Raw genomic sequence first — 57,671 nt, 5'->3', positions numbered from 1 at the left:
ATTATTGTATTTCGTTTGTCTGTGATGGATTTAATTCCTAATGGATCAACACCTGATGAAGTAAAACAACAAGCCCTAGCACTTGAACAAGCTGGCGTTGATATCTTTAACACCGGTATTGGTTGGCACGAAGCTCGTGTACCAACCATTGCCAGTATGGTACCACCAGGAGCATTTAAAGAAGCATCAAAACGCTTGAAAGAAACGGTATCAGTGCCAGTTATCGCGGTTAACCGTATTAACACTCCAGAAATTGCCAATGGAATTTTAGAAGCAGGCGAGTCTGATTTAATTTCGATGGCACGTCCTTTATTAGCAGACCCAGAATTTTTCAATAAATACGTTAATAATAAGTCTGAGCAAATCAATATTTGTATTGGTTGTAATCAGGGCTGTTTAGACCATGTGTTTAAAAACAAACGTGCCACCTGTTTGGTTAACCCACAAGCGGCTTTTGAGTTAGATTACTGCCTTGAAAAAGCACCATCGTCTCGATTAGTACTGGTTGTGGGTGCTGGCCCTGCTGGCCTTGCTGCAAGTTGTTACTTAGCAGCGAAAGGTCACAAAGTGACTTTAATTGAACGTAAAGAACAAATGGGTGGCCAATTTAATTTAGCCATGCAAGTGCCGGGTAAAGAAGACTTTAACCATACCCTTAACTACTTTACTAATGAATTAAAGCGTTTAAATGTCGATTTACAGCTCGGTACTGAATTTACTGACAAGATGCTCAATCAATACGATGATGTGGTGTTTGCAACAGGCGTACGTCCGCGTGAAGCCAAAATAGAATGCAGTGATGGCAAACGCGTATTCGCTTATGATGAAGTAATTCGTGGTGAAGTAGAACTAGGCGATAAAATTGCGATTCTAGGTGCCGGTGGTATCGGTTTTGATATGGTTGCCTTTTTAAGTGAACACAAAGGCCAAACAATTGAGCAATTCAAAACTCAATGGGGTATTGAATGCGAAGCTGCGCCTGAAAAAGACAATCGTCAAATTTACATGCTTAAGCGAAGTGCAGGGCGTTTTGGTAGTGAACTTGGTAAAACAACGGGTTGGATCCACCGTCAAGTTGCCAAACAGCACGGTGTTAAACAAATCGCTGAGTGTCAATATCTAAGCTTTGATAAACAAGGTTTGAAGATAACGGTAAAAGGTGAAGAGCAAATCCTCGATGTTGATACCGTGATTGCTTGTATTGGTCAGGTGTCAAATACTGAAACGTTCGACAATCAAACCGAAAACGCTAAAGTACACGTTATTGGTGGCGCAAAACTAGCTGCCGCTATCGATGCTAAACGTGCAATTTTTGAAGCGTTACAAGTCGCTCGTAAAATTTAATTGAAAGTAAACTAGAAAACGTGCGGTCTATGTGATTAATCTATTTAGTCATGAGACCGCTATGTTGAACACCCACCTAATACCCCTTTACCAACACACCTTTAAGAAACTGCAGTTTTTAGATGGACTACCGAGTCTATTAATTCGCTTGATTTTAGCTCCAGTGATGATCATTGCCGGCTTTAATAAACTTGCTTTAAGCGGTGATGTTACTCACTTTTATCAATACTTTTTAGCATCTGAGGATATTGCTGATTGGTTTGGAAATAGTGACTGGGGTTTAGGTCTACCCATGCCCTCTGTATTAGCCTTTTTAGCTGCATGGACTGAGTTTTTAGGGGGGATCTTTATATTATTGGGTTTATTTACTCGTTTAACAGCAATCCCTTTAATGATCACCATGCTGGTTGCAGCGACAACAGTACATGCCAGTAATGGCTGGTTTGCTGTAACACCTACCGATGCCAGTACCAGCCCTGCGAGAGTGCTGAATTGGCTAGCAATACCAGGAAGTGAAGCCAGTTTAGTTAATTCCAATGAAGCCAGTGAGAGATTAGCTAAAATGCGTGAATTGTTAGAGACGCATGGTTATACAGAATACCTTTATGCGAAAGGGAAGCCTGTAATATTAAATAATGGTATTGAGTTTTCCGCAATATACTTTGTTATGCTCTTAAGTTTATTTTTTGCAGGTGGCGGTCGTTACGTCAGTTTAGATTATTGGTTAACTAGAAAAGCATCTAATAGCTTTATTGCTAATAAAGATAAATGATAAGCTTGGGTTTTCTGCCCCGATTATTAAGGGGTGTCGTACTTAAGCATTTACGGAATATTCATGGACGCTTTAACGCTATTACAAACTCGACAATCAGATCCTCGTCTTATTGCACCTGGACCAACTGCAGAACAACTTGAAATTATTAAGCGAGCGGCCATAAAAGTGCCTGATCATGGCTGTATTGCGCCTTGGCGGTTTATTGTCGTTGAAGGCGACGCACGTAATAAATTAGGCGATATCTACCATCAAGCCGCTGTTGCTGAAAACCAAGATGATAGAACCATTGAGCGCGCTAAAGATCTACCTCTACGCTCTCCTATGATGATCATTGCCATTGCTGATGTAACTGAAAACCCAAAAGTGCCACGTATTGAACAAGTACAAAGTGCAGGCTGCGCTGTACTTGCAATGCAACAAGCGGCATTTGCGCAAGGTTTAGGGGGCATTTGGCGTACAGGTTATTTTGCACAGAGCCCAGCTGTTAAAGCGGCACTAGGTTGTAAAGAACAAGATGAGATTGTTGGCTACTTATATCTGGGTACACCAGAAGTAGACATTAAAAAACCAATCAGACACAAGCCAGAGACGTTTTTTGAGAATTTATAAATATTAGGAACTTTTTTGCAGTTAAGCAGTCAGACACTATTAAGCTTACTTATGTTAGTTTTTTTAGATTTAGCTTAGCTGTAAGAAGCGCACGGATGCAAAAAACGAAATAATTCTTCTTCAGTGTGTTTTTTAATCGGTTGTTTTTTGTTAACGTATGGATAGTCTTAAAAAAATAACGATAAAGAAGACGAGAACGATGGGAAACTTATTTTTACGTGAAAAAGAAAATTGGTTCGCTTGGTCAATTTGGGGCTTAGTTGGCGCCGTGGTCACTTTTTTTGTTGCCATGTCTACGAAGCAACCTCATTACCTTGGCTTGTCTGCTGTAGTGGTATTACTCCTACTGACTTGGTGGATGCAAAGCACTAAACGTTTCGATTTCGGCCGCGCTTTTAAAATTTGTTGCTACGTTTTAACGATCACCTGCTTACCCGCTTTTGCATTAGTCATTATACCTAGCTATAACCTCAATAAAATTGACGTAATAGTGCAGGGTTCAGGCTTTGCAATTGTTAGTTTAATTGTTTGTTTAGTTTGCTCTTTAATCGCAAAGCGCCCTAAGCAGTACTATTAAAATTACTTTTTTAAAGTTTTTTACATTTAAGGCTTTACAACGAACGCAGTAAACACTATTATGCGCGCCGTACGGAGAGATGGCAGAGTGGTCGAATGCACCGGTCTTGAAAACCGGCAGGGGTTTGTAGCCCCTCTAGGGTTCAAATCCCTATCTCTCCACCATTATTTAGAAAAACCGCCTTTAGGGCGGTTTTTTGCTATCTGGAGATAAGTAATGTCAGCAAGCGAGTCTTCTTCTACACTAATGCGCATTGTTAAACATGTTCTGCTTTGGTGTATCTTTTCTTATTTTTATCACAGCGGGATCAATGTACTTGTAGCTATGGCCCATGATGCGCAGCCTGATTACGGGCTAATATCTTCAATCGCTTATGGTATTGGGTTTAATGTGTTAGTAGGGCACCTTATTGGCAAATACGACAAGCATTGGCCTGTCATTGCTGCATGTGTGATTTCGACTGTGGGTCTTATTGCCGTGCCTTTAGTTATGTTGGGCAAAGATGGTTTAATGAGCGGCTTTTTTATTGCTTCGATGATCGCTACATTACCGGTTGCGACATTTGTAATTGATAAAATAAAGCAGCGAATTAGTGCAAACACTGAGCAAACGCAGTAAAACTAGGCGATATTCGTTGTATTTTTATGTTAGTATGGGCACGTCTTTTAACTAAATAAACGTGAATTAAACATGTCAGATAATTTTACAACAGACGCTGAAAAAGCAAGTTACGGTATTGGTTTACAAATGGGTGAGCAATTAAAAGCGAATCCATTCGAAGGTTTAAACTTAAATTCTGTATTTGAAGGTATGAAAGACGCATACACTGGTAATGATTTCCAAGTTGAAATCCCAGCAATTCAAGCAGCTTTTGAGAAAATCAACGCTGAGATCCAAGCTCGTCGTGAAGAAGAAGCTAAAGTTCTTGCAGCTGAAGGTATTGCATTCTTAGAAGAAAATGCAAAACGTCCTGAAGTAACAGTAACTGAATCAGGCCTTCAATACGAAGTACTTACTGCAGGCGACGGTGAAAAACCAACTGCAGATTCAACAATCCGTGCACACTACCACGGTACACTAATCAACGGTACAGTATTTGATAGTTCATACGAGCGTGGTCAACCAGCTGAATTCCCAGTTGGCGGTGTAATCAAAGGTTGGACTGAAGCAGTGCAAATGATGGGTACTGGTTCTAAGTGGCGCTTATACGTACCACACGAACTTGCTTACGGTGAGCGCGGTGCTGGTGCAGCAATCGCTCCTTTCTCAACGCTAATCTTTGACGTTGAGCTATTAGAAATCATCTAATCGATTTCAAATAGACATAAAAAAACCTGCTTAAAGCAGGTTTTTTTATGTCTGAAACAAATAGCTAATTAGCTATTTGATTCAGCGTATTCTTTACACGCAGCAGTGTCTTCACATTCGCCATATAGGTAAAGAGAGTGGTTAGTCAGTTTAATACCATTCTCTTTTGCGATTTCTTCTTGACGACGTTCAATAGTATCGTCTTCAAACTCAACAACCTTACCACATTTTAGGCACACTAAGTGGTCATGGTGAGTGCTACCTGATAATTCAAATACTGACTTGCCGCCTTCGAAGTGGTGGCGAGATACAATACCAGCATCATCAAATTGGTTAAGAACACGGTAGACAGTTGCAAGACCAATCTCTTCGCCTTTGTCTAAAAGAATTTTATAGACATCTTCAGCGCTGATGTGTTGGTTGTCTGGAGATTGCAGAATCTCTAAAATTTTAATACGCGGCAGAGTTACTTTTAACCCTGCTTTTTTTAATTCCAAGTTGTGATCAGTCATTCAATCTGTCTCAATTTTATTTAGTTATACTAGGCATCAGCAAGATGCACACGACACATTAGCAACTATTAGAATAACGTGCCTAGTTACTAAGTGCAAAGAACAATTCGTCTATTTGCCGATTTTTCAAACAAAAATGAACTGGTTGTGCATCTTTACATCAGCTAGTAAATGCGAGTAATACTTGTTATTAATCAGCAAGTTCCGCTAAACACATTTCGTCATAAACCTGAGCACACCAGTCTTTAACACGCTTTTCAGTAAGCTCTGGTTGACGGTCTTCATCAATACCAAGGCCGACAAAGTTGCTGTCATCTACTAGTGCTTTTGAAGCTTCAAAGTCGTAGCCTTCAGTTGACCAATGACCCACTACGATTGCGCCACGCTCAGTTACGATATCGTTGATCATGCCCATTGCATCTAAGAAGTATTCTGCATAGTCTTCTTGGTCACCGCAGCCGAAAATAGCAACAAGTTTACCTTCGAAGTCAACTTCTTCTAATTCAGGGAAGAAATCATCCCAGTCACATTGAGCTTCACCGTAGTACCAAGTTGGAATACCGAATAACAATAAATCGAATTCAGCAATCTCTTCTTTAGAACTTTTTGCAATGTCGTGAACCGCTACAAGCTTTTTACCTAATTCTTTTTGAATCATTTTAGCTACGTGTTCAGTATTGCCTGTGTCACTTCCGAAAAAAATACCTACGCTTGACATGGATTTAAAACCTTCTATCTATCAATAGCCAATCTTTCTTGTAAAATTGTTTCAATCAACGCGCTACGGCTAATATTCTGCGCATCTGCCATATCGCTTAATGCTTGATATAACTGTGATGAAACCTTAAATTCTACACGCTTTAAACCACGTGCTTTATCTCGCTTTATTTGATTACGTTTATTTACTTTTAATTGCATATCGCGAGGTAGGGGATTTGTTTTCGGCCTACCTGGACGCTTTTCGTATTCAAATAAATCGGGTGTTGTTCTATCTGTTTCTGACTTTGCCATGTCTAGCCCACACCTGCGCCTTGCCAGAAGACTTGAATAAGTCCTTTCGCTATAAACCCAGAACAGCCTAAAAATAGCACTAACCAAACGATGTATCGGCCAAATCGTGGTACATCACCTTTTTTAAGGACGTCTTGAATTGCCATTCCAATAAAAAAGAAAATACCGGCTAAGCCAAAATACAACCCTAAGGTATCAAATTCGTTAATTAACTGACTGACCATCAACGTATAAACCTTTAAATTAAACGGCGCGTACTATAGCACACAAATTTGTAATAATTTAGTGCGCACGATCAAAAACAGCGAATTTTATCAGCCCAATTAATGAGCTAAAAAATCGCTGATTGCTTTATTTACAGCAAGTGGTTTTTGGGCATGTAGCCAGTGACCAGCACCATGAATAATTTTTGCTTTTGCATTAGGGAATAACGCCATAATAGCAGGGCGGTGTTCTGCTAAAATGTAGTCAGAATCATTACCTTTAATGAATAAAGTATCACATAAACAAGAATCATTTTCACTAACTTGTGCTAAAATATTTTCATATTGCTGGTATAAAACAGCTAAATTAAAGCGCCATTGATATTGACCTTCATCATTTTTAGCAAAGCTTTTTAATAAAAACTGACGCACACCCATTTCATCAATGTGTTTGGCAAGAATTTCATCAGCTGCTTTTCTATCACTGACATTCGATTGTGCAACTTCGTTAAGGCCTGCAAAAATAGCACTGTGCCTTGGGTTATTCGCAACAGGAGAAATATCTAACACTACAAGCTTATCAATAAGCTTTGGGTGATTAAGTGCTAATTGCATGGCCACTTTGCCACCCATTGAATGACCTATGATGTGCGCTTTACTAATATTTAGATGCTCAAGTAACTCACTGACATCTTTAGCCATAGCGTGATAATTCATGGTATCGCTATGGAATGATTTACCGTGGTTACGTAAATCAATATTCGTTACACGATAATTTTCAGCTAATGCTTTTGCGATAACATTGAGGTTTTCAAGTGAGCCAAACAAACCGTGGATCAATACAACGTCTGAACCTTGACCCATTTGTTGGTAGTTTAATAGCATTTTCAACTCCTAATTTTAATGGCAGTATTTTGCCTAGTGAAATTACAAAATGCAAAACATAGAGAATTGCTGCGAGCTTAGGTATAATCATTGAGAACTTTTAAAATGTGACCCGTAAAGACAGGAATAACATGAAAAAAATCGACATAGACGACGAGTTATATCAATACATTGCAAGTAACACGCAAAGTATTGGTGAAAGTGCATCAACCATTTTGCGTCGTTTATTAAACCTCTCTGATGGCGCCAATGCCCCAGTTGAAACAACTACTAAAACTGAACAAGAAACCCCAGTTGTTGAAGTGCAAGAACAAGCAGAACAAGAATCAAGCCCTGAACCAAGCGACGAAAATGTTGAAGATGCTGCACAAACTGTCACAGCATCGACACAAGTGAAAGGTAATGTGTTTAATGTATTAAACAAAGAAGAGCTGGCAATGCAAAAAGGTGTTGTTGGTCGATTCTTATTTATACTAGCTGCTTTATATAGAACGCATAAAAAAGATTTCGCTAACGTGCTTGAAATTAAAGGCCGTGACCGTGTTTATTTTGCCACTAGCAAAGAAGCACTACTGGAAAGCGGTAGCAGCATGAATCCAAAAAATATCACTGATACTGAGTATTGGGTGATGACAAATTCAAATACAACCAGAAAAAAAATGATGCTTCACGAAGTAGCACTGTGCTTAGGCTACAGCGCAGATGAAGCAGAAAAAATTCGTGATTACTTATAATCCATAAGGAAATAATATGGCGATTCATCCAGATGCAGGTAAACCTGCACCGCAATCAAGCTTAGTGAATGTACCAAAACTGATCTCGGCTTATTACTTAAATGAACCTGACCTAGAACAAAACCCAGAGCATTGTGTTGCTTTTGGTACGTCTGGCCATCGTGGTTGTTCGTTCGATGTAAAATTTAATGAATCGCATATTTTAGCGATCACTCAAGCAATTTGTGATTACCGTAAAGAAAACAATATTTTTGGTCCACTTTTCTTAGGTAAAGATACACATGCATTGAGTGAAGCGGCTTTTAACTCTGCTATTGAAGTACTTGTTGCAAACGAAGTGCAAGTCATTGCACAAGAAAATGACGATTACACGCCAACACCTGTAATCAGTCATGCTGTTGTTTGCCATAACAAAGAAAACCCAAATGAACTTGCTGATGGTATTGTGGTAACTCCTTCACATAATCCGCCAGAAGACGGTGGTTTTAAATATAACCCGCCAAATGGCGGCCCCTCAGATACTGATGTTACTAAGTGGATTGAAGACAGAGCGAATCAATTACTTTTAGAAGACTTAGTTGAAGTAGAGTTATTTCCATATGCTAAAGCATCACGTTCTGGTTTTATTAAGTACCAAGACTTAATTACCCCTTATGTTGATGACTTAGTTAATATCGTTAATCTAAAAGCAATTAGCGATGCGAAAATCAAAATTGGTGTGGATCCACTTGGTGGCTCTGGTATCAACTTTTGGCCAGTCATTGCAGAAAAATATAATTTAGACTTAACGGTCGTAAATGAGTCTGTTGATCCAACATTTTCGTTCATGCCTTTAGATAAAGACGGCAAAATCCGTATGGATTGTTCATCACCTTATGCAATGACAAACCTTATTGCATTAAAAGATGACTATGATATCGGTATTGGTAACGACCCTGACTATGACCGCCATGGTATTGTTACACCTGACGGCTTAATGAATCCAAATCACTTTTTAGCAGTTGCAATTGACTACTTATTAAATAACCGCGAATGGTCAAAAGACGTCGCAATTGGTAAAACGCTGGTATCAAGCGGCATGATTGATAAAGTAGTTGCACGTAATAACCGTGAAGTAAAAGAAGTACCGGTAGGCTTTAAATGGTTTGTTGAAGGCTTAAGCAAAGGTACCCTTGCTTTCGGTGGTGAAGAAAGTGCAGGGGCGTCATTCTTGCGCTTTGATGGAACAGTTTGGAACACTGATAAAGATGGTTTCATCTTAGGTCTTCTTGCTGCAGAGATTTTAGCCGTAACGGGTAAAACACCTTCACAGCTTTATAAAGAACTTGAACAAGAGTTCGGTGCGCCTATTTATAAACGTATTGATGCGCCAGCTAGTGCAGAACAAAAATCACGTTTAAAAGCGTTATCAGCTGATGATGTTACTGCAAGTACCTTAGCGGGTGATGCCATTACGCAAAAACTAACCCATGCCCCTGGTAATAACGCTGCTATCGGCGGTTTAAAAGTTGTTACTGAAAACGGTTGGTTTGCTGCACGTCCATCGGGCACTGAAGATATTTATAAAATTTACCTTGAATCATTCAAAGGTGAAGAACATCTAGCATTATTAGAAAAAGAAGCGAAAAAGCTGGTTGATTCAGTAATTAGCTAATTCCTTTTTTACCTATTAAAACGGCTGAGATTCTCAGCCGTTTTTGTATTCTACTCTCACGCACTTTTAGGATAGAACAATGAGCTATTCAACTCCTTCATATCTCGATGAATTAAAAAGTACCGGCGACTTTTTAACCCTGACTCGCAACAATGAATTTTCATTAGAACCTTGTGCATTTACTCTTGCCAATGGCACTGATGTCACAGTTCACGACACAGGTATCATTGAGTTTCAACCTGCACAGCAAGCAAACAAAGATATTGTACTTTCAAGTGCGGTACATGGTAACGAAACTGCGCCAATTGAAATTTGCGATCAATTAATCAAGTCAATCATTACAGAACAACTTAACTTGAAGCAGCGTGTACTGTTCATTTATGGTAATCCTAAATCTATTAATATCGGTAAGCGTTTTGTAGATGAAAACTTAAACCGTTTGTTTAATGGTCATCATACTGTAGAAGGCATTGCCTCTAACCCAGAGCGAGTTCGTGCAAAGCTGCTTGAAGACGTTGTTACTGATTTCTTTGCTAGAGGCAACCAGGGCAGTGAGCGTTTTCATTATGATCTTCACACAGCAATTCGTGGCTCTAAAAATGAAAAGTTCGCAGTGTATCCTTTCTTACATGGTAAACCGTGGAAAAAATCACAACTGCAATTTTTACTTAGCTGTGGCGTAAACACGGTACTAATGATGAAATCAGCGGCAACTACCTTTAGTTACTACTCGTCGTTTGTACATGGAGCTGACTCATTTACGGTAGAACTTGGCCAAGTAAAACCATTTGGCGAAAATGAGATGTCGCGATTTGAGAAAACCAAACAAACCTTAATTGCATTAATTAGTCAAGAATCTGTCGAATATAAAGAATTTAATGCAGATGATTTCGAGTTGTTTTCAGTATATAGAACAATAAACCGTACTTGCGAAGACTTTAGTTTTCCATTTGCTGATGATGTGGAAAATTTCACCGGTTTCGCAAAGGGCGAATTAATGGCAACTGATGGTCAGACCAGATATGAAGCGGAAGTAGACGGTGAAGCTATTATCTTCCCAAACGCTGATGTAGCCTTAGGTCAGCGCGCTTTGCTTACAGTTATTCCAATGCAAGTTGATAGTAACTTTATTTAAAATCTCTGCATTAACACCCATCTAAATTTAGTTAACTATATGACTATAAAGAATTTATCTTGTTGTATAGTTAACTTTCCATGCGTTTTTAGCCATTTGTCATCTATTCGTCTATGATTAGTTGAATAACAACTTACGTTAACGTAAAGTGACGGCAGTTTAATTTAATTAGATTGAATATTGCGCAAACTTTATCCTTACAGCTCATGCTGATAAAAATATAATTAAGGGCAGTAGCGTAGGTTTCTGACAACGAAAGAAGGTAGGTTATGAGTAATCCAAATAACGTATCGCTAAACATTAATCATGAACTGTCATTTATTGACGGTCACGCATTAACGATCCCTACATTAAGTATTCTTAATGAGGAAGGCGACATCTACGAAGGTGCAACCGCACCTGATATCGACAAAGCAACGGCAATCCGTCTATATGAAACAATGCGTTTTATTAGAGCACTTGACGAGCGTATGCAAGCAGCACAGCGTCAAGGTCGTGTTAGCTTTTATATGCAATGTCTAGGTGAAGAAGCGGCTGTAACAGCATCAGCTGCAGCGCTTGATCAAAACGATATGATCATGGCCCAATACCGTGAGCAAGCAGCTTTACGTTATCGTGGTTTTAGCCTTGACCAATTCATGAATCAAATGTTCTCAAATGAAAAAGATTTGGGTAAAGGTCGCCAAATGCCAATTCACTATGGCTCACGCGAACTTAACTACATGACTATTTCATCACCGCTTGGTACACAAATTCCGCAAGCAACAGGTTATGCATACGGTCAAAAAGTTCGTCATATTGATGCCCAAACAGGTGAGTTAAACAGCACTATTGATAACATCACTATTTGTTACTTTGGTGAAGGCGCTGCATCTGAAGGTGATTTCCATGCTGGTTTAAATATGGCCGCAGTTCACGAAGCACCGGTTATTTTCTTTGCTCGTAACAATGGTTATGCTATTTCTACACCTGCTGATGAACAGTTTAAAGGTGATGGTATTGCATCACGTGGTGTTGGCTATGGCATTAAAACAATCCGTGTTGACGGTGCTGATGCGCTTGCTGTTTATGCAGCAACAAAAAAAGCCCGTGAAATTGCGACTACCAAAGGTGAACCTGTTTTAATTGAATCGATTGCCTATCGTTTAGGTGCTCACTCAACCAGTGACGATCCAAGCGGTTACCGCACAAAAGATGAAGAAGCAAAACATAAAGGCTGTCCAATCGAGCGTTTCCGTAAGTGGCTATTAAAGCAAGGTTGGTTAGACGAAGCGCAAGACGCGAAAGACAAAGAAACTATTCGTGAAGAAATTTTAGCAGCCCTTAAACGTGCTGAAAAAGTTGAAAAGCCAGCATTAGAAGACCTTATTTCTGATGTTTATGATAAGCCAATCCCATCACTGCAAAAACAATATGAAGAACTAAAAGAGCACATTTTGCAGCATCCTGATGCTTATCCAACAACTGCAGGGAGATTAAAGTAATGGCTAAAATGAACATGCTTCATGCAATTAACTCTGCCCTTGATATCACCATGGCAGAGCATCCAAATGCATGTATTTTCGGTGAAGACGTTGGTTATTTTGGTGGTGTATTCCGTGCTACATCTGGCTTACAAGAAAAATATGGTAAGCATCGTGTGTTCAATACACCGTTAACTGAGCAAGGTATTTTAGGGTTTGCTAATGGCTTAGCGGCGTTTGGTGCCCCTGCATTAGCTGAAATTCAGTTTGCAGATTATATTTTCCCTGCATTTGACCAAATCGTGAATGAATCAGCTAAGTTCCGTTACCGTAGTGGTAATGAATTTAATGTTGGCAATCTAACAATCCGTACACCATACGGTGGGGGTATTGCAGGTGGTTTATATCACTCACAATCACCAGAAGCTTATTTTGCTCACACACCGGGTTTGAAGTTGGTGGTACCACGTAACCCATACCAAGCAAAAGGTTTGCTTCGTGCATCGATTAAAGATGATAACCCTGTTATTTTCTTTGAGCCGAAACGTTTGTACCGTGCATCAACAGGTGAAGTTCCAGAAGAAGATTACAGCATCGAGCTCGGTAAAGCTGAAATCGTGCAAGAAGGCACTGATGTCACTGTACTTGCTTGGGGTGCTCAGATGGAAATCATCGAGGACGCCGCTAAAAAAGCTGCAGAGCAAGGTATTAGCTGTGAAGTGATCGACTTACGTACCATTTTACCATGGGATGTTGAGACCATTGCTAAATCAGTAACTAAAACAGGTCGTTTAGTGGTAAGCCACGAGGCACCAATCACCAATGGTTTTGGTGCAGAAATCGTTGCAACAATTCAACAAGAGTGTTTCTTACACCTTGAATCGCCAATTGCTCGGGTGTGTGGTTTAGATACGCCATACCCATTAGCACTTGAAAAAGAATATGTGCCGGATGCACTTAAAGTGCTTGCTGCGATTAAGCAATCAGTAGAGTTTTAGGAGTCAGTATGTCTAAAGATTTTATCTTGCCAGATATCGGCGAAGGCATCGTAGAGTGTGAAATTGTTGAATGGTTAGTTGCAGAAGGCGATTCTGTAAAAGAAGACCAGCCTATTTGTGATGTTATGACTGACAAGGCGCTTGTGCAAATTCCTGCTGTTCATGATGGTGTGATCAGTAAGCTCTATTATGCAAAAGGGGATATTGCGAAAGTACATGCACCATTATTTGCAATGGATGTTGATGGCGAAGCACCAACACAAAGCGAAGAAGCGCAAGCTCCTGCTACTGCAACTGAAGCATCATCTGAGACTGGTGAGCACTTAGAAGATTTCATTTTACCAGATATCGGTGAAGGTATCGTTGAGTGTGAAATCGTTGAGTGGTTAGTGAGTGAAGGCGATGAAATCGTAGAAGACCAAGCTGTGTGTGATGTAATGACAGACAAAGCATTGGTGCAAATTCCGGCTAAATACACAGGTAAAGTTGAAAAGCTTTATTATCAAAAAGGTGATATTGCAGCGGTTCACAGCCCATTATTCCAAATGAGCATTGCCGGCCAAAGTGCAGAGCCAGATGTAAGTTCTGCAGTGGTTAAAGCGCAAACAAATGCAGCAACTAAACCTTCGCAGAAGCCTGCGACTTCGGCAAACTCTAGCAAACAACTGAATAAGAAAGCTGTTGCTTCACCTGCTGTTCGTCGTAAAGCCCGCGAACTTGATGTTGATTTAACACAAGTACCAGGGTCTGGTAAAAATGGCCGTATTTACAAACAAGATATCGAAGATTTCTTGAATGAAACACCAAGCCAAGTAGCATCACAACAAGCTGCGCCAAAAGCGGCAGAGCCAGTATCAACTGTGGCGTCTTCTGGTGGCAGTCGCGTAGAGCCTATTAAAGGCATTAAAGCAGCAATGGCTAAGCAAATGGTTGCTTCAGTTTCGACAATTCCTCACTTTACTTTCTGTGATGAAATTGACCTAACTAAACTAATTGCAATGCGCAGTGAGCTTAAAGAGCAGTATAAGCAACAGGGCGTTAAGCTCACTATGATGCCGTTCTTTATCAAAGCACTGTCGTTAGCGATTAAGCAATTCCCAGTACTAAACTCGCAAGTAAATGATGATTGCAGCGAGCTAACTTACTTTGATGATCATAACATCGGTATGGCGGTTGATTCTAAGATTGGTTTACTAGTACCAAACATTAAATCATGCCAGTCAAAGAGCATCGTAGATGTTGCAAACGAAGTGACTCGTTTAACTGAAGCAGCACGTGATGGTCGTGTTTCACCGGATGATTTGAAAGGCGGCACTATTAGCATTTCTAACATCGGTGCGATTGGCGGCACAATTGCAACCCCAATCATCAATAAACCTGAAGTAGCGATTGTTGCTTTAGGTAAACTGCAGCATTTACCTCGCTTTGATGCACAAGGCAATGTTGTTTCAGCTGCTATTATGCAAGTAAGCTGGTCTGGAGACCACCGAGTGATTGATGGCGGAACAATTGCCCGCTTCAATAACTTATGGAAGTCTTACTTAGAAGACCCTGCAAAAATGATGATGGCGATGAGCTAACATTAGTAAGCATTAAAAAACCAGCCTCGGCTGGTTTTTTTAATCGTAAATTTTGTATTTGTTATTTACCGTAAAAATACAATCCATAACCGAGTAACAGCGCTGGAATTGTTGAATACACCGTCGCGATTAAGGCCGCTTTTGGCGCTAAGGCGATAGCTGGGAATAGAGCATCGCCATCATTTGAAATTGCATTGGCTGCCATCGCACTAAATGGAATAATACCTTGTATATAGAGTGTCATCACAACGATTTGTGGCCCGCAGCCAGGTAATAAACCGATTGCTACAGCCACCAGCGGTGCTAGATAAGCATACTCAGAAAACCAGGCAGTTAAATCAACGCCAACTAGATTAACGAGAATTTCGAACAGCATAAAACTGGCAACAACCCAAGCTGTGACAAAGTGCGTGTCCATTAACACTTTCGTGAGTTTAGAAGGAGGTGTACAAGGCGCTTCTTCACTGGTTACTTGTTTATAACTGCTGCCTTTTGATGAAAGTGCCCATACAACCACAGTAAATAACGCCATGATTGAGCCAAACAGGGTGATGCCAGTGTTAACGCTATGACTAAATGCGCTCAGGTCAGAGTTGGTCGCTATGACAAAAGCAATAATTAAGCTTGGTACTAAGGTAAATTTCCAAATAGGTCGGCTAAACTTCAAAGCCCTTGGTTGGCATTGTGGCTGCTCGCTGTATTCACCTGCTTCATCAGGTTGAAATTGGTTGGGGTTATGAAAGGTATTAACTATCTGACCGCTAATAATACCCACAGCAACACCGATTAACATCATTAATAAACCATCAAGCGGGCGTGTTGCTAAAAGTAAAAATGCGGCATCGCCCATGGTTGCTGTTAATACGGCAACAACAGAGCCAAAGCTAGCTTGTTTTTTGGTAAATTGGGTTACAACGATTATCGCACCCCCACAGCCAGGCAAAGCACCTAAAATAGACGCAAAGCTCACCTCTAGAATGCCTGATTTAGCACGTAAATAGCTAAGCTGTAATTGAGGAAGTCGATCAATAAGGTAGTAATAGATTAATAAGGTGGCTGCAACAAATACAGATACTTGAAAAAAAGCATCACTCAGTGCTTGTAGGGTGAATTCTCGGCTTGTAGGTACCGCTAAAGAAATCAGTAATAAAAGGGGTAAAATTAAGCGTTTATTGTCCGTAATGTAACACCTCGCTTTATTAGGAATAAACCTCGTTTGTGTTAGTGAGAGCATACAGTGCAACCTAAAAATTAATCAGGGTACACTGTATTACGATTTTAAATGTAAATCAATCTCATTTACATCTATTTGCGTTGGAACTCAGAAGTGGCATTCCAGGTCGGCCATTCTTTTCGTTCTGAGATATCAAAACCTACTTGATAGAATAACTGAAGGTCCTGAACGGCACCTGATAAATCCCATTCATCACGGTAACGGTCGCAAGGCTGATGATAACAACCACGAAGCACTAGGCTCATACGCTTACGGTAATTTGCCGTTTCTTCGTCAAGTGCTTCACTACCACCACCGGCATACATTGCTGGTACACCCATGTTTGCAAATGCAAAGTGATCAGAGCGGTAGTAACCACCTGAAGACGGTTTAGGGTCACCAGATACTGTACGGCCTTGTGCTTTAGCAGCTGTTTCTAGCAGGCTATCCATTTCTGATTTACCAATACCAACAACATTGATGTCTTTTACTTTACCTAATAGGTTTAAGCTATCCATATTGATGTTAGCAACCGTTTGTGATGCTGGGATCACTGGATTTGCAGCATAATATTTCGAGCCAAGTAAACCTTGTTCTTCAGCAGTAACGGCTAAGAAAGTCATTGAACGGCTAGGGTGCTCAGGTAACGTAGCGAATGCTTCAGCAACTTCGATTAAACCAGCAGTACCCGTTGCATTATCATGGGCACCATTATAGATTTGGTCGCCTTTGCGGGTTTTATCAGTACCAAGGTGATCCCAGTGAGCTGAATAAATGATGTGCTCGTCTGGCTTTTCGCTACCCGGTAACGTCGCGATAAAGTTATACGAAATTGACTTTTTGATTGTGTTATTTACTTCAACACTTGCAGTTAGGTCGCCCATATCAACATGGTAAGCACCTTTTGCCGCATTCGCTTTCATGGTATCGAAATCTAAGCCTGCTTTTGTGAAAAGCTCTTTAGCAACATCAGTTGTTACCCAGCCTTCAACAGCAACACGGTCCATGTTGTTATTTTCTTTTTGGAAACCAAATTGCTCACCGCTCCAAGAGTTTTCAACAACTGACCATGGGTAAGAAGCCGGTGCTGTTTCGTGGATGATAATCGCACCTGCTGCACCTTGACGGCTTGCTTCTTCATATTTGTATGTCCAACGACCGTAATAGGTCATGGCATCGCCGGTGAATAAATCAGGGTTTTTCGTCGCAAAACCAGGATCGTTTACCAGCATAACAACTGTTTTGCCTTTAACATCTAGGCCTTCGTAGTCGTTCCAGTTGTATTCTGGTGCATTAACACCGTAGCCAACGAATACTAATTCAGAATCTTTAATGCTTTGCTTAGCACTAATACGGCTGCTACCCATTACCATATCTTTTTTGTATTGGTAATCTTTGCCGCCAATGGTAAGTACCATGTCTGAATCAGCTTCTAGTGAAACAAGCGGTACTTCTTGTAAGAAGCTATCACCGTTACCCGGCTCAAAACCCAATGCTTTAAATTGGTCGGTTAAATAGGCAAGCGTTAGCTCTTCACCTTTAGATGAGGGTGCACGGCCACCGAACTCATCAGAGGCAAGCACTTTAATATGCTCTGCTAATTGCTCTGAATTAATGCTTTGATAGGCTTTTTCGACATCACTTGATGTGATACTTGTTGAAGCACAGCCCGCAAGAATGGCACTTGCAAGGACTGTCATTGGAAAATAGCGTTTCATAATAGCTCTTTTTTTGTTTTATGGTGGCATTAGTATATGAGGTTCTATTAATGAGAACCAGTTTTTACGGTAAACTACCCACAATACATCAAGAAGTTAAAAATAAGCAATGAAACGATTTAATGCTCCCGAGCAATGGTCAACACAATACCTCACAACGGGTGCTTTTAGTGACCTAGCGACGCTATTTAATTTAGATAAACTGTCAGATTGGCCATCTTGCCAGTGGTTTAATCAATATCTAAATGCGAAAACTACACAGGGCAAAGCCATAACCTTTGTTGAAGATGAAAAGTTTGCTGATGAAACCCGTTATTATGAGCAAATCATATTTGAGACGGGGCAAGTACCAACAAGACAACAAAATTGGCATGACCTTTTTGGTGGCTTTATTTGGTGTTTATTTCCAAAAACCAAAGCGCTGATTAATCATCAGCATATTGAAGAAATTAAACTGCATGGTCTAAAAGAGCGTAGTAAACACCGAAATGCGCTTACTTTATTTGACGAATGCGGTGTGGTGCTGGCAATTACTGAGCAAAGCTGGCAGCATCAATTACGCGACCACCAATGGCAGCAAGCCTTTGTAGAACAACGTGAACATTGGGGAAAAAGCATTAGGCCATTTATGTTTGGTCATGCTAACTACGAAATGCTCACTCAGCCGTATATTGGTTTAACGGGTAAAGCATTATTTGTAATTGTTCCTGATGACATATTTTGTAAAGATTTAAGCGAGCAATATGCGTATCTAGATCAACGTCTTTATGAGATGATAAAGCTTGATGATTGTTTGCGTGATAATAAAAATTTATCACCCTTACCCTTGTTAGGCGTACCAGGATGGTGGACTGACAATGAAAATCCAGAATTTTACAGTAACACTGATTACTTTAGACCGAAACGAAGGAAACGCACATGATTGAAGTGGCAGGGCTTAAAAAGAAGTTTAAGCTAACAAAAGATCATAAAAAAAATAAAACGGACAACGTAGACCCCCGTGAAGATAAAGAGTTTTTTCATTCTGTAAGAGACGTCAGCTTTCAATGTAACAAAGGTGAAGTACTCGGTTTACTCGGCCCAAATGGTGCCGGTAAAACAACCACCCTTAGAATGATTTCAACAGCCTTAAAACCAGATGAAGGCAGCATTACCATCTCTGGTCATGATATCGTTAAAAAGCCATTAGTTGGCCGCAAGTCAATTGGATTTCTGTCAGGTAGTACCGGCTTATATGGGCGTTTAACAGTTAAAGAAAACGTTGAATACTTTGCCCGTTTACATGGCATGAGTAAAAAAGCGGTAGCCGCTCGTTGTGATGAGCTATTCACCTTGCTTGATATGCACAGCTTTATTGATAAACGCGCCGAAAACCTTTCAACAGGTATGAAACAAAAAGCCAATATTGCCCGCGCTGTTGTTCATCATCCTGATGTGGTTATTCTTGATGAGCCGACAACTGGTTTAGATATCATGACTACGCAAACTGTAATTAACTTTATTCGCGGCCTTAAAGAGCAGGGCACACCAGTTATTTTCTCAACGCACCACTTAGATGAAGTTGCCTTACTTTGTGACCGTGTTGCAGTGATAAACCAAGGAATTAGTTGCTTTGATGGCACCTTAGATGAGTTTAAACAAACGGGTCAAAGCGAAGAATTGAACCAAGCGTTTATGAATATTTTAACGGAGAGCCGTGATGTTTGAAGTATTTAAAAAGGAATTAAAAGAGCTATTACGTGACCGTAAAACATTGATATTCGTTGTTGCACTACCGGTTGCTATCTTCCCACTTTTATTTGCTGTTATGGCCTTTATTAGTTCACAAGCGGCGTTAGAGGCAGAACAAGAGGTCCATACTTACGCTATTATCAATGGAAATTACGCGCAAGATTTTACCGATAAGGTGTTTTACCATAAGAGCTTTGCTTTATATAAAGGCGACGAAACCTTTAATACGGTAGAAGATCTCACTAAAGCGGTAAAAGCAGGCACCATAGACATGGGTATCTATTTACCGTCAGACGCTAAGCAAACATTAGATGATGCAAAGCAAAGCGAATGGCAAGTTGTGTATAACGACGCAAAAGCAATTAATTTCCTATTTGACCGTGTCAAAGAACTGGCAAAAGAATATGGCGATGCGCTGCGTACAAACAAACTATTAAGCTTTGGTGTATCAGAAGAGCAACAAGCTGCCATTATCGAGCCTATTAAAGTTGTGAAGGTCGACACTGCAGATAAACGTGAAAATCTTGGCGAGAAAATAGGTGGGTTTATTCCTTATCTACTTATTCCTCTGGTATTGATGGGCGCAACGTATCCGGCGATTGATTTAGGAGCTGGTGAAAAAGAGCGCGGTACGCTCGAAACCCTTCTACTTACACCAATCACCCGTACACAGCTGGTGTTAGGTAAGTTTGTAACCTTACTTGCTTCTTCTATTGCGACAACCACCATTACTGTACTCAGTATGGGTGTGTGGATATCAGTGGCCATTGCATTTGTAGATTTAGCAGTTGTTAAAAACGCATTTAGCTCTTTAACCGTATTAGATTTAGGGCTGATTTTTGTGTTGTTATTACCTATTGCTGCAATCTTCTCATCATTAGCGTTGGCTATTTCAATTTATGCGCGAACCTTTAAAGAAGCGCAAAACTACATGGCACCACTTAGCATGGGTGTAATTTTTCCAATTATGGTTGCCTTGATGCCAAATGTTGAACTGACGAGCAAAACAGCATTCATTCCTGTTACAAATGTAGCTTTGGCAATCAAAGAAATTATTAAAGGTACAGTTGATTACACACTCGTGGGTTTAATTTTCTTAGCGACAGTCATTGTGGCAGGTGCATTACTTGCGTTTTGCGTTAAATGGTTTAATAAAGAAGATGTCTTATTTAGATAAGAGATACTGATTTTACCTAATAATAAAGCACCATTTTGGTGCTTTATTTGTTTTAAGCCAAGCTAAGTACCTGCCAATCCTTATTACTTAATATATTTTCTGTATACTCCGCTTTTATTACTATTCTCTCCTATACTCTAAAGGAGAGTAGAAAAGAAGGCTTTCGATTCAATGGATTCTGGACATTCAGCGCATTTCTATCAACGTCATAAATTACCAATACTGGCATTATGTGTTTTTTTAGTATTGGGCATTTTTGTTACTGTAAAATATGAATATGATCTACGAGAAGATGTGTTCACTCGCACCTTTGAACAGATGCAGCGAGAGCTCGACACTAAAGAAAGTGTATTAAAAACAAGTTTAAGAGAGAATATTTCAGCACTTAACTTCTTAGATTCAACCCCGCCAGTGCTTGCAATCATGCGTGCTACAAATGATCAAAATATAGATCCCGTTTTAGGCACGCCTATCTCAGCATGGAAAGACCGCCTAGCAAAAATCTTTACTGGTTTTATGTCAACAGATAAAGACCTCGCACAAGCTCGGTACATTTATATTGCTGATAATGGCAAAGAAGTTGTGCGGGTTGATAGTTTAAATGGTCAGGCTTATAGAGTGGCTGATGACAAGTTACAACACAAAGGCCAACGTGATTACATGCAAATTACGGCAAAGCTTGAAAATGGCCAAATTTACATTTCACCCATTAACTACAATCGTGAAAATGGCCGTTTACAACAGCCTTATATCAGCACATATAGGATAGCCAAATTAGTAAAAGATAATGAAGGTAAGCCGTTCGCAGTGTTGATCCTCAACTATTATGCAGCCGATTTGCTTAATAAGCTTACCAGTAACACCGCTGATAATCTGTCAGTGTATTTATTAAATGCGCAGCAACAATTTATCTATCATCCAAAGGAATCATACCGTTTTAGTTTTGAGCTGGATGATGCTCATTATTGGTCTGAAGAATTTAGCACTGAACAAAAAATGGCAGGCGTTGATTTTTTTGATGTAGTTAACTTGCCTGAAAAATTATATGTTCAGAAAATTATTGAGTTTAACAATGGCGTTCAAATGCAGCCACTCACACTGGCTGTCTCAATAAATACAGATACATTACTCAATGAAATACATCAAAAGCGATTAAGGTTTATTGGCATATTATGCTTAATCATTTTTGCAGTCATGATGTTATTTATAGTTTATCAACGTGACATCAACAGAAAAATTGAGCTCAGTTTTTTAAAAGAAAAAAACAGCAAAATAATTGAAAGCTCAACAGATGCCATCATTATGGTTCAGCCAAATGGCGTTATTTGTAATGCCAATGAAACAGCAAAAACATTTTTTGGTATTACAGAACAAACCACCCATTTTGATACCTTGTTTAATTATAACGATGAAGATTTTCAAGGGATTGCACAAGCCATTAAAGAAGGGCAGCGTTGCTCGTTTGAAGCGGTTCACATTAGTGAACACAGCACTCATTATTTCTCTATTACCATGACACCTGTTTTTGATGCAGCGAAGCAGCAATATCAAATAGCGGCAATACTACGCAATATTGATTCACTTAAGTGCGCTCAACATCAACTAGAAAAGCTTAATGTCACACTAGAAGAAAAAGTAAAAAGCCGCACAGCCGAGCTCGAAAAGGCCACCGAACAAGCATTAGCTGCTAGTAAAGCTAAAAGTGAATTTGTCGCTAACATTTCCCATGAAATCCGCACTCCGATGAATGGTGTCCTTGGCATGCTCGAAATGCTTGAAGAAGAACCATTATCTACTCAGCAAATGCAATACTTACATTATGCAAATACCAGCGCTAACTCATTGATGACACTGATTAATGATATTCTCGATTTTTCAAAAATTGAAGCAGGTAAACTTGACTTAGATAGTCATGAGTTTGATGTAGTTTCAGTGTGCAGTGATTTAATAACATCGATGGCCGTTCAAGGTCAGAAAAAAGGTATTGAAATCCTGTTCGATGCGCATGCTATTACTCAGCGTGCTGTAATGGGTGATAGCCACCGCTTAAAACAAATTCTCAATAATTTGCTCAGTAATGCATTCAAGTTTACTCATAAAGGGCATGTAAGTTTAACGGTTAAGGAGCAGCTGCATTCAGATAAGTCGCTTTGCCTAAGCTTTGTTGTTGAAGATACAGGTATTGGTATTTCGAAAGAAAACCAAAGTAAATTGTTTGAAGTGTTTACCCAAGAGGACTCAAGTACCACACGCCATTATGGTGGCAGCGGTTTAGGGCTTTCAATAAGCAGAAAACTCGCTCAGTTGATGGGCGGTGATATTATCTTTGAAAGTGAAAAAGGAAAAGGCAGCCGCTTTTGTGCAAGTATCACAGTGTCACTCAGTGGCTCATTAAAAGAGCTGGGTGCGATTACGGCTTTGAATAACAAACACGTTGGTTGTGCGGTTTTATATGATCTGCTTGGTCAGAACATTGAAACCCAATTAGAGAAAACTTTTCAGCCTCGGCCATCGAAAGTTTCTCGATTAAGTGATATATCTGACTATGATTTCAATAAGTTAGATTTACTTATTATTGATCATAAACACCCAGAACTAAACAATGTGTTGAATTTGGCAAATCGATACCCAGACACTTGTGTATTAATTTTAGGGGTTATGGCATCACTTAAACAAAAAGAAACATTACCAAGCAATTGTACTGTTATTGCAAAACCGGTCACTCCTGATGAATTAGCCTATAAAATCTCGGTTTTATTTAATGATAACAACTCTGTTATTGAGCGTAAAAATACAGATACTAAAGAAGTTATTGAGCTTGATTTAACATCTCGTTCAGTGCTTATCGTCGACGATAACATGATTAATATTGAGGTAAGCAAAGCGATCTTAAGAGATGGCCATGTGCATATTGAGTCTGCCAGTGATGGCCTAGAAGCAATTGAGGTGTTAAACAACAGTGATACTCAGTTTGATCTGATTTTAATGGATTGCCAAATGCCAAACTTAAACGGTTATGACTGTACTAAAGCAATCCGACAAGGTAAAACAGGCCCAAGGTATCAAGATGTGGTGATCATAGCCATGACCGCAAGCGCCATGGCTGGCGATAGAGAGAAATGCCTTAGTGTTGGCATGAACGACTATATCACCAAGCCTATTAAACAAGCCACATTGCGTAAAAAGCTCTCAATGTGGCTGAAGTCTTAAGCGGCATCGCGGTCTTTATTAAATGCAGGTTTAGGCGTTAATGTACTAATATCAGCAGAGTGAATCACTTTTTGTGTTTCACTCCAGTGCAATAACTCAATACGTCCAGAGCTGTTTTCAACTAACGCAGTGCAGTTTTCAATCCAGTCGCCATCATTGCAATACAAAATTCCATCAACCACTTTAACGGCTGGGTGATGAATATGCCCACAAATGATGCCATCGACGGCTTGTTTTTTTGCTTCGTGGATGGCTGCTTTTTCAAATGCGTCAATTGCTTCACGTGCTTTATGCACGCGTGCTTTGATCCAAGAGGCCAATGACCAATAATTACCGCCAAATAAACGGCGAATGCGATTAGTCCAACGATTTAAAAAAAGTAAAAAGTCGTATCCTGCATCGCCCGCAATACTGATTAATTTGTTGTAGCGGGTTGCTGAATCAAAATCGTCGCCATGTAACAGTAAAAACCGTTTGTTGGCTTTTGTGGTATGGATATATTGTTTATGTACTTCAATACCGAATAATGAATCATTGGCATAATGGCGAAAGGTTTCGTCGTGGTTACCCGGTATATAGATCACTCGTGTGCCATCTTTCGCTTTTTGTTGGATAAGCGCTAATACATCATAATGACTAGGGTGCCAAAAGAACTGTCGTTTCATCGACCATAAATCGACAATATCACCGACCAAATACAGAACATCGCATTCAATCGCATTTAAAAAGTCTAGTAAATACTGCGCTTGGCAGTCTTTATAACCTAAGTGAACGTCGGAAATCCAAACGGCAGGATAGTGGGTTTTACTACTGCAAGTGGTGTTATTCATGGCATTTACTCATGGTGTAATAAAGTAAATGCTAGGCAGGATCAATGACAGTTAAAAGACGCTTTAGCGAAACATCTATGACAATTAATAAATACAAAAAAACCGCCGAAGCGGTTTTTTATATTTTGTTGAGCTGACTTAATTAGCCTTTAACAAGTGCGGCAATTTCGGAAGCGGCACTATCTAAATCAAGCATTAGCTTTTCACCAGTACGACGGTTTTTAAGCTCCACCTTATTCTCATCAAGGTTACGCTCACCAATAACTAGCGTGAAAGGTACACCTAGTAATTCCATGTCGTTAAACATAACACCAGGGCGCTCTTTACGGTCATCAAATAACACGTCTAAACCTGCATCTTTTAAACCTTTGTAAAGGTTTTCAGCGATATCAGGAATACGATGAGACTTATGCATGTTCATAGGAACAATCGCTAAATCAAAAGGTGCGATAGGTTGCGGCCATTTAATACCGTATTGGTCGTTGTTTTGCTCAATAGCGGCAGCTACGATACGTGATACACCAATACCGTAACAACCCATTGTCATTACTTGGTTTTTACCTGATTCACTTAATACGCCTGCTTTCATTGCTTCTGAGTACTTAGTGCCAAGTTGGAAAATATGGCCAACTTCAACGCCGCGTTTAATTTGCAGTGAACCTTGGCCACACGGGCTAGGGTCGCCTTCCACGATATTACGGATATCAGCCACTTCGTAGTTTTCTACATCGCGATCCCAGTTGATACCGCTGAAATGTTCACCATCTTTATTAGCACCAGCTACAAAATCAGCCATTACGTTAGCTGTGCGGTCAACAATGATTGGCATTGATAGGCCGACCGGGCCTAATGAACCTGGTTTTGCGCCAATAGCAGCAACGATGTCTTCTTCTTTTGCCATTTCAAGCGGTGAGTCTACAAGCGGGTGTTTCTCAGCTTTTAACTCGTTTAGATCATGGTCACCACGTAATACAAGGGCAACTAAACCACGTTGTTCGTTTTCATCTGGTGCGCCATATACGATTAATGTTTTCACGCCGCGATGAGGTTTAACACCATAGTGCTCTTTAAGCTCAGCAATTGATTTTGCATCAGGCGTTGGGAACGCTTTTAGCTCTTTGCTTGCAGCTGGGCGCTCTTCAGCCGGTGCTAGTGCTTCTGCTTTTTCGATATTTGCAGCATAATCACTTGCATCACTAAATGCGATTGCATCTTCGCCTGATTCTGCAAGTACATGGAACTCATGTGAAACGCTACCACCGATAGAACCTGTATCAGCGATAACAGGGCGGTAATCAAGACCAAGGCGCTCGAAGATGTTGCAGTATGCTTTGTGCATTACTTGGTATGTTTTCTCTAAACACTCATCACTTAAGTGAAAAGAGTAAGCATCTTTCATCGTAAATTCACGAGCACGCATTACACCAAAACGAGGGCGAACTTCGTCACGTACTTTTGTTTGTACTTGGTAAAGAGTAAGCGGTAATTGCTTATAAGAGCTCACTTCTTTACGTACAAAATCAGTGATCACTTCTTCGTGTGTAGGGCCAAGTGCAAATGGACGGTTGTGACGGTCATTAATACGAAGTAATTCAGGACCAAATTGCTCCCAACGACCAGACTCTTCCCAAAGATCAGCTGGTTGGATAATAGGCATTAACATTTCGATAGCGCCTGCTTTATCCATTTCTTCACGTACGATGTTTTCTACTTTTTTAAGTACGCGTAGACCAGAGGGCAACCATGTATACAAACCCGACGCAACGCGGCGGATCATGCCTGCTCGTAGCATTAATTGATGAGAAACTATTTCTGCATCAGACGGAGTTTCTTTAAGTGTTGCGAGTATATATTGACTGGTACGCATCTCTATTCCAAGTAGTGTTAAAATTATTATCGTTTACTCAAGACGTTTGAGTAATAACAAGGCGCTAAGTTTACCAGTGGAAGCACTGACACTAAAGCGCTATATGCTAAAAACTAGCATTTTTCAATGCTGGTCACTGTATTATGATTGGCCTGAACATGCCACCTAATATTAAAATCATATAAGGTCATGCCGTAGCTTTGTTCTGAGTCACGTTGCTTTTTATAGGCTGGGCGAGGATCTTGCTTTAATACATTGCTTATAAACGCTTTTAATTCAGGTTGCTCAGTTTGCTTTGCGATAAACGCCAGAGCTTCTTCACTAAACTCAACACTCATATCGGTTTCTGGTCGGGTATCGGCAAAACCTGCGGTGGCATCGGTCATTGCATCTGAGTAGGGCAAATAAGGCTTTATATCTAAAATTGGTGTGCCATCGAGTAAATCGATACCTGAGAGCAATAAGCTTAATTGACCATTTTCGTATTCAATGCCTTCAAGTTTTACAGCACTCATGCCTATAGCATTTGGGCGAAAGGTTGCACGTGTTGCAAATACACCTTTACGTTCATTACCGCCTAGGCGAGGAGGTCTAACCATTGCTGAATAGCCTTTATCTGCGGTTTCATGAAATCTAAATAACAGCCAAATATGGCTGAATTCATCGAGGCCGCGTACAAACTCTTCACGATTAAAATCGCTGCTAAATACCAGCTTTGCTTTAGCCTCAGGAACCAAACGAGGTTGGCGAGGTATGGCAAACTTTTGTTTATAAGGAGATTGAATATGGCCGACGGCAGTTAATTGGTATTCGCTCATTGTGCATTGTCGTTATGAAAATCTGCCGACATTTTACATGCAAACACAAAAAAAGGCAGTCGAGACTGCCTTTTAAATATTTAGAGTATATAGTCTAAATTAAAACATGTATTGGAATGATACAGACGCTACATCCATATCTGGGTCAATATCATCTTCTAATTTATAGCGCTCATACTCAAAACGTACTTGCATGTTTGTTGTGAAAGCATATTCTACACCTGCACCATAAAATACATCACCACCGTCTGAGTCAGCACTGATACTGCCAAGCTCGCCTAGGTCTTGCTCAATTTCAGCATCCCACTCTAGCCAACCACCTTTGGCATAAACAGAAAAGCTATCTGTAATTGGTGCTGCTAAGCGTGCTGCTAGTGAAACACCGTCAATTTCAGCTTTAGAATCGATATCGCTTACTTCATCAAAATTTTGGTAGGCCAGTTCAAGGCTTAAGTACTTGTTAAACTGAGTACCAATATAACCTTTCAGCATTTGTGAATCGTCATCAAAGTCAGTGTCATTTTCACTGTCTTCAAACTCAAAAGAATATTGGCCGTAGCCGATACCGGTATAAATACGCGGAGAATCCATTTCGGTAATATCTGCATGTGCAGCATTATTAAAACCTAGTAGTGCTAAAGAAAGTGCAGAAAGTGAAATTGCTTTAATCATTTAATAGCTCCTTTATAAAATAAATAAACGAATGTTTCGCGTCATTCACAAGGAGTATTGCAACGGCAATGCCAAGCTGAAAACAAAGCCTAAAGTATTGTTTTTAGGCTTTGTTTAGCGGGTTTTTGTGCAGTTTGTTGAAACTGTAATCAGGCATTCAGTTTGGCAGTCGTAACAATTTCAGGGTGCTCTGTAGAAGTTACTAGGTACGGTTTATAATTTTTTGTTGCTTTAAGCTTTTAGGCTTTTTGTAAAAGGGTTTCTGTTTCTATCGCGATCTCTTTCATTTTAATCGCATAGTTTTCGATTTTCTTTTCTTCGTCAGTTACGGCTGTATATGAAGGGACTTCGATTGGGTAGCCTGCTTCATCCATAGCAATAAAACTAATAACACAATGGTTGGTTTCAACTAAGTTTTGGGTTTTAGGGTCGCCGCAGCGTACTTGAATAAAGATTTGCATACTGGTTTTACCTGTGTGGGCGATACTAGCTTTCACTTCGACTATTTGGCCAACCAAAATAGGGCGCTGAAACTTTACACCCGCAACAGAAACAGTTACGCAGTAGTGACCGCTCCAACCTGCAGCACAGGCGTAACCAGCTTGGTCAATCCACTTCATTACCACACCACCATGAACCTTACCGCCAAAATTGACATCAGTAGGTTCAGCTAAAAAACGAAAGGTTACACTTGAAGACGGCATACTATACTCACTTTAATAAAACACGACATTTTCAGCATAGCCTAAAAAAGGGGCCGAAGCCCCTGCAATTTAGGATAAATTTTAATTAAATGAGTAACGTGCGTTACATATTAGGGTAGTTTGGCCCGCCAGCTCCCTCAGGTGTTACCCAAGTAATGTTTTGACTTGGATCTTTTATGTCGCAGGTTTTACAGTGCACACAGTTTTGTGAGTTGATCACAAACTCTTTTTCACCTTCAACGTCTTGTACTTCGTATACACCCGCAGGGCAGTAGCGTTGTGCTGGCTCATCAAATTGCGGTAAATTGACCTTAATTGGAATCGAGTTATCTTTTAGCTTTAAATGGCATGGCTGCGATTCTTCATGATTGGTATTTGATAAAAACACCGATGAAAGTTTATCGAAGCTCAGTTTGCCGTCTGCTTTCGGGTAATCGATTTTTTCGGCCTGATCAGCTGCAACTAATGTGGCATGATCTGGCATGTTATCTTCAAAGTTAAACGGTAAGCTGCCACCAAATAGGTTTTGATCTAGGGTGTTATAAGCACCGCCTAAGAACTTACCGAGTTTGTGCATAACAGGGCCAAAGTTACGTGATTGATAAAGCTCTTTGTAGGCCCAGCTTTGTTCAAAAGCTGATTTATATTCAGCTAAATCGGCATTTTCTTTACCGTCGCTAAGAGCTGCTACTATCACATCAGCGGCAACCATGCCCGATTTCATGGCTGTGTGGTTACCTTTGATCTTGGCAAAGTTTAATGTGCCGGCATCACAACCTACAAGTAAACCACCCGGGAAGTGCATTTTCGGTAAAGAGCGCAGGCCACCTTTGGCAATAGCTCTTGCGCCATAGGCTATGCGTTCACCGCCTTCTAAAACATCTTTAAAAACAGGGTGATGTTTCATGCGTTGGAATTCATCAAACGGGCTCAAATGCGGGTTTGAGTAGTTAAGGTCAACAATTAAGCCCACTACAACTTGATTGTTGTCGCTGTGATACATAAACGCACCACCACTGGTATCACCAGTTAACGGCCAGCCTGTGCCATGTACGACTGTGCCTTCTTTGTGTTTACTCGGGTCGATTTGCCAAATTTCTTTGAAACCTAAACCGTAATGCTGTGGTGACGCATCTTTATCAAGGGCAAAGTGTTTAATGAGCTCTTTACCTAAATGACCGCGGCAACCTTCTGCAAATACTGTGTATTTAGCTCTAAGCTCCATGCCTGGCATGTAACCATCTTTTTCGTTGCCGTCTTTATCAAGGCCCATATCGCCAGTGATAATGCCTTTTATTGTGTCGTCTTCAATAATCAAAGAATGCGCAGTAAAGCCAGGGAATATTTCTACTCCTAAGTTTTCCGCTTGCTCTGCTAAAAAGCGACATACATTACCCATAGAGACAATATAATTGCCGTCGTTATGGAATGTTTTAGGGCTAGCAAAGTGGGGGATGCTGGTGGCTTTTTCACTGTTATTGAACCAGTAAATATCATCTTGCGTTACTTTAGTGGTAACTGGAGCGCCTAATGACTGCCAATCAGGTAATAACTCATCTAGTGCTTTGGTTTCAAAAACCGCACCCGATAAAATGTGTGCGCCCACCTCAGAGCCTTTTTCTACCACACAGATCATTAATTCTTGTTGTTTTTCTTGTGCTTGTTGAGCCAATCTAATCGCAGTTGATAAACCTGCTGGGCCTGCGCCTACGATGACTACATCAAATTCCATGGTTTCGCGTTCGACCATATAAACCTCTTCTCGGTGACGGACCTGCTGTAAAGAACCTTATTTCATACTTGCAAATGAAACGTTACAGGCTGTGAATACTTTAAGGTTATTTTAGGTTGACGTTTACGTCAACAGGAAGTAGTCTGAATTCATAAAATAAATAAGTTGACGTTTAGGTCAACTTTGAGAACACACAATTGATGGAGTCACGATGAAAGTCCTCGTTCCAATTAAAAGAGTAATTGACTACAACGTCAAAGCACGCGTTAAAGCCGATAAAACGGATGTTGATCTAGCTAATGTAAAAATGGCGATGAACCCGTTTTGTGAAATTGCAATTGAAGAAGCTATTCGTTTAAAAGAAGCAGGGACGGCCACTGAGGTTGTTGCTGTAACTATTGGTAATAAATCATCTCAAGAGCAATTGCGTACGGCCTTAGCACTCGGTGCCGATAAAGCCATTCATATTGAAACAGAAGAAAAGCTTGAGTCTTTACATGTTGCAAAATTACTGAGCAAGATTGTAGAGCAAGAATCACCTGAGCTGGTTATTTTAGGTAAGCAATCGATTGACTCTGACAACAATCAAACCGGTCAAATGCTTGCTGCTTTAACGGGTCGTGGCCAAGGTACTTTTGCATCTAAAGTTGATGTTCAAGCGGGAACAGTTAATGTAACGCGTGAAGTAGACGGCGGTTTACAAACAGTTGCTCTTAAACTACCTGCTATTGTAACCACAGACTTACGTTTAAATGAACCGCGCTATGCTTCATTACCAAACATTATGAAAGCAAAACGCAAGCCTCTTGATGTAATTGCTGCTGACAGCCTAGGTGTAGACCTTGCGCCTCGCGTACAGCTGGTAGAAGTAAACGAGCCAGAAAAACGCAGTGGCGGCATTGTCGTTGAAGATGTTGCGACATTAGTAGAAAAGTTAAAAACAGAAGCGAAGGTGATCTAAATGAAAACATTAGTGATAGCCGAACACGATAAAGGTGTTCTAAAGCCTGAAACCAATAAAACGATTACTGCTGCTGTTAAACTAGGCTTTGATGTAGATTTACTACTTGCCGGCGAAAATTTAGCTGCAATGAGTGAACAAGCAGCGTCAATTGCAGGTGTTAGCAATGTACTGATAGCCGATGATGCAGCTTATGCTAATCAACTTGCAGAAAACCTAGCGGATCTAGTTTTATCTTTAGCAGATAACTATTCACACATTGTCGCAAGCGCAACAACAACGGGTAAAAACTTTATGCCACGTGTTGCTGCACTTTTAGATGTTGCGCAAATCTCTGAAATCATCGATGTGATTGATGCAGATACCTTTAAGCGTCCTATTTATGCAGGAAATGCAATTGCGACAGTTAAATCATTGGATAGCAAAAAGGTTATTACTGTTCGTGCAAGTAGCTTTGATGTTGCACCAGAGCAAGCGCCAGTAGCTGTAACTAGTGTTGCTGGTAAAGGTTCTGTTGGCCTGAGTGAGTTTGTCTCAGAAGAACAAACTGAATCAGAACGTCCAGAGCTTACTGCAGCACCTGTGGTTATTTCAGGTGGTCGTGGTATGCAAAATGGTGAAAACTTTGCGTTATTAAATGGTATTGCCGACAAACTAGGTGCAGCCATTGGTGCTTCACGTGCTGCTGTTGATGCGGGCTTTGTACCAAACGATATGCAAGTGGGTCAAACCGGTAAAATTGTTGCCCCAGATTTATATATTGCTGTGGGTATCAGTGGTGCAATTCAACACTTAGCGGGTATGAAAGATTCTAAAGTGATTGTTGCCATCAATAAAGATCCTGATGCGCCAATTTTCCAAGTCGCTGACTATGGTTTAGTTGCTGATTTATTTGATGTGTTACCAGAGCTTGAAAGCGCTCTGTAATTCATAACGATTCTGGTTGTTAAAAGCTGTTCACCTTTTAGGTGCGCAGCTTTTTTTCGTTTATATCTTCAGATTACTGTTTTACCGGAAGGTAACCAAACTCAAGCATTTTCTGTTGTATCTTGTTTGATTTAACAATCACAGCGAGTTTGTCGCCAATCTTTTTTGAGCGGGGTGATTGTGTGTTTACTATTAGCACCAGCGGCCTTACAAAGGCATAGTCGCCACTTTGAATTGATTCAACAGAAGGGCTTACACCGTCAATCTCAAGCAAAGTTACTCTATTAATACGTCTATCATTTTCTAATTTACTAATAGCGCCATATGAATCATAGGCAATGGCATTTGGAATACGCTGGACTATACCCAGCGCTTGATTGAACTGATCATAAAGCTCTACTTTTTGTTTAGAAAATAAACCTCTATTACCCGCCATTTTTAAGCGTATGAAATTACTGCCAGGTTCTTGAATATAATCTAAGTTTAAATACTCTAAAAACACATCAAAACTACCGTGACTAGTGCCTTTGCTAAAATATTTAATGATTTACACACAAAAAAGCCGCTCGAAAGCGGCTTTTAGATTATGTAGCGTTACTTGTTAGTAAGTCGCGCTGCCTTTTGTACGAGGGAAGGCGATAACGTCACGTACGTTACCCATACCTGTTACATATGCAACTAAACGCTCAAAACCTAGACCAAAACCTGAGTGCGGTACAGTGCCGTATTTACGTAGGTCGCGGTACCAGCTGTAATCTTCTTTGTTTAAGCCCATTTCTTCTAGACGCTTATCTAATACATCTAGACGCTCTTCACGTTGAGAACCACCGATGATTTCACCAATACCTGGTGCAACTACGTCCATTGCAGCGACTGTTTTGCCATCTTCGTTTTGACGCATGTAGAAGGCTTTAATATCACGCGGGTAGTTTTTAATAACTACTGGCGCATTAAAGTGCTCTTCAGCAAGGTAACGTTCGTGCTCAGATTGTAAATCTACACCCCATTCAACAGGGTATTCGAACTTCTTACCACACGCTTTTAAGATTTCGATAGCATCTGTGTAATCAACTTGTGCGAAATCTTTAGTTACGAACTCTTCTAAACGAGAGATAGCTGTTTTCTCAACACGTTGTGCGAAGAATTCCATATCATCACGACGCTCAGTTAATACTGCATTGAAAACGTATTTAAGCATGTCTTCAGCAAGTTTTGCGATATCTTCTAAATCTGCAAATGCAACTTCAGGTTCAACCATCCAAAACTCTGCTAAGTGACGAGATGTGTTTGAGTTCTCAGCACGGAAAGTAGGGCCAAAGGTATAGATTTTTGACATTGCTGAGGCATATGTCTCACCATTTAATTGACCAGATACTGTTAAGAATGCTTCTTTACCGAAGAAATCCTCACTGTAATCGATGTCGCCTTTATCTGTGCGTGGTAAGTTTTGCATATCTAAAGTAGATACACGGAACATTTCACCGGCACCTTCACAGTCACTTGCAGTGATGATCGGTGTGCTGATCCAGTAGTAGCCTTGCTCGTGATAAAAACGGTGAATCGCTTGTGCTAAACAGTTACGTACACGGGTTACCGCGCCCATGATGTTAGTACGAGGGCGAAGGTGTGCGTGCTCACGTAAATATTCAATGCTGTGACGTTTCGCAGACATAGGGTAGGTGTCTGGGTTCTCAACCCAACCTAATACTTCTACAGAGTTAGCTTGAATTTCGAAAGACTGACCTTGACCTGCAGAAGGCACAAGAACACCTGTTACAGATACAGAACAACCGGCAGTTAAACGTGTTACTTCATCATAATTATTGAGTGAATTAGGTACTACCGCTTGAATAGGATCAAAACACGAACCGTCATGAACGGCTAAAAATGAAATTCCTGCTTTTGAATCGCGGCGTGTACGGATCCAGCCTTTTACTGTTACTTGGCTGTCTACCGCAACCTTGCCTTTTAATAGCTCTGAAATCGCTAAATGGCTCATCTTCACTCCAATGATATAAGTTGCCTAATATAATAATGCTGTGCATTGCACTTGAATCGACTATCTTACCCTCGTAAATCAAATAAAAAAACTATTGAGGCGTACTCTTTAGTAGTTTTTCTTCAATTGAGTAAAATAGCAGCAATATTTTGCGTAAAATTTGCGTTTATTTAAATTCTCGCTGCGCTAATTGGTTATTTTGTGGCATTATTAACAATTCTCAATAGGATAACTGTCCTTTAGTCTTTAATTAAATTGTATAACAGGTGCTATGAAACAAGTTTTTATTCTTCGCGGCTTACCAGGCTCAGGTAAATCATATTACGCACAAAGCCTTGCTGATGAGTTGGTAGCTGGTAATGAAAGTGATTATGTCGTGTGCGCAACAGATGATTATTTTTACAATAGCGAAGGTGTGTATCAATTTGATAAGTACAAGTTATCTGAGTATCACAATCTAAACCTTGCACGCTTTATTAATGCCTTAGCAGAAGAAATCCCGTTAGTAATTGTTGATAACACTAATATTAAAAAGTGGGAATTTATCGCCTACGCACAAGCGGCCACTGCACTGGGTTATCAAGTGAAAGAAGTGATCGTTGGTGAAATTAAAGATAAATCGCTGCAGCATCTTTACGCCAAGCGCTGCGAACATAAAGTACCGCTTCGAATGATCAGTAAAATGGCATATATGTTTGAATGGTAAAGTTTAAAGGAAAAGGAAGCATCAGCTTCCTCAATACGCCTGTTGTTCAATGGCTGCATAAATAGCATTGCATAACTTAGTTAAGCTTTGTTCGTCGCTTATGTAAGGCGGCATCAAATAAATTAACTTGCCAAACGGGCGTATCCACACACCTTGCTCGATAAAAAAGCGTTGAATTTTTGCAACATCTACACCTCTATTAAGCTCAACAACTCCAATTGCCCCCAATGTTCGCACATCGACGACTGCATCAAGTTGCTTACACTTTGCAAGCTGGGTTGTTAGTACATCATTTATATGTTCAATTTGTTCTTGCCATGGTTGCTCGAGCAGTAAATCAATACTCGCGCAGGCTGTGGCACATGCAAGTGGGTTACCCATAAATGTTGGGCCATGCATTAATACGCCGGCTTCACCTTCACTAATGCCAATAGCGACTTTGCTGGTGGTTAATGTCGCAGAGAGCGTCATCATGCCGCCCGTTAATGCTTTGCCAATACATAAAATATCTGGCTCTATGTTAGCGTGTTCAACAGCAAACAAGGTGCCGGTGCGACCAAAGCCTGTGGCGATTTCGTCACAAATAAGTAAAACATCATATTTATCACAAAGAATGCGCAGGTGTTTTAAGTAATCAGGGTGGTAAAAATTCATGCCCCCAGCATTTTGTACAATGGGTTCAATGATAAATGCCGCAACATCTTGGTGGTGAGCTGCAAAGTAGCTTTCAAGCGTATCAGCTTCTGCAGGGCTAAACTCGCCATTAAATTTAGCACTCGGCGCAGGTACAAAAACATGTTCAGGTAAAAACCCTGAGTACATGCTGTGCATTGAATTAACCGGGTCACAAACGCTCATGGCTGCAAAGGTATCGCCGTGGTATCCCTTAAGCGGTGTCATTAGTTTTTGTTTGCCGGTATAACCTTGGCTAAGCCAGTACTGCAAGGCCATCTTAATGGCAACTTCAACACTCACAGAGCCACTGTCGGCTAAGAACACCTTATCGAGTGACTCAGGTGTGATGCTTACTAGCTTTTTACACAGTTCAACAGCGGGCTCATGAGTTAAGCCACCAAACATGACATGGCTCATTTTACTAACCTGTGTAGTGATTGCCTCATTTAAAACAGGGTGGCAGTAACCATGAATCGCACTCCACCAAGAGGCCATACCATCTATTAGGCTTTCGCCTGTTTCTAAGAAAATACGATTTGCATTGGCATGACTGACTGGGTAAACGGGAAGGGGCTGAGTCATAGAAGTATAAGGGTGCCAAATATGCTCACGATCAAAATCTAAATCGATTGTTTGTTTATTAATCATATGTAAACTTTATATCACTTCGGTTCGTTGACAATGTTACGTCAAGTCGTAGACTAAGCCAATCAAACCGTCCCAATAATTTAAAAAAAGAGACTATTATGGAGCTCGCAGTTGTCCGTCACGATTGGACTCACCAAGAAGTAAAAGCATTATTCGAAATGCCATTCAATGATCTGTTGTTTAAAGCGGCCAGTGTGCATCGTGAAAACTTCAACCCAAATGAAGTACAAATTTCTACTTTGTTATCGATTAAAACCGGTGCTTGCCCAGAAGATTGCAAATATTGTCCTCAGTCAGGTCATTATAAAACAGACTTAGACCGTGAACGCCTTATGGAAGTAGAAAAAGTGGTTGAGCAAGCGCGTGTTGCTAAAGAAAAAGGCGCAACCCGTTTTTGTATGGGTGCTGCGTGGTCTGATCCGAAAGAACGTGACATGCCATATATTTCAAAAATGGTAAAAGAGGTTAAAGAGCTAGGCCTTGAAACCTGTATGACCCTTGGCATGCTAGATAACGAAAAAGCCCATGCATTAAAAGACGCGGGCCTTGATTATTACAACCATAACTTAGATACATCCCCAGAGTATTACCAGCAGATCATTACAACACGTACTTACCAAGACCGTTTAAACACCATCGATAACGTGCGCGATGCCGGCATGAAAGTGTGCTCTGGTGGTATTGTTGGTATGGGCGAGCAGGCTGCTGACCGTTTTGGTTTATTAATGCAATTAGCTAATTTGCCGCTGCAACCTGAGAGTGTGCCAATTAATATGTTGGTTAAGGTTAAAGGCACGCCACTTGAAGATGTAGAAGACTTAGACCATTTTGAGTTTATTCGTACCATTGCTGTTGCACGTATCATGATGCCGAAAAGCTATGTTCGTTTATCAGCTGGTCGTACGGCGATGAATGAACAAATGCAATCTATGTGTTTCTTTGCTGGTGCTAATTCTATTTTCTACGGTGATAAACTACTGACTACAGAAAACCCTGAAGCAGACGCAGACATGATGCTGATTAAAAAATTAGGCATGAACCCAGAAACCCGTGAAGATTATTCTGATGAAGCGGTTGCTGCATCACTTTCATCAAAAGTTGCTGATAAAGCAACATCAGAACTATTTTACGAAGCGTAATATTTAAATGGCTTTTGATTTTATTGCCGAGCATCTTGTTGAGCGACAAGCAGATGCATTACTGAGAAAGCGTCAACTTGTTGAGCAATCAAGCGGGCGCTTTATTCAGGTTGCAGGTAAACAGTATTTAAATTTTGCCAGTAATGACTACCTTGGCTTTGCTGATGATTTTATTGAAATACAAGCGCAGCATCTAGGTAGCCATAGTTCAGCATTAGTAAATGGTTATAATAAACCACAACAACAGCTTGAGCAGCGTTTATGTCAGCTATTAGGCTACGAAAGCGCCATGTTATTTAATAGCGGATTTAGTGCTAATAGCAGCGTATTAAAAGCGTTGTTTCAAGATAAAAGCGTGGCACAATCATCGGCAATTTTTCAAGATAAGCTCAATCATGCCAGCCTAATTGATGGCGGCCTTCATTCTGCCGCTGCCATGGTGCGGTTTAATCATAACGACCTTAGGCACTTAGAATCTCGGTTACAAAAGTCAAAAGCAAAGCATAAGCTCATAGTGAGCGAAGGGGTGTTTTCGATGGATGGCGATCAAGCCCCCATTGAAGCACTCTGTAAACTAGCTAAACAATACAATGCGTGGTTGATGATTGATGACGCCCATGGCTTTGGCGTGTTAGGCGAGCAAGGCTTAGGGAGTTGTGAGGCAATCAAGCCGGATTTACTGATCATCACTTTTGGCAAGGCATTGGCAAGTAGTGGCGCTTGCTTGCTTGCATCAAAGAAAATGATTGATTACATGTTGCAGTTTAATCGTGAATACATATATTCAACGGCGATGTCACCACTGATGGCAAGTTGTACTCTAGAGCGACTCGAAAGGTTATTAAATGCGGATAAGAGACGCTCTCAGCTGACAGAGAATATTACCTACTTTAGAGCGCTTGCTAAAGAGCATAACTTAGCATTAATGGAATCAACAACGGCTATACAACCTTTGGTATTGGGCGATGCAGAACATACTCTTGCTGTTGCTAATAAGCTTAAAGGTAAAGGCGTGTGGTTAACCGCTATTCGACCGCCCACGGTGCCATTTAATACCGCACGACTTAGAGTCACCATAAGTAGCGCGCATCACCCTGACGATATAAAAATGCTGGTTAATTCGCTAGTGGAGTGTTTATGAGTGTTCAACTGCAAGCGCCTTTAAGCTTTCAACACAGTAATAAGCTAACAACACAAACTAAGTTCTCTAAAGCAGCTGCAAATTACACAAGCCATGCTAATGTACAAAAACAAGCGGCTGCGCACTTATTTAAAATGATGGCCAGTAAACATCAGCAGGGTACTTGCCTTGATTTAGGTGCTGGGCCTTTTGTTAACACGGCAATGCTTAAAACACATTTTGATACTGTATTAGCAATGGACTTAAGTCATTCCATGCTAAGCACAGAGCAAAACCCGCATTGTTTAAAAGTGTGTGCTGATATGGATAACCTACCTTTACAGCAAAACTCCCTTGATTGTGTGTTTAGTAATTTTGCAATGCAATGGTCTGCTGACTTAGAGGCACTATTTAAAAATCTTTTTTCTGCATTAAAAGCGGGCGGTAAGGTTTATTTAAGCTGCGTGGTAGATGGATCGCTCAAAGAGATCAAACAAGCTTTTGCTTGTTTAGACGAGCAAAACCATATTAATCAGTTTCATAGTGCTAGCCACATTATTGAGTATGCAAAATTGGCGGGGTTTAAACTCAATTTTGCAGCTGATAAATGTTATATAGATGCCTATAATTCTCCTTTAGATGCGCTGCGGTCGATAAAAGCGATTGGTGCTACCTCATTGCAAACTAAGCAAAAACGCCAAGGGTTATTAACGAGGCAGGCACTTAATAGTGTTTGTAGGGCATACCCTCTGGTTGATGGGCATGCTAGAGTGAGCTATCAAGTTGTCCTTTTAGAACTAGAAAAATAGAATTAACTCAAAAATGAAAGAATTTTTTATCACGGGTACAGACACCGATGCCGGAAAAACCCATGTCACCAGTTTATTATTAAACTTACTAGCGCAACATAAACAGCGTGCGGTGGGTTTTAAACCCATTGCAGCAGGTGCAGAAGAAGCATTTGGTCAGCTAGTGAATGATGATGCATTAACCTTAATGGAAAGCTCATCAATTGGGGTTAAATATAACATTGTTAACCCATTTACCTATGAGCCACCCATTGCACCGCATATTGCAGCTGCCCAAGTAGGTGACAGACTGACATTTGATAAACTTGATGTTGCTTATGCAAATGTAAAAGCACTCAATACCGATTATATTCTTACAGAAGGTGCAGGCGGTTGGTGTTTACCTATCAACGAAACCGATTTACTCAGCGATTGGGTTAAATCACAGAACCTTAATGTTGTTCTAGTAGTAGGCATGAAGCTTGGTTGCCTTAATCACGCACTATTGACAGCTGCTCACTTTAAAGCGCTTGGTGTAAATTGTGTAGGTTGGATAGCAAATCATGTAGACCCAAACATGCGTGAACAAGACGCCAATTTAGAAACTTTGAAATCAGCACTACCTTTCCCGCTCTTAGCGATTAGTCCCTACACAGACGGCACCCCTAAATTAAAAATTTACAAAACCTTACTTGAAATTTTATCTATCAACCCATAATAATTGAGTTGTTACTTTTGACATACTCTGTCACAATTGGTTGCAATTAGTTCCTTGCAACCAATTGCATACGCCCTAAACTGAGTTGGTAGAACACCCAGATAATTTTATTAACTAACGATTTTTAACCATGTCGTTAGTTAATACAATTGGTATGTTTATTCTGAGGTTTTTATGAAGCGTGTATTTTTGTTTCTACTTACAAACTTAGCGGTAATGCTAGTGTTAGGTATTGTGTTGTCTATTGTGATGAGCGTACTGGGTATTAGCCATCGCAGTTTAGGCGGCATTTTAGTTATCTCAACTGTATTTGGTTTTGGTGGCTCGTTTATTTCGTTATTTATGTCGAAATGGATGGCAAAAAAATCAACCGGTGCACATGTTATTGAACAGCCTCGTTCTGAAACAGAACAATGGTTAGTTTCGACGGTAGCTGCGCAAGCTAAAAAAGCAGGTATCGCGATGCCAGAAGTGGCTATTTACGATAGTCCTGAAATGAACGCATTTGCGACCGGTCCAAGTAAGAACAACTCACTGGTTGCTGTGAGCACAGGCTTATTACACAACATGAATCAAGATCAAGCTGAGGCGGTATTGGCTCATGAGGTATCTCACATTGCAAATGGTGACATGGTAACGCTTACTCTTATTCAAGGTGTAGTGAATACCTTTGTTATCTTTATGGCGAAAGTATTGGCAGGTATTGTTGATAACTTTCTTAATAGTGATGAAGAAGAGGGCGGTAGTAGCTGGACTTACTTCTTGTTCGATATGATTTTCCAAATGTTATTTGGTGTTCTAGCAAGCGTGATTGTTGCTTACTACAGCCGTAAACGCGAATTCTCTGCGGATGCGGGTGCAGCAAAACTAGTAGGTGCAGATAAAATGCGTAGCGCCCTTGAGCGTTTAAAACAAAACCATCCATCACAACTAGAAGGTTCAATGATGGCATTTGGAATTGCAAGCGGTAAAGGTGTTGCCGAGTTATTCTCATCGCACCCACCACTTGATGAACGTATTAATGCATTACGTTAATTTTAAATACGAAAAAGCCAGCATCAAGCTGGCTTTTTTTATTGTTGGTTTTTCTCTCGCTCGAGTTGTTGTGGCAATAATACCTCAATAATTTCACGGGCAGGTAAGGTATATCTTACGCCATCAAACATCACAGAAGTATGTTCATCAATACTGGTGATCCCTGTTAAGGTCCAGCCTTCACCGCGCTCTTTACAGTAAACTGTAGTGGTAGGTTGAATTACTTTAAATTCTTCACTCATCGAACTTAATCTAATTGCTTGAAATTGCGTTTATAGTAAGACAATAATGCCAGCTCATAAAGCAAAAAGAAGAAATTAACGTGTCTAGCCACGATGACTTAGCCTTTGACTTACGCCCAATTCGACATAAAGATTGCCAAGCGATATGGGATATTTTAAAAGATCCGCAAGTACAAACGTTTAATGATTACGGCGCTGATATAACGAAAGGTGACGTGTACGACTTTATTCAAGGCGACATAGAACGCTTTTATAATCAACAAGGCATTCGTTTAGTTATTGTTTTACGAAGTAGTGAGCAGGTTATTGGCAGCGTAGGCATATTTAACATAATTGACGGGCAGGGCATGTTGGGGTTTGAGTTATCGTCACAATACTTTGGCAAAGGAATAATGCAAAAGGTAATGGATATGCTATTTGAAAAACTGACGACCTTTGTACCTGGTCCGCTAAACAGTGTGTTAGCTTTAGTTAACCCAAATAACAGCGCAAGTATTAAACTTTTAACTAAATGTGGCTTTCAACAACATGACACTCACTGGGTAAAATACGTTAGCTAATTACTATAATAGTACAATCTTGTTCTGCTAGGGTTGCTACTATAAAATAGCGCCTCATTTTTACAAAGGAGCGCCAGCAACTATGGCAAAGGCCAAACCAATTACCAGTATTGAAAGTTACGGTATTTACAGTCATTGGGATGCAAAAGAGAAAGACCTGCCTCAAATTACCGAATTTACAACAGACGTTCCTGCACAGTTAGATATTGAATTTGGCTTTATTGTTAATATTAAAAAGGCTAAAGGACAAAAAATTAAATTTTGCGTTTACCACCCAGATATCCCCGATGAAGATGGCGAGATCATGCCACCATTTGAGGGTGAACAGTACGTTAAAACAAACGATTGGCAGTTTTATTTAGGTGATACGATATGGGCACCTGTTGATAATAAAGTTGGTATTTGGCGCATGACTATTGAGTTAAATGGCCATATAATTGCCGATAAATCCTTTAATTTATTAAAGGAAGCCGAAGGCACTGCCACTGAATTTTGGAAGCATCGCGGTTATTAATCTTTAAACCTGAGAGGGACTATGTATCAAGGAAGTTGTTTATGCAGCAGCTCTAAAGCAAATTGGGATACATTTGACGCAGAAATACCATGTTATGATGGTTTTGAACCAAGTAGAGGGAAGTAACAGCCATGATAGCGAATACACCAAAACCGCCATATTACGCCGTGATTTTTACGAATACCTTATCAGATGATACCGCCGGTTATGAAGAAGTGGCTAATAGAATGGTTGAGCTTGCAGAGCAACAACCTGGGTATTTAGGTATGGAGTCTGTTCGTGATGGTTTGGGTATTACGGTGTCGTATTGGCAAAGCTTAGATGCAATAAAAGCCTGGAAACAAAACGTAGAGCACTTAAATGCTCAACAGCTCGGCAGAGACAAATGGTACAGCGCCTTTACAACACGTATTGCTAAAGTAGAACGTGATTATTCATTATGATAATCATTAACCACAAAAAGAACACATCATACTGTTTTTGGTTTAATTTCAATCTCAGCATGACCCCTAAATTTGAGCTTTTTAATAAGCAGGGTAAGTGTGTAGGATCTAAAAAGGAGCTCATGAAATAATTAGCCACAATCACATTATTTGGAAGTGAAGAGTCAAAACGGTTTAAACGTTTGTTTCCAAAAAACACTCAATACTTGTTTAACTTAAGTGTGCTTAATGTAACTAGCATCACACCAATAGCAAACCCCATTACTAAACCACCCGATAAATCGGAACTAACACCTAATACATAATCCGACTCTCTGACATTTGTTAGCCAGTAAAAAAGCATGAACGAAACGCTAGAAATTAATGAAAGTAGAATTAGCTTTATCTTGTTAGACACAACAACCTCAATTAATTACGTATTTTATTTTATGGTTGTTAAGTAATAGCAGTTGTTGATTGATATTGCGAACAATCTTGAAAGTGTGTAATTGGATTGGAAAAAAGCCCAAAATAGTGGGCTTAGTGTTTATCGTAACTACAAAGTGTAATTAAAACCAATGGCAATACCGTCATCTTCGGTTTGTGACATCTGTGCTTCTTGCTCAGCGTCATTACTCGAGAAGTCGCTAAAATCTTTACGGGCTTCGATATATAAAATGGTGTCATCGCTCATAAAGTAGTGCGCACCAATTACTGCAAATTGGCGTTTAAACACATCTTCAGGGTCGGCATTAAAGTTTGGCTGAATAACATAGTCACTACCGGCATCAAAAACGTTATAAGCAACAAAAGTACGTATGTCATTATCAAAGCGATAGCTTAAAATAGACTCTAGACCAACAGCATCTTTTATTAAGCGGCCTAAGTTGTCTGTATCGTGGTTTTCGTTTTTATTGATATTCGCTGATGCATACCAACCTGGTTTATAAAAATCACCATAGGTAATGCCCATACCATAAATTAAATCGTTTACTGATTGATTTCTGCCACCTGCGTACACAATATCGAACTGGCCACGGTTAACACCAGCAGTAACTTTTAAATTAGGACTAACCGAGTAGGTGAGTGCGGCGCCATAAGTCGAGTTAAATTCTACTTTTTGTGCAGCATTGTTGCCTTGGTTCCAAAGTACTTCACAAGAGCTTCTTGAAATATCAACGATGTCGCAGGTATAAAATTCATCAGATTTTAACTGTGCCTGAAGAGCTAAATGAAAATCACCCCAGGTATTTCGAAACTGCAGTACTTTATCGCCGCGGCCTGTACCATTCACAGCACCATCATCTTTATTGTAGGTATAAACACCTGCAGCGTTACCATCCCACACTAAGCTGTAGTTGGTGTTGTAAACAACGTCGTACCATGCGCCCCATTGTTTACCTAATGTCACTTGGCCATAATCGTCATGTTTAAGACCAACATAGCCTAAACGGTTATATAAAAACTCATCTTGAATTGTTTCAAAGCGATTGTTGTAAACGATATCACTACTACCAACAGGGTTTACTCCCCATTCAAGTAGAGCAAAAGCTTGCCAGCCATTTTTTAATTGGCGCTTAAAATCAAAATTGATGCGTGATGCACCATTTACTACCTCAGTTTCGCCTTGAGTATTAATAACTCTTGCATCGATAAAGCCACCAACAGTGACACTATTGGTCTGATCTTTATAGATCTCGATGGCATTGGCTGTAGGTATGGCAAGCATGCCTGCAACAAATAAGGCAGTGTGTGTTCTTTTCATAGAGTACCTTGATTAAATATTGTCCCTAATAGGTATAATTTAGTTAAGAGACGGAGATTATCAAAGCTAAAATAGGGTCAAAAGTGAAAAATTATCATGCAACAAACCTACATCGAGGAAAAATTATTCACTTTAGGTTCACTGTGTTGAATTATCAATGAGTTAATAAGTCTAAAAAATAGGCACATTATGTCCTATTTTCTAAGTAGTAGTTTGAGATTGGGTGGGTAACGCCTAAATTATACAAACAGGTCATAAAGTAGCGTGCGTAGGAAAAGCCCACCAAAGTGGGCATTCAATGTTTATCTTAACTACAAACTGTAATGAAACCCTATAGCAAAGCCATCATCTTCAGTCTGTGACATTTGCGCTTCTTGTTCTGCGTCATCACTTGAAAAGTCGCTAAAATCTTTACGGACTTCCATGTATATAAGGTTTTGGTCGCCCATAAAATAATGAAAACCTAAAACAGCAAATTGACGTTTGAATACATCATTCGGATCAGCGTTGAAGTTTGGTTGGATAACGTAGTCATCTCCTGCATCATAGACGTTATAGGCAAGAAATGTTCGAATATTATTCTCGAAACGATAACTTAATATCGACTCAGAACCAATTGCCTCATTTATTAGTCGACCTAAATTATCAGTATCATGATTTTCATTTCTGTTGATATTTGCTGATGCATACCAACCAAGATTATCAAACTCTCCAAAGGTAACACTTGCACCATAAATTAAATCTGTGACTGATTGGTCGCGTCCTGTTGCATAAATAATATCAAATTGACCACGGTTTACACCGGCAGAAAATTTCAAATTGTCATTTAAATAATAGGTAAGGGCTGCGCCATACGTTGAGTTAAATTCTACTCTTTGTGCAGCACTATCAGTACCTTCATTCCAAAGTGCTTGGCAAGCAGTTCGTGAAATATCAACAATATCACAGGTATAAAAATCATCTGTCTTCAACTGTGCCTGAATAGCAATGTGTAGGTTACCGAAACTATTCCTATATTGTACTGTTTTATCTGACCGGCCAGTGCCGTTCACACCACCATCACCTTTGTTATAGGTATATACTCCAGCTGCATTACCATCCCACACTAAGCTGTAGTTAGTGTTGTAAACAACGTCATACCAAGTACTCCATTGCTTACCAAAGGTAATCTGACCATATTTATCGTGTTTTATGCCAACATAACCTAGGCGGTTATACAAAAATTCATCTTGTACAGTTTCAAAGCGGTTATTGTACACAATGTCATTACTGCCTACTGGGTTGATCCCCCATTCTAGTAGAGTAATTGCTTCCCAATCATTCTGCAGTTTACGGGTAAAATCAAAATTAATTCGTGAAACGCCATTAACAACTTCAGTTTCGCCTTGTGTAGCTATAACCCTAGCATTGATATAGCCACCAATTTTTACACTATTTTGATCATCTTTATATATTTCAATTGCATGTACACTTGAAATGCTAGTGACACTGGTGATGATTGTGAATAGAAGAGCTTTTTTCATATATATCCTTGCTTATAGCATTCCCTAAAGTCGAAAGATAACGAAAGCAATTGAATTATTAAAGCGGGGAAGGGGCTTTAACCGAAGAATAAATTAAAATATGAACTTTCTGAGAATAAATTATCCAAAATTGTGACTGGTATTTTTCAAGGATACTAATCAAAAATTGCTAAGCCTAAAAAATAGACACCTTCTGGCTAAGCGTTCTGAGCATGAGTTTAGTGTTTGGGGTTTCGGCACCTAAGCCATACAACAAGGTCATAAAATAGCAGTCGAGTAATATAGCTGCTTTTACTTTATTAAATTGCGGTTGGTCGGCAAAAACTAATGATTGAATTAGCTCCATGTGTTGTTGCTGGAATGATTGCGAAAATAATCGCTGGCTAAAGAGCACTTTATAAAAGCGGTGATGTAAACAATAAAACTGATAAAAATATTGTGCGTAATGATTAATCTTTAAGCGAGCAGGGCGATGTATATCGGTTTCTTTTGCGCGCTCTAACACATCATTAAATTTATCTTCGAGGCAGGCTTCTAAAATAGCCACTTTATCTACAAAATGATTAAACAAGGTGCCAACCGCTATGTTGCTTGCTGCTGAAATTTGCCGTGTAGAGGTATCGTTAAACCCTTGCTCAGTAAAGAGTCGCCAAGCCGCCTCTAAAATACGTTGGTGAGTATAGCCATGTTTGCTCATTTTTAACCTGCTGTTTTCATTTGGTTATTTTAAAAGTGAGCGTGCTCATATATATAAATGAGCACGCTCACTAAAGGTAGTCGTAAGTGTTGAGCTTGTAAAATTAGCCTGTGTATTTTATTAAACTTTCATGGCGTGCCAAGCGGCTTTAGTTTAAAATTGCACGCAGTTTCGTTTTTACTTTTTACCCGCTGGAGGGTACCGCTATCATTAGTACAGCTAATATCACCATGCAATTTGGTGCTAAACCTTTATTCGAAAATATCTCAGCAAAATTTGGCGATGGTAACCGTTACGGTTTAATCGGTGCGAATGGCTGTGGTAAATCAACCTTCATGAAAATCCTAAGTGGTGAACTAGAGCCATCTTCAGGTAATGTCAGCACAGATCCAAACGAGCGTATTGCTAAACTAAACCAAGACCAGTTTGCTTACGAAGAGTTTTCTGTAATCGACACAGTGATCATGGGTCATAAAGAGCTGTGGGAAGTAAAAAAAGAACGTGACCGTATTTACAGCTTACCTGAGATGAGCGAAGAAGACGGTATGCGTGTAGCAGACCTAGAAACTGAGTTTGCCGAAATGGATGGTTACTCAGCAGAAGCTAAAGCAGGTGAGTTACTAATTGGTGTAGGTATTGGCACAGAGCAACACTACGGCCCTATGTCTGAAATTGCACCAGGCTTTAAACTGCGTGTGTTACTTGCGCAGGTGCTGTTTTCTGATCCAGATATCATGCTACTCGATGAGCCTACCAATAACTTGGACATTTACACCATCAAGTGGCTAGAAGACGTACTAAACCAGCGTGACTGTACCATGATCATCATTTCGCACGACCGTCACTTCTTAAACTCAGTTTGTACACACATGGCCGACATCGATTACGGTGAGCTTCGTATTTACCCAGGTAATTACGATGAGTACATGTTTGCTGCAACGCAAGCTCGTGAGCGTCTACTAAGCGAAAATGCCAAGAAGAAAAGCCAAATTGCCGAACTTCAACAGTTCGTATCGCGTTTCTCTGCGAACGCTTCAAAAGCAAAGCAAGCCACATCACGTGCTAAACAAATTGATAAAATTCAGCTTGAAGAAGTTAAAGCTTCTTCTCGTCAAAGCCCGTTTATTCGTTTTGAGCAAGAAAAGCAATTATTCCGTAATGCCTTAGAGCTAACAAATTTAACACAAGGCTTTGAAGAAACATTATTCAGTGGCCTTGAAGGCCTAGTTGAAGTAGGCGAGCGCATTGCAATTATCGGTGAGAACGGTGTTGGTAAAACCACACTATTAAATACCCTTGCTGGTCGTTTAGCACCAAAACAAGGTGAATTTAAATGGTCTGATAACGCTAATATCGGTTATTACGCTCAAGACCATGCTGACGAGTTCGAACAAGACATGAACTTATTTGAGTGGATGGAACAATGGCAACAAGAAGGTGACGATGAACAAGTTGTTCGTAGTTTCTTAGGTCGTATGCTGTTTTCACAAAACGATATCAAAAAGTCAGTAAAAGTGATTTCAGGTGGTGAGCAAGGCCGTATGCTGTTTGGCAAAATTATGATGCATAAACCAAACATCTTATTAATGGATGAGCCAACCAACCACATGGATATGGAATCAATCGAAGCGCTTAACTTAGCACTTGAAGCATACGAAGGGACATTATTGTTCGTATCTCACGATAGACAATTTGTATCATCGCTTGCAAACCGTATTTGGGAAATCAAAGACGGCAAAGTTATCGACTTTAAAGGTACATACACTGAGTACCTAGCAAGCAAAGAAGCTTAATTAACTGATGAGTGATTAAAAGCCATGCATGTCATGGCTTTTTTGTGCTTCTAGAGTCGCATCTTGATGTGAGTTAGGGGATATACCCAAACCACATCAAGATACAGAATTCAGCGTTTCACAGGTGCTTAATATCAAGGCGTTACTTTGTAGAAATGGCAGTCCCTTTTAAGAAGTAACAACGATGAGAGTGAGTGCCTGTGAAGCGCCCAAAGGGTTGGTTTAAAAGCGATTTATACTGCGTTATCGATTTTAACAATAGAACCACTATTATTTGCAATCAATGCCTTGCCTAAATCGCTTTTAATTCCAACTGAAACTCGCATCTTGATGTGGTTTGGGTATATAATACCCGCCACAAAATAAGGACAAAAGTCCGCTTTTTAGAAAACTATTTAACTGAGGTGTATTTATGACTGTTGGCATTATTATGGGTTCCAAATCAGACTGGCCAACGATGGAACATGCGGCGTTAATGCTAGAAAAATTCGGCATTGAATACGAAACTAAAGTTGTTTCTGCTCACCGTACCCCTCAATTACTTGCTGACTATGCAAGTTCAGCTGCAGATCGCGGCATTAAAATTATTATCGCAGGCGCCGGTGGTGCTGCGCACTTACCAGGTATGGCTGCGGCGTTCACATCACTGCCAGTTTTAGGTGTACCAGTTAAGTCTAAAACACTAAATGGTGTTGATTCGTTATTATCTATCTGCCAAATGCCTAAAGGTGTTGCGGTAGGTACTCTTGCTATTGGTGAAGCAGGTGCTGCAAATGCTGGCCTTTTAGCGGCACAAATTTTAGGTTGCCAACAGCCTGAAATCTTCGCAAAAGTAGAAGCTTTCCGTAAAGAACAAACAGACACTATATTAGCTAACCCTAATCCTGCAGAGTAATATGAATATTCTAATTTTAGGTGCAGGTCAGTTAGCTCGCATGATGAGCTTAGCGGGTGCACCGCTTGATTTAAATGTTGTTGCCTACGATGTGGGTAGTGAAAAAATCATTCACCCATTAACTGGTGAAGTTCATAACAGCACATTACAACAAGCTATTGATAACGCAGACGCGATTACAGCAGAGTTTGAACACATTCCTGATGATGTACTTACACTCTGTTGTCAAAGCAATAAGTTTTATCCGGGTAAAGCGGCAATTAAAACAGGTGGCGATCGCGCACTTGAAAAAGCATTACTTGATAAAACAGATGTTGAATGTGCGCCTTACCAATTAATTACAGAAAAAGCGCACCTTATTGCTGCTGTAGAGCGTTTAGGCAAGCCACTTGTGATCAAAACTTGCCAAGCGGGTTACGATGGTAAAGGGCAATGGCGCTTAAAGTCTGATGATCAAATTGACCAAATCTGGTCAGAAATGGCAGATTTCATAGCATCAGGCACTGAAAGTGCGCCGCATTCTATTATCGCTGAAAAGATGATCCCATTTGACCGCGAAGTATCTATCATTGGTGCTCGCGACAAAGCGGGTAACACCGTTATTTATCCATTGACTGAAAACCAACACACCAATGGTGTACTTACGCTTTCAGTTGCGGGTAAAGAAAAAGCAGCAATTCAAGAACAAGCAGAGCTTGCATTTAACAAGTTAGCGCAAGAGCTTGATTATGTGGGTGTATTAGCAATTGAGTTTTTTGATGTACAAGGTACGTTATTAGTAAACGAAATAGCGCCACGGGTTCATAACTCAGGTCACTGGACACAACAGGGTACACACTGCTCACAGTTCGAAAACCACATGCGCGCTGTTGCAGGTCTACCATTAGGTAGTACAGAGTGTCTTCGCCCTACTGCTATGATCAACGTATTAGGTCAGCCTTCAATCCCACATTCAGTACTGGCAACGCAAGACGTTACTAGCCACTGGTATGGTAAAACGGCGAAACCGGGTCGTAAGATGGGTCATATCAATGTATCGGCCGATAACCTTCATCAATTAGGTGAGCGTTTAGCGGCACTGGCCGAAATCTTGCCAGAGCAAGACTACCCAGGTGTAGCTGATACCAGCACCCAACTTATTTTAAACTAATCAGTTTAAATTATTAAAAGCCGAGTTTATCTCGGCTTTTTAAGCGCTATTATTTATACGCAAACTTCGCTAATTTTGTACCTCTTGTCTCAAAGCACTTGCGTCAGGAACTTCTTGCTATAGACTAATATTTTTATATTAATATTAGTTCGTTATGTTACATCCTCGATTTAGAACAGTCGTATTTGCGTTCTTTATGGCGCTGTTTATGTCTGGATTTATGTCTTTAGTGATCAGCATTTTTAACGTTGGTTTAATCGATAACATTGCAAGCATTTCGCTTAAAGCATGGGCTTTTGCATTTTGTGTGGCATTTCCTACCGTTATTTTTGTTGCACCTGTGGTGCATAAGCTAACCAATAAACTTATCAGAGCGCCGTTGTGATAGCCGAACGCCCAAAGCAGTTTCTATTTATTGCACTATTTTTAGTATCAGCATTACCATTTGTTGGCTCTGCTACGGCACTTGTCGTCGGTGCTTTATTTGCCATGATATTAGGCAACCCGTTTGCAGCACAGTCACAAAAAATAAGTAAATGGATGCTAAAGTTGGCGGTGATTGGCTTAGGCTTTGCTGTTGATTTTAACCAAGTCATAGAAGTGGGGCGTAGCTCTATTGTGCTTACTATTGTCAGCATTACCGCTATTATTGGCCTTGGAGAAATTTTATCTCAGTTATTTAAGTTAAATAAAAACACCGGTGTACTTATTTCATTTGGTACCGCCATTTGTGGTGGTAGCGCCATTGCAGCAATGGCGCCGGTTATAAAGGCCAAAGATCACGAAGTAGCTATCTCACTCGCTGTAGTGTTTTTATTAAACGCCCTTGGCTTAGTGTTATTCCCAATGATTGGCCATTACTTTGGTCTGACTGAGCAACAATTTGGTGTTTGGGCTGCACTTGCTATTCACGACACCAGTAGTGTAGTGGGGGCTTCCGCTGCGTATGGGGCATCAGCCCTTGCTATTGCCACAACTATTAAACTAACCAGAGCGATGTGGATCATCCCTTATACAAGCATTGCGGGTGTGTTTTGGAAATCGGATGAAAAAGCCAGTATCCCATTGTTTATATTTGGTTTTTTAGCGGCGGCGCTAATTAACTCGAGCTTTCCTGAGTATCAAACACTGTGGCATGCACTTAATGTTGGTGCTAAACAAGTTTTAGTAATGACCTTATTTTTGATTGGTAGTGGTTTATCTATTTCAGTCTTAAAACAAGCGGGCATTAAACCTTTTATCATGGCGATGATCTTATGGATCATTGTCAGCAGTATTATTTTACTACTTATAGTAGACGGATTTATTTCATGAAAAACGCTTTATTAACTTCTTCAATAGCACTGGCTGTAGGCTTATTTGCTAACAATGTATCGGCTGCTGATTTACGTGTTGCTACCTTTAATGTGAGTATGGATGCAACTAACTACGCTAAAAAAGGCGAGGCGATCGATAAAGATGCTTTAAGCAAAGCATTAGCGAGCAACCACCAGCAAATTCGCAACATTGCCGAAATTATTCAGCGCGTAAGACCTGATGTAATTTTACTCAATGAGTTTGATTATATTCATGCCGACAAAGGCATTAACGTATTTCGTAAAAACTACCTGCAAGTATCGCAAAATAAGCAGGTTGCCATCGATTACCCGTATTACTTTATTGCAGCTGTTAACACTGGTTTACCTACTGAGTTTGACCTAGACAACGATGGTGTAAAGGGGCATTACAAAGGCGACGCACACGGCTTTGGCTTCTTTGAGGGGCATTATGCAATGGCCGTATTGTCGCGCTACCCAATCGATTTAGATAAAGCGCGTACATTACAAACATTCAAATACAAAGATATGCCAAATGCACAAATGCCCATTGACCCCAAAACAGGTAAGGACTGGTATTCAGCTGAAGAATGGCAAGCAATTCACCTTAGTTCTAAGTCTTTTTGGGATTTACCAATAGATGTAAAAGGCAAAACGTTTCATTTGCTTGCTTCGCACCCAACGCCGCCTGTTTTTGATGGTGACGAAGACCGTAACGGTAAGCGTAACCACGATGAAGTACGCCTAGTTGCTGATTACATCAACAATGCTAACTACATTTACGATGATAAAGGTCAAAAAGGTGGCTTAAAACCGAAAAGCCGCTTTGTTATTGTTGGTGATTTAAATGCTGCGCCAGAAGGGGGTAAGGCACGCCCGAATACCACGGACCAAATTTTAAAAAACCCATTAGTGAATACCTCTTTTACGCCAACAAGCAAAGGCGCTAAAGAATCGTATAAAGAAGATTACGCTAAAAACTATACCGCTTATTGGCAAGCTCGTGCTGATTACGTTTTACCATCAAATTATGGTATTGAGATAAACGATGGTGGCGTTTTTTGGCCACAGAAAAACTCTGAACTGTTCCGTTTAATTAAAGATCGTAACGCATCATCTGATCACCGTATGGTATGGCTTGATATCAGCTTAAAATAAGCTGTTATTAAACGGAAAACTTTGGCTGTTTATCCTATAAAAATTGCTATTTCATCAGTGCTTCTGCTTAAATAGGGCGAATTATAATAACCCGTAAGAAGCACTATGAAATTCAAAACCACTGCTAATAAAACGTTAGTGGCTCTCGCAGTCGCATCTAGCTTCATGCTAGCAGGTTGTCAATCAACCGCCTCAACGCCTTCTGAAGAACAAGTTACCAATGTAGCACCAGTTGTTGCTACTCCTGCTGATACAGGGTCAGCTGAAATCACGTTAGAGCAAGCAATGGCTCACCCTGATTGGTTAGGCCGTCAGCCTGAGCGTGCTTTCTGGAATGGTGATTCTAACAGCATCGTTTATGCACAAAAGCAACAAGGCAATGAGTTACGCGATTTATACGTTCAAGCGGTAAATAGCCAATCTGCATCACAATTAGCGTTAAACAAACTACACACTGTAGGCGCTAAAAACGCCGTTTATTCTGCAGATAAAAAGCAACAGGCTTATGCATTTGAAGGTAATATCTTCGTTAAAAACCTAAGCACTGGGCAAATTACACAAATCACTCACGATAGCGCACAGCAATCAAAACCACAGTTTTTAACTGATGGTAGCCTTGCATATCGCCAAGGTAATGCATTTTATAAAGTTGATTTAGCAACGGGTCGTCAAGTTGAATTAGTTAACTTGCACCTAGACGATGCACCTAAAGGTGTACAAGAGCCAGACACTTACATTGCAAAAGAGCAGCACAAACTAATAGATTACATTGCGCTGACGCACAAAAACAAAAAAGATCGTGAAGAGCGTAAAGCACAAATCAACGAGCAAAACGACAGCATTGCTAATGCACAGTTTTATTTAGGTAAAGGTAAGCGTTTAGCAGATGTACAGCTTTCACCAAATGGCCAAGCACTTGTTGCAGTAACCACAGAAAGCCGTTCATGGCGCGATGAAGGCGATATCATGCCTAATTACATTGCCGATGATGCACGCGTAAAAGCAGAAAAAGTACGCCGTCGTGTTGCCGATGAAAAACCAATCAGCTCAGACGTTGTTTACATCGACCTTAAATCAGGCGAGCAAACAACTCTGGCATTCGATACCTTACCAGGTTTTGATGAGGACGTACTTGCAGCTGTTAAGAAAGAAAACTACGCCCGTGATGGTAAAACTTATAAGTCTGAAAAAGCACCACGTGCTATCAATTTAATGATGGATTGGGGTTGGGACCAAAGTGCAATCCAATGGAACACAGATGGTTCACAAGTAGCTCTTATGCTTGAAGCATGGGACAACAAAGACCGTTGGTTAGCCACTGTTGATACACAAAACAATAAACTTGTTTCACAGCACCGTCTGCATGACGACGCGTGGGTTAACTATGCATACAATGATTTTGGCTGGTTGAACAACTCAGACACGCTTTACTACCTATCAGAAGAGTCTGGTTACAGCCACATTTATAAAAAGCCACTTAATGGTAAAGCAACGCAGCTTACTAAAGGCCAATTTGTTGTTTCTAACTTAACGTTAACGGCTGATAACTCAGCGATTTACTACAAAGCAAACGTTGAGCACCCAGGTCTTTACGAAATCTATCGTGTAAACCCTGCAAACGGTGAATCTGAGCAAGTAACAAACCTTGATGGTATGACTGATTACCAGTTAAGCCCTGATGAAAGCAAACTATTGCTAACTCACTCAAAAATTATGTCGCCGCCTGAGCTTTATGTTGCTGATGCAAAAGCAAACACCCAAGCAACTCAGTTAACGCATACAGTATCTGATGAGTTCTTAGCGAAGAAGTTAATCGCACCTAAGATCGTTGCTGTACCTTCAAGCCACACTGATCAGCCAATTTATGCAAAAGTATATTACCCAGCTGATTATAAAGAAGGCGAAACAGGTAAAAACCGTAAAGCGGTTATCTTTAACCACGGTGCAGGTTACCTACAAAACTCACACATGGGTTGGTCTGGTTACTTCCGTGAGTTTATGTTCCACTCACTATTGGCTTCAGAAGGCTACGTAGTAATGGACATGGACTACCGTGCATCGAAAGGTTACGGCCGTGATTGGCGTACAGCTATTTATCGTCAAATGGGTACGCCTGAGATCCAAGATTTAGCAGACGGCGTAAGCTGGATGGCAGACAACGCAAACGTAGATACACAAGCTGTAGGAACTTATGGTGGTTCTTATGGTGGTTTCATGACGTTTATGGCGCTATTCACACAACCTGATTTATTCAAAGCAGGTGCTGCACTTCGTCCGGTAACTGATTGGGCTCACTACAATGGTCCTTATACGTCTAACATCTTAAACCACCCAGATGTTGACCCAATTGCTTATGAAAAGAGCTCACCAATTTACTTTGCTGAAGGTCTTAAGAGCCATTTATTAATTAATGCGCCTATGGTTGATGACAATGTATTCTTCCAAGACTCAGTACGCTTAGTACAGCGCTTAATTGAACTTGAAAAGGAAAACTTTGAAACAGCTATCTTCCCAGTTGAGCCACATGGTTTTGTACAACCATCAAGCTGGCTAGATGAATACCGCCGTATTCATAAGCTATTTAAAGAAACGCTTTAACATTTAGAACAATTTAGAACTGACTAAAAAGCAGCCTTGATATTCAGGGCTGCTTTTTTTGTTTTTAATAGCAATTGATATTTACCATTAGATATTAGTATTTAACTTGTTTTGCCATAAATAATATCTTTATGTTTCTCGCTAATTAAACCCCGAAATCCATCACTCACTAAATTAGGCTGCTTTGTGTCGTTCATCGAATCTCGCTTCTGATTGCTTACAAGATATTCATTACCGTTGCCTTGCATTGAGCCCTGTTCTAGGTGAGTAATTTAATTACCTGTAACCCTTAGTAATATTGTTCAGAGACCTAGCAATATTATGAAACCAGCTAGTTATGTTAATTTAATAGCAAATGACACAAATGCTTTTAAAAATGAGCTACATCGACCATTAGTATGGCAACATAAATTTGCACGCGCCGTTTGAATGGAATAAGTTGAGTGATATGCCAATAAAACTTTACCTTTAGTAAATCCATATTGGTTTATGTAAAAATTAGCTTTATTCAAGTAATACGCCTACAAGTGCTCTTGATAACACTTAGCCTTTTGTTAAAGGTTGTTTAGGTCGCGCAACTACGGAAGCTGAGAACTATGAGCCAAAACAATTTGATGAAATTAGTAGAGTCGAAAGTTGCATTAACTCTGAGTTTAAAGCAGAGAGACCTTGTTATTCGATAGGTCCAAATGGTACCGATTGTCAAGAGTACAGTGATAGTTTAGCGGATAAATGTTTAAGATTATGTCAGGTGAAATAGTATGAATCTAAAAAAAATCCAGATATTGAAATTAGTATGGATAACCTGTTTTACTTTAGTCATTCTTTCTGTTTTAGAATCTGTTCAATATGTAAGCCAAACTCACGAGTTAGGAGTGTTCATACTAGTTTTACTTGGAATTTTAAGTTTTCCATTAGGTCCGTTTTTATTGTATCTAGTTACAGCTTTACCAACTATAGATTATCAAAGCAGTTTTGGTTTAGAAGTGTTTGTTATTAGTATCTGTTGCTTTATCGGTGGATATTTTCAGTGGTTTATAATTTTACCGAAAATTATTAATAAATATTGGAATTAGCTATTAATTTAAAGCCTCTCTAACCGAGGCTTTTGATTAGAATAATACAAATGGAAATAGGATGAAGCTAGTCTATTACTATCTAAGTTCAATTTGATAGATCTAAACCAATTTAGTGTACCACTATAGCAGTGATTATGATCCGGACTTGAGGAGATACATTCAGTCTGCCCCAATTTGTTTAGCGAAAATATATACTCGACCATTAAACTGATTAGTAAAGTTTAGAACTAATGGTGCATCTAATATGAATTTAGGTGTTTTCCACGAACAAATTTTGTATAAGGATGGAACAAATAGTGGCTTTTATTTTGCAGATCCTGATACGAGTGGATATTCATGCAAGGATAAAGAATACGATGATGCATTAATGAAGAAAGCAGAGGAACGAGCAAAAATCTCATTTGATATGAAAAACTATAATGTGATAACTAACAACTGTCAGGACTATGTTGATGAGGTTATTAACCAGTATTATAACGTATTAGCAGACCAAAATAGGCATGAACGATGAGATTCAAGTTGGTTTTATTAATATTGATTTTTGTTCTAGTTCTTATGCCGCCATTAAATATTTATGCTAAGTGGCATTTAAAAACATTCTCAGGTGGATTTATTTATACGCTTTTAAATTTGACTTATGTTCCCGATGATTATTATCCCGAATTCAGATAATAAGTGCACCACTCATGGTTAAACGGTGAGAAGAGATCAACTGCCTGTTGGTGGTACTCTGTAATCGCCAAAAAACAAGAGTAGATACCATGAGTTACAAGCAGTTGATCG

At 40.0% G+C, this 57,671-nt stretch carries 57 protein-coding genes and 1 tRNA gene (1 of these 58 running past the window's edge); 37 read left to right on the top strand and 21 right to left on the bottom strand.

What is annotated here, in order from left to right:
- From ABMY41_RS11770 to ABMY41_RS11740, 7 genes are all read left to right on the top strand, one after another.
- Positions 1-1,344, top strand: the 3' portion of a protein-coding gene (locus tag ABMY41_RS11770) for an NADPH-dependent 2,4-dienoyl-CoA reductase (RefSeq protein ID WP_251598993.1). It extends 618 nt beyond the left edge of the window; the window shows 1,344 of its 1,962 coding nt (coding positions 619-1,962); its start codon lies beyond the left edge, outside the window; it ends in the stop codon at positions 1,342-1,344.
- Positions 1,345-1,405: 61 nt separating this feature from the next.
- The gene (locus ABMY41_RS11765; protein WP_289096693.1) at positions 1,406-2,116 is read left to right on the top strand and encodes a DoxX family protein; all 711 of its coding nucleotides are present in this window, start codon (positions 1,406-1,408) and stop codon (positions 2,114-2,116) included.
- Positions 2,117-2,179: 63 nt separating this feature from the next.
- Positions 2,180-2,728: an NAD(P)H nitroreductase gene (locus ABMY41_RS11760; protein ID WP_175081898.1), complete on the top strand. Its 549-nt coding sequence runs from the start codon at positions 2,180-2,182 to the stop codon at positions 2,726-2,728.
- 199 nt (positions 2,729-2,927) lie between these two features.
- Positions 2,928-3,305 carry a hypothetical protein gene (locus ABMY41_RS11755; protein WP_054561417.1) on the top strand — a complete coding sequence of 126 codons (378 nt, stop codon included), beginning with the start codon at positions 2,928-2,930 and terminating at the stop codon, positions 3,303-3,305.
- 73 nt (positions 3,306-3,378) lie between these two features.
- Positions 3,379-3,469 (top strand) — tRNA-Ser (locus ABMY41_RS11750).
- Between the two features lie 52 nt (positions 3,470-3,521).
- The gene (locus tag ABMY41_RS11745; RefSeq protein ID WP_130166376.1) at positions 3,522-3,923 is read left to right on the top strand and encodes a hypothetical protein; all 402 of its coding nucleotides are present in this window, start codon (positions 3,522-3,524) and stop codon (positions 3,921-3,923) included.
- Positions 3,924-3,995: 72 nt separating this feature from the next.
- Positions 3,996-4,613 (top strand): FKBP-type peptidyl-prolyl cis-trans isomerase, encoded by a 618-nt coding sequence (locus tag ABMY41_RS11740; RefSeq protein WP_054553930.1) that lies wholly within the window; start codon positions 3,996-3,998, stop codon positions 4,611-4,613.
- Between the two features lie 68 nt (positions 4,614-4,681).
- On the opposite strand, the gene fur is transcribed toward ABMY41_RS11740, so the two are convergent.
- From fur to ABMY41_RS11715, 5 genes are all read right to left on the bottom strand, one after another.
- Positions 4,682-5,125, bottom strand: a complete 444-nt coding sequence (gene fur / locus ABMY41_RS11735) for a ferric iron uptake transcriptional regulator (protein WP_063529330.1) — start codon at positions 5,123-5,125, stop codon at positions 4,682-4,684.
- Between the two features lie 190 nt (positions 5,126-5,315).
- Positions 5,316-5,843: a flavodoxin FldA gene (gene fldA / locus ABMY41_RS11730; RefSeq protein WP_054553928.1), complete on the bottom strand. Its 528-nt coding sequence runs from the start codon at positions 5,841-5,843 to the stop codon at positions 5,316-5,318.
- 14 nt (positions 5,844-5,857) lie between these two features.
- A complete protein-coding gene (ybfE, locus tag ABMY41_RS11725; protein WP_004586673.1) occupies positions 5,858-6,136 on the bottom strand; it encodes a LexA regulated protein in 279 nt (92 codons plus the stop codon).
- A gap of 2 nt (positions 6,137-6,138) precedes the next feature.
- Positions 6,139-6,360 carry a DUF2788 domain-containing protein gene (locus ABMY41_RS11720; protein WP_036968243.1) on the bottom strand — a complete coding sequence of 74 codons (222 nt, stop codon included), beginning with the start codon at positions 6,358-6,360 and terminating at the stop codon, positions 6,139-6,141.
- Positions 6,361-6,459: 99 nt separating this feature from the next.
- Positions 6,460-7,224: an alpha/beta fold hydrolase gene (locus tag ABMY41_RS11715; RefSeq protein ID WP_252948356.1), complete on the bottom strand. Its 765-nt coding sequence runs from the start codon at positions 7,222-7,224 to the stop codon at positions 6,460-6,462.
- Positions 7,225-7,355: 131 nt separating this feature from the next.
- Here ABMY41_RS11715 and seqA point away from each other — a divergent pair, with 131 nt between their 5' ends.
- The 6 genes from seqA to ABMY41_RS11685 all read left to right on the top strand — a co-directional run bounded on the left by seqA (position 7,356) and on the right by ABMY41_RS11685 (position 14,788).
- The gene (gene seqA / locus ABMY41_RS11710; RefSeq protein ID WP_287245525.1) at positions 7,356-7,958 is read left to right on the top strand and encodes a replication initiation negative regulator SeqA; all 603 of its coding nucleotides are present in this window, start codon (positions 7,356-7,358) and stop codon (positions 7,956-7,958) included.
- Positions 7,959-7,974: 16 nt separating this feature from the next.
- Positions 7,975-9,612, top strand: a complete 1,638-nt coding sequence (gene pgm, locus ABMY41_RS11705) for a phosphoglucomutase (alpha-D-glucose-1,6-bisphosphate-dependent) (protein WP_349274711.1) — start codon at positions 7,975-7,977, stop codon at positions 9,610-9,612.
- Positions 9,613-9,691: 79 nt separating this feature from the next.
- Positions 9,692-10,747 carry a succinylglutamate desuccinylase gene (gene astE, locus ABMY41_RS11700; protein WP_349274710.1) on the top strand — a complete coding sequence of 352 codons (1,056 nt, stop codon included), beginning with the start codon at positions 9,692-9,694 and terminating at the stop codon, positions 10,745-10,747.
- A gap of 269 nt (positions 10,748-11,016) precedes the next feature.
- The gene (locus tag ABMY41_RS11695; RefSeq protein WP_054561424.1) at positions 11,017-12,231 is read left to right on the top strand and encodes a thiamine pyrophosphate-dependent dehydrogenase E1 component subunit alpha; all 1,215 of its coding nucleotides are present in this window, start codon (positions 11,017-11,019) and stop codon (positions 12,229-12,231) included.
- Positions 12,231-13,208: an alpha-ketoacid dehydrogenase subunit beta gene (locus tag ABMY41_RS11690; protein WP_058584964.1), complete on the top strand. Its 978-nt coding sequence runs from the start codon at positions 12,231-12,233 to the stop codon at positions 13,206-13,208. The genes ABMY41_RS11695 and ABMY41_RS11690 overlap by 1 nt, the downstream gene beginning before the upstream one ends.
- Before the next feature lie 8 nt (positions 13,209-13,216).
- The gene (locus tag ABMY41_RS11685) at positions 13,217-14,788 is read left to right on the top strand and encodes a dihydrolipoyllysine-residue acetyltransferase (protein WP_175078282.1); all 1,572 of its coding nucleotides are present in this window, start codon (positions 13,217-13,219) and stop codon (positions 14,786-14,788) included.
- A gap of 61 nt (positions 14,789-14,849) precedes the next feature.
- On the opposite strand, the gene ABMY41_RS11680 is transcribed toward ABMY41_RS11685, so the two are convergent.
- Together ABMY41_RS11680 and ABMY41_RS11675 are read right to left on the bottom strand one after the other, a co-directional pair.
- Positions 14,850-16,022: a putative manganese transporter gene (locus ABMY41_RS11680; RefSeq protein WP_349274707.1), complete on the bottom strand. Its 1,173-nt coding sequence runs from the start codon at positions 16,020-16,022 to the stop codon at positions 14,850-14,852.
- 71 nt (positions 16,023-16,093) lie between these two features.
- On the bottom strand, positions 16,094-17,719 hold the full coding sequence (locus ABMY41_RS11675; RefSeq protein ID WP_349274706.1) for a M28 family metallopeptidase: 1,626 nt from the start codon (positions 17,717-17,719) through the stop codon (positions 16,094-16,096).
- A 109-nt stretch (positions 17,720-17,828) separates the two neighbouring features.
- Between ABMY41_RS11675 and ABMY41_RS11670 the strand changes: the two genes are divergently transcribed.
- The 4 genes from ABMY41_RS11670 (at position 17,829) to ABMY41_RS11655 (ending at position 23,837) form a co-directional block, all read left to right on the top strand.
- The gene (locus ABMY41_RS11670) at positions 17,829-18,641 is read left to right on the top strand and encodes a DUF3025 domain-containing protein (protein ID WP_287246312.1); all 813 of its coding nucleotides are present in this window, start codon (positions 17,829-17,831) and stop codon (positions 18,639-18,641) included.
- Positions 18,638-19,426, top strand: a complete 789-nt coding sequence (locus tag ABMY41_RS11665) for an ATP-binding cassette domain-containing protein (protein WP_054561430.1) — start codon at positions 18,638-18,640, stop codon at positions 19,424-19,426. Before ABMY41_RS11670 ends, ABMY41_RS11665 begins: the two co-directional genes overlap by 4 nt.
- Positions 19,419-20,627, top strand: a complete 1,209-nt coding sequence (locus ABMY41_RS11660; RefSeq protein WP_175078285.1) for an ABC transporter permease — start codon at positions 19,419-19,421, stop codon at positions 20,625-20,627. Before ABMY41_RS11665 ends, ABMY41_RS11660 begins: the two co-directional genes overlap by 8 nt.
- Before the next feature lie 171 nt (positions 20,628-20,798).
- Positions 20,799-23,837: an ATP-binding protein gene (locus ABMY41_RS11655; protein WP_349274704.1), complete on the top strand. Its 3,039-nt coding sequence runs from the start codon at positions 20,799-20,801 to the stop codon at positions 23,835-23,837.
- On the opposite strand, the gene ABMY41_RS11650 is transcribed toward ABMY41_RS11655, so the two are convergent.
- The 6 genes from ABMY41_RS11650 to ABMY41_RS11625 form a co-directional block, all read right to left on the bottom strand.
- Positions 23,834-24,667 carry a UDP-2,3-diacylglucosamine diphosphatase gene (locus ABMY41_RS11650; protein WP_287246307.1) on the bottom strand — a complete coding sequence of 278 codons (834 nt, stop codon included), beginning with the start codon at positions 24,665-24,667 and terminating at the stop codon, positions 23,834-23,836. The genes ABMY41_RS11655 and ABMY41_RS11650 overlap by 4 nt on opposite strands.
- Positions 24,668-24,809: 142 nt before the next feature.
- On the bottom strand, positions 24,810-26,534 hold the full coding sequence (locus ABMY41_RS11645; RefSeq protein ID WP_287246305.1) for a proline--tRNA ligase: 1,725 nt from the start codon (positions 26,532-26,534) through the stop codon (positions 24,810-24,812).
- Between the two features lie 113 nt (positions 26,535-26,647).
- Complete coding sequence (tsaA, locus tag ABMY41_RS11640) at positions 26,648-27,352, bottom strand: tRNA (N6-threonylcarbamoyladenosine(37)-N6)-methyltransferase TrmO (protein WP_349274703.1); 705 nt, start codon at positions 27,350-27,352, stop codon at positions 26,648-26,650.
- A gap of 99 nt (positions 27,353-27,451) precedes the next feature.
- Complete coding sequence (locus tag ABMY41_RS11635; RefSeq protein ID WP_175078289.1) at positions 27,452-28,024, bottom strand: outer membrane beta-barrel protein; 573 nt, start codon at positions 28,022-28,024, stop codon at positions 27,452-27,454.
- A gap of 239 nt (positions 28,025-28,263) precedes the next feature.
- The gene (locus ABMY41_RS11630) at positions 28,264-28,728 is read right to left on the bottom strand and encodes an acyl-CoA thioesterase (protein WP_054561436.1); all 465 of its coding nucleotides are present in this window, start codon (positions 28,726-28,728) and stop codon (positions 28,264-28,266) included.
- 103 nt (positions 28,729-28,831) lie between these two features.
- Positions 28,832-30,478 carry an electron transfer flavoprotein-ubiquinone oxidoreductase gene (locus ABMY41_RS11625; protein ID WP_349274702.1) on the bottom strand — a complete coding sequence of 549 codons (1,647 nt, stop codon included), beginning with the start codon at positions 30,476-30,478 and terminating at the stop codon, positions 28,832-28,834.
- Positions 30,479-30,671: 193 nt separating this feature from the next.
- On the opposite strand from ABMY41_RS11625, the gene ABMY41_RS11620 reads away from it, so the two are divergent.
- The gene (locus ABMY41_RS11620; protein ID WP_054561438.1) at positions 30,672-31,421 is read left to right on the top strand and encodes an electron transfer flavoprotein subunit beta/FixA family protein; all 750 of its coding nucleotides are present in this window, start codon (positions 30,672-30,674) and stop codon (positions 31,419-31,421) included.
- Entirely contained in the window at positions 31,422-32,348 is a 927-nt protein-coding gene (locus tag ABMY41_RS11615) for an FAD-binding protein (protein ID WP_175078291.1), read from the top strand.
- Between the two features lie 73 nt (positions 32,349-32,421).
- On the opposite strand, the gene ABMY41_RS11610 is transcribed toward ABMY41_RS11615, so the two are convergent.
- Both ABMY41_RS11610 and asnS read right to left on the bottom strand, forming a co-directional pair.
- Positions 32,422-32,850: a hypothetical protein gene (locus ABMY41_RS11610; RefSeq protein WP_349274701.1), complete on the bottom strand. Its 429-nt coding sequence runs from the start codon at positions 32,848-32,850 to the stop codon at positions 32,422-32,424.
- A gap of 99 nt (positions 32,851-32,949) precedes the next feature.
- Positions 32,950-34,347: an asparagine--tRNA ligase gene (asnS, locus tag ABMY41_RS11605; protein WP_054553906.1), complete on the bottom strand. Its 1,398-nt coding sequence runs from the start codon at positions 34,345-34,347 to the stop codon at positions 32,950-32,952.
- Between the two features lie 271 nt (positions 34,348-34,618).
- Here asnS and ABMY41_RS11600 point away from each other — a divergent pair, with 271 nt between their 5' ends.
- Positions 34,619-35,053: an ATP-binding protein gene (locus ABMY41_RS11600; protein WP_054561441.1), complete on the top strand. Its 435-nt coding sequence runs from the start codon at positions 34,619-34,621 to the stop codon at positions 35,051-35,053.
- Between the two features lie 30 nt (positions 35,054-35,083).
- Here the strand turns inward: ABMY41_RS11600 and bioA are convergent, their stop codons facing one another.
- On the bottom strand, positions 35,084-36,376 hold the full coding sequence (gene bioA, locus ABMY41_RS11595) for an adenosylmethionine--8-amino-7-oxononanoate transaminase (RefSeq protein WP_349274700.1): 1,293 nt from the start codon (positions 36,374-36,376) through the stop codon (positions 35,084-35,086).
- A 98-nt stretch (positions 36,377-36,474) separates the two neighbouring features.
- Between bioA and bioB the strand changes: the two genes are divergently transcribed.
- The 5 genes from bioB (at position 36,475) to htpX (ending at position 41,176) form a co-directional block, all read left to right on the top strand.
- Positions 36,475-37,515: a biotin synthase BioB gene (gene bioB / locus ABMY41_RS11590; protein ID WP_349274699.1), complete on the top strand. Its 1,041-nt coding sequence runs from the start codon at positions 36,475-36,477 to the stop codon at positions 37,513-37,515.
- 7 nt (positions 37,516-37,522) lie between these two features.
- Positions 37,523-38,656, top strand: coding sequence for an 8-amino-7-oxononanoate synthase (locus tag ABMY41_RS11585; RefSeq protein ID WP_349274698.1), 1,134 nt, complete (start codon positions 37,523-37,525; stop codon positions 38,654-38,656).
- Entirely contained in the window at positions 38,653-39,444 is a 792-nt protein-coding gene (locus ABMY41_RS11580; protein WP_349274697.1) for a methyltransferase domain-containing protein, read from the top strand. Before ABMY41_RS11585 ends, ABMY41_RS11580 begins: the two co-directional genes overlap by 4 nt.
- Before the next feature lie 13 nt (positions 39,445-39,457).
- On the top strand, positions 39,458-40,141 hold the full coding sequence (gene bioD / locus ABMY41_RS11575) for a dethiobiotin synthase (protein ID WP_130051528.1): 684 nt from the start codon (positions 39,458-39,460) through the stop codon (positions 40,139-40,141).
- Between the two features lie 174 nt (positions 40,142-40,315).
- Positions 40,316-41,176: a protease HtpX gene (gene htpX / locus ABMY41_RS11570; RefSeq protein WP_054561446.1), complete on the top strand. Its 861-nt coding sequence runs from the start codon at positions 40,316-40,318 to the stop codon at positions 41,174-41,176.
- A gap of 38 nt (positions 41,177-41,214) precedes the next feature.
- On the opposite strand, the gene ABMY41_RS11565 is transcribed toward htpX, so the two are convergent.
- Positions 41,215-41,418 (bottom strand): hypothetical protein, encoded by a 204-nt coding sequence (locus ABMY41_RS11565; RefSeq protein WP_175081917.1) that lies wholly within the window; start codon positions 41,416-41,418, stop codon positions 41,215-41,217.
- Positions 41,419-41,498: 80 nt separating this feature from the next.
- Between ABMY41_RS11565 and ABMY41_RS11560 the strand changes: the two genes are divergently transcribed.
- The 3 genes from ABMY41_RS11560 to ABMY41_RS11550 all read left to right on the top strand — a co-directional run bounded on the left by ABMY41_RS11560 (position 41,499) and on the right by ABMY41_RS11550 (position 42,935).
- Positions 41,499-41,978, top strand: a complete 480-nt coding sequence (locus tag ABMY41_RS11560) for a GNAT family N-acetyltransferase (protein ID WP_349274696.1) — start codon at positions 41,499-41,501, stop codon at positions 41,976-41,978.
- Between the two features lie 82 nt (positions 41,979-42,060).
- Positions 42,061-42,492, top strand: coding sequence for a DUF3859 domain-containing protein (locus tag ABMY41_RS11555; protein ID WP_054553896.1), 432 nt, complete (start codon positions 42,061-42,063; stop codon positions 42,490-42,492).
- A gap of 131 nt (positions 42,493-42,623) precedes the next feature.
- Entirely contained in the window at positions 42,624-42,935 is a 312-nt protein-coding gene (locus tag ABMY41_RS11550; protein ID WP_175081920.1) for an antibiotic biosynthesis monooxygenase, read from the top strand.
- 199 nt (positions 42,936-43,134) lie between these two features.
- Here the strand turns inward: ABMY41_RS11550 and ABMY41_RS11545 are convergent, their stop codons facing one another.
- From ABMY41_RS11545 to ABMY41_RS11530, 4 genes are all read right to left on the bottom strand, one after another.
- Positions 43,135-43,278, bottom strand: coding sequence for a hypothetical protein (locus ABMY41_RS11545; RefSeq protein WP_349274695.1), 144 nt, complete (start codon positions 43,276-43,278; stop codon positions 43,135-43,137).
- A gap of 192 nt (positions 43,279-43,470) precedes the next feature.
- Positions 43,471-44,679 carry a porin gene (locus tag ABMY41_RS11540; RefSeq protein ID WP_287242988.1) on the bottom strand — a complete coding sequence of 403 codons (1,209 nt, stop codon included), beginning with the start codon at positions 44,677-44,679 and terminating at the stop codon, positions 43,471-43,473.
- Between the two features lie 311 nt (positions 44,680-44,990).
- Entirely contained in the window at positions 44,991-46,202 is a 1,212-nt protein-coding gene (locus ABMY41_RS11535) for a porin (RefSeq protein WP_349274694.1), read from the bottom strand.
- Between the two features lie 175 nt (positions 46,203-46,377).
- The gene (locus tag ABMY41_RS11530) at positions 46,378-46,899 is read right to left on the bottom strand and encodes a TetR/AcrR family transcriptional regulator (protein WP_289096666.1); all 522 of its coding nucleotides are present in this window, start codon (positions 46,897-46,899) and stop codon (positions 46,378-46,380) included.
- A 206-nt stretch (positions 46,900-47,105) separates the two neighbouring features.
- On the opposite strand from ABMY41_RS11530, the gene ABMY41_RS11525 reads away from it, so the two are divergent.
- The 9 genes from ABMY41_RS11525 (at position 47,106) to ABMY41_RS11485 (ending at position 57,399) form a co-directional block, all read left to right on the top strand.
- On the top strand, positions 47,106-48,692 hold the full coding sequence (locus ABMY41_RS11525; RefSeq protein ID WP_082401562.1) for an ABC-F family ATPase: 1,587 nt from the start codon (positions 47,106-47,108) through the stop codon (positions 48,690-48,692).
- 412 nt (positions 48,693-49,104) lie between these two features.
- Positions 49,105-49,587: a 5-(carboxyamino)imidazole ribonucleotide mutase gene (gene purE, locus ABMY41_RS11520; protein ID WP_054553887.1), complete on the top strand. Its 483-nt coding sequence runs from the start codon at positions 49,105-49,107 to the stop codon at positions 49,585-49,587.
- 1 nt (position 49,588) lies between these two features.
- The gene (locus ABMY41_RS11515; RefSeq protein ID WP_175078301.1) at positions 49,589-50,737 is read left to right on the top strand and encodes a 5-(carboxyamino)imidazole ribonucleotide synthase; all 1,149 of its coding nucleotides are present in this window, start codon (positions 49,589-49,591) and stop codon (positions 50,735-50,737) included.
- Between the two features lie 154 nt (positions 50,738-50,891).
- The gene (locus ABMY41_RS11510; protein ID WP_349274693.1) at positions 50,892-51,122 is read left to right on the top strand and encodes a DUF2798 domain-containing protein; all 231 of its coding nucleotides are present in this window, start codon (positions 50,892-50,894) and stop codon (positions 51,120-51,122) included.
- Positions 51,119-52,051 carry a putative sulfate exporter family transporter gene (locus ABMY41_RS11505; RefSeq protein ID WP_054561457.1) on the top strand — a complete coding sequence of 311 codons (933 nt, stop codon included), beginning with the start codon at positions 51,119-51,121 and terminating at the stop codon, positions 52,049-52,051. Before ABMY41_RS11510 ends, ABMY41_RS11505 begins: the two co-directional genes overlap by 4 nt.
- Positions 52,048-53,211 carry an endonuclease/exonuclease/phosphatase family protein gene (locus ABMY41_RS11500; RefSeq protein WP_349274692.1) on the top strand — a complete coding sequence of 388 codons (1,164 nt, stop codon included), beginning with the start codon at positions 52,048-52,050 and terminating at the stop codon, positions 53,209-53,211. Before ABMY41_RS11505 ends, ABMY41_RS11500 begins: the two co-directional genes overlap by 4 nt.
- A 105-nt stretch (positions 53,212-53,316) precedes the next feature.
- Positions 53,317-55,809 carry a prolyl oligopeptidase family serine peptidase gene (locus tag ABMY41_RS11495; RefSeq protein WP_062565354.1) on the top strand — a complete coding sequence of 831 codons (2,493 nt, stop codon included), beginning with the start codon at positions 53,317-53,319 and terminating at the stop codon, positions 55,807-55,809.
- 761 nt (positions 55,810-56,570) lie between these two features.
- The gene (locus ABMY41_RS11490) at positions 56,571-56,885 is read left to right on the top strand and encodes a hypothetical protein (RefSeq protein ID WP_349274691.1); all 315 of its coding nucleotides are present in this window, start codon (positions 56,571-56,573) and stop codon (positions 56,883-56,885) included.
- Between the two features lie 247 nt (positions 56,886-57,132).
- Positions 57,133-57,399 carry a DUF778 domain-containing protein gene (locus tag ABMY41_RS11485; RefSeq protein ID WP_349274690.1) on the top strand — a complete coding sequence of 89 codons (267 nt, stop codon included), beginning with the start codon at positions 57,133-57,135 and terminating at the stop codon, positions 57,397-57,399.
- Positions 57,400-57,671 lie beyond the last annotated feature (272 nt).

Origin of the sequence: Pseudoalteromonas sp. BZA4 (genome assembly GCF_040104395.1) — a bacterium.
GTDB lineage: Bacteria > Pseudomonadota > Gammaproteobacteria > Enterobacterales > Alteromonadaceae > Pseudoalteromonas.
Note: the sequence above shows the minus strand (reverse complement) of the source record. Positions and strands in the feature narration are given on the sequence as shown.

Excerpts from the sequence above, each read along its gene's own strand:
- ABMY41_RS11765 (WP_289096693.1), top strand. The coding sequence starts at position 1,406 with ATGTTGAACACCCACCTAATACCCCTTTACCAACACACCTTTAAGAAA.
- ABMY41_RS11760 (WP_175081898.1), top strand. The coding sequence starts at position 2,180 with ATGGACGCTTTAACGCTATTACAAACTCGACAATCAGATCCTCGTCTT.
- ABMY41_RS11755 (WP_054561417.1), top strand. The coding sequence starts at position 2,928 with ATGGGAAACTTATTTTTACGTGAAAAAGAAAATTGGTTCGCTTGGTCA.
- ABMY41_RS11745 (WP_130166376.1), top strand. The coding sequence starts at position 3,522 with ATGTCAGCAAGCGAGTCTTCTTCTACACTAATGCGCATTGTTAAACAT.
- ABMY41_RS11740 (WP_054553930.1), top strand. The coding sequence starts at position 3,996 with ATGTCAGATAATTTTACAACAGACGCTGAAAAAGCAAGTTACGGTATT.
- fur (WP_063529330.1), bottom strand. The coding sequence starts at position 5,125 with ATGACTGATCACAACTTGGAATTAAAAAAAGCAGGGTTAAAAGTAACT.
- fldA (WP_054553928.1), bottom strand. The coding sequence starts at position 5,843 with ATGTCAAGCGTAGGTATTTTTTTCGGAAGTGACACAGGCAATACTGAA.
- ybfE (WP_004586673.1), bottom strand. The coding sequence starts at position 6,136 with ATGGCAAAGTCAGAAACAGATAGAACAACACCCGATTTATTTGAATAC.
- ABMY41_RS11720 (WP_036968243.1), bottom strand. The coding sequence starts at position 6,360 with ATGGTCAGTCAGTTAATTAACGAATTTGATACCTTAGGGTTGTATTTT.
- ABMY41_RS11715 (WP_252948356.1), bottom strand. The coding sequence starts at position 7,224 with ATGCTATTAAACTACCAACAAATGGGTCAAGGTTCAGACGTTGTATTG.
- seqA (WP_287245525.1), top strand. The coding sequence starts at position 7,356 with ATGAAAAAAATCGACATAGACGACGAGTTATATCAATACATTGCAAGT.
- pgm (WP_349274711.1), top strand. The coding sequence starts at position 7,975 with ATGGCGATTCATCCAGATGCAGGTAAACCTGCACCGCAATCAAGCTTA.
- astE (WP_349274710.1), top strand. The coding sequence starts at position 9,692 with ATGAGCTATTCAACTCCTTCATATCTCGATGAATTAAAAAGTACCGGC.
- ABMY41_RS11695 (WP_054561424.1), top strand. The coding sequence starts at position 11,017 with ATGAGTAATCCAAATAACGTATCGCTAAACATTAATCATGAACTGTCA.
- ABMY41_RS11690 (WP_058584964.1), top strand. The coding sequence starts at position 12,231 with ATGGCTAAAATGAACATGCTTCATGCAATTAACTCTGCCCTTGATATC.
- ABMY41_RS11685 (WP_175078282.1), top strand. The coding sequence starts at position 13,217 with ATGTCTAAAGATTTTATCTTGCCAGATATCGGCGAAGGCATCGTAGAG.
- ABMY41_RS11680 (WP_349274707.1), bottom strand. The coding sequence starts at position 16,022 with ATGCTCTCACTAACACAAACGAGGTTTATTCCTAATAAAGCGAGGTGT.
- ABMY41_RS11675 (WP_349274706.1), bottom strand. The coding sequence starts at position 17,719 with ATGAAACGCTATTTTCCAATGACAGTCCTTGCAAGTGCCATTCTTGCG.
- ABMY41_RS11670 (WP_287246312.1), top strand. The coding sequence starts at position 17,829 with ATGAAACGATTTAATGCTCCCGAGCAATGGTCAACACAATACCTCACA.
- ABMY41_RS11665 (WP_054561430.1), top strand. The coding sequence starts at position 18,638 with ATGATTGAAGTGGCAGGGCTTAAAAAGAAGTTTAAGCTAACAAAAGAT.
- ABMY41_RS11660 (WP_175078285.1), top strand. The coding sequence starts at position 19,419 with ATGTTTGAAGTATTTAAAAAGGAATTAAAAGAGCTATTACGTGACCGT.
- ABMY41_RS11655 (WP_349274704.1), top strand. The coding sequence starts at position 20,799 with ATGGATTCTGGACATTCAGCGCATTTCTATCAACGTCATAAATTACCA.
- ABMY41_RS11650 (WP_287246307.1), bottom strand. The coding sequence starts at position 24,667 with ATGAATAACACCACTTGCAGTAGTAAAACCCACTATCCTGCCGTTTGG.
- ABMY41_RS11645 (WP_287246305.1), bottom strand. The coding sequence starts at position 26,534 with ATGCGTACCAGTCAATATATACTCGCAACACTTAAAGAAACTCCGTCT.
- tsaA (WP_349274703.1), bottom strand. The coding sequence starts at position 27,352 with ATGAGCGAATACCAATTAACTGCCGTCGGCCATATTCAATCTCCTTAT.
- ABMY41_RS11635 (WP_175078289.1), bottom strand. The coding sequence starts at position 28,024 with ATGATTAAAGCAATTTCACTTTCTGCACTTTCTTTAGCACTACTAGGT.
- ABMY41_RS11630 (WP_054561436.1), bottom strand. The coding sequence starts at position 28,728 with ATGCCGTCTTCAAGTGTAACCTTTCGTTTTTTAGCTGAACCTACTGAT.
- ABMY41_RS11625 (WP_349274702.1), bottom strand. The coding sequence starts at position 30,478 with ATGGTCGAACGCGAAACCATGGAATTTGATGTAGTCATCGTAGGCGCA.
- ABMY41_RS11620 (WP_054561438.1), top strand. The coding sequence starts at position 30,672 with ATGAAAGTCCTCGTTCCAATTAAAAGAGTAATTGACTACAACGTCAAA.
- ABMY41_RS11615 (WP_175078291.1), top strand. The coding sequence starts at position 31,422 with ATGAAAACATTAGTGATAGCCGAACACGATAAAGGTGTTCTAAAGCCT.
- asnS (WP_054553906.1), bottom strand. The coding sequence starts at position 34,347 with ATGAGCCATTTAGCGATTTCAGAGCTATTAAAAGGCAAGGTTGCGGTA.
- ABMY41_RS11600 (WP_054561441.1), top strand. The coding sequence starts at position 34,619 with ATGAAACAAGTTTTTATTCTTCGCGGCTTACCAGGCTCAGGTAAATCA.
- bioA (WP_349274700.1), bottom strand. The coding sequence starts at position 36,376 with ATGATTAATAAACAAACAATCGATTTAGATTTTGATCGTGAGCATATT.
- bioB (WP_349274699.1), top strand. The coding sequence starts at position 36,475 with ATGGAGCTCGCAGTTGTCCGTCACGATTGGACTCACCAAGAAGTAAAA.
- ABMY41_RS11585 (WP_349274698.1), top strand. The coding sequence starts at position 37,523 with ATGGCTTTTGATTTTATTGCCGAGCATCTTGTTGAGCGACAAGCAGAT.
- ABMY41_RS11580 (WP_349274697.1), top strand. The coding sequence starts at position 38,653 with ATGAGTGTTCAACTGCAAGCGCCTTTAAGCTTTCAACACAGTAATAAG.
- bioD (WP_130051528.1), top strand. The coding sequence starts at position 39,458 with ATGAAAGAATTTTTTATCACGGGTACAGACACCGATGCCGGAAAAACC.
- htpX (WP_054561446.1), top strand. The coding sequence starts at position 40,316 with ATGAAGCGTGTATTTTTGTTTCTACTTACAAACTTAGCGGTAATGCTA.
- ABMY41_RS11565 (WP_175081917.1), bottom strand. The coding sequence starts at position 41,418 with ATGAGTGAAGAATTTAAAGTAATTCAACCTACCACTACAGTTTACTGT.
- ABMY41_RS11555 (WP_054553896.1), top strand. The coding sequence starts at position 42,061 with ATGGCAAAGGCCAAACCAATTACCAGTATTGAAAGTTACGGTATTTAC.
- ABMY41_RS11550 (WP_175081920.1), top strand. The coding sequence starts at position 42,624 with ATGATAGCGAATACACCAAAACCGCCATATTACGCCGTGATTTTTACG.
- ABMY41_RS11545 (WP_349274695.1), bottom strand. The coding sequence starts at position 43,278 with ATGCTTTTTTACTGGCTAACAAATGTCAGAGAGTCGGATTATGTATTA.
- ABMY41_RS11540 (WP_287242988.1), bottom strand. The coding sequence starts at position 44,679 with ATGAAAAGAACACACACTGCCTTATTTGTTGCAGGCATGCTTGCCATA.
- ABMY41_RS11535 (WP_349274694.1), bottom strand. The coding sequence starts at position 46,202 with ATGAAAAAAGCTCTTCTATTCACAATCATCACCAGTGTCACTAGCATT.
- ABMY41_RS11530 (WP_289096666.1), bottom strand. The coding sequence starts at position 46,899 with ATGAGCAAACATGGCTATACTCACCAACGTATTTTAGAGGCGGCTTGG.
- purE (WP_054553887.1), top strand. The coding sequence starts at position 49,105 with ATGACTGTTGGCATTATTATGGGTTCCAAATCAGACTGGCCAACGATG.
- ABMY41_RS11515 (WP_175078301.1), top strand. The coding sequence starts at position 49,589 with ATGAATATTCTAATTTTAGGTGCAGGTCAGTTAGCTCGCATGATGAGC.
- ABMY41_RS11510 (WP_349274693.1), top strand. The coding sequence starts at position 50,892 with ATGTTACATCCTCGATTTAGAACAGTCGTATTTGCGTTCTTTATGGCG.
- ABMY41_RS11500 (WP_349274692.1), top strand. The coding sequence starts at position 52,048 with ATGAAAAACGCTTTATTAACTTCTTCAATAGCACTGGCTGTAGGCTTA.
- ABMY41_RS11495 (WP_062565354.1), top strand. The coding sequence starts at position 53,317 with ATGAAATTCAAAACCACTGCTAATAAAACGTTAGTGGCTCTCGCAGTC.
- ABMY41_RS11490 (WP_349274691.1), top strand. The coding sequence starts at position 56,571 with ATGAATCTAAAAAAAATCCAGATATTGAAATTAGTATGGATAACCTGT.
- ABMY41_RS11485 (WP_349274690.1), top strand. The coding sequence starts at position 57,133 with ATGAATTTAGGTGTTTTCCACGAACAAATTTTGTATAAGGATGGAACA.